Consider the following 56,083-nt stretch of genomic DNA (forward strand, 5'->3'; position numbering starts at 1 on the left):
TGGTGTCGAGCTTGCCGTTGTCGTTCTCGTCGTGGGTGAGCAGCACCGCGTAGCTGCCGGCCGGCAGGCTCTTGAACACAAAGTGCGCGCTGTCGCCGCTGGGCTTGGCCTGCTGCGCCTGCATCGGTGCGGCCTTGCCGTCCCACGCGGTGGCGTTGTCGACCAGGGCGACGCGCAGCGTGCCGCTCTGCATGCGGACATCGTGCACAGTCACCGCCAGATCGGCGGCGTGGGCGCCGCCGGCCAGGGCCAGGGCAGTCAGGGCGGTGCTGAGCAGGGCGGTGCGGATCATGGCGGTGGCTCCGGAAGTGGGTGGTGTGTTGCGGTGTGGGGCCAGTCTGCGCGGGGCGCGGCGCCGGATTCAGGGCCAGTGGTCATCGATTCGACGTGCCAGAAGTCACTTTCTGCGCAGGACCCATTGCCGGCGGCCGGCGCGGCCGTCAGCATCTGGCCATGCCCAGCCTGCGCCGCCACTTGATGCGTCCCCTCAGCCTCGCCGGCCTGGTCACCGTACTGGCGGTGGGCCTCTCGTTTGCCGTGCAGGGCCGCAACGGCGCCCTCAGCCTGGTGCTGCTCGGCGCGTTCCTGCTGCTGTTCGTGCTGCACGGGTGGGCGGCGATACCGACCCGGGTACGTGCGGTCGCCGCGATCCTGCAGGCGCTGCTGGCGCTTGCCCTGGTCGCCTTGCAGCCGCGCACCGGAACCGCACCGGTGCTGTTGGTGGTGCTGGTCGCACAGCTGGGCGAACACTGGCCATCGCGTTTCGTGCTGGTTGTCGCCCTGCTCGCCAATATCGGCATGTACGCCGTGCTGCGCCACAGTGGCTTCAGCCAACCGCTGCTGGTGGTGTTGCTGTATGGCGGCTTCCAGGCGTTCGCCGCGCTGACCGCACACTACGCACGCAGTACCGCGCTGGCCCGCGATGACCTGGCCCGCGTCAATGCCGATCTCCTGGCCACCCGTGCACTGCTGGCTGACAGTGCACGTGATGCCGAGCGCCTGCGCCTGGCCCGAGAACTGCACGATGTGGCCGGTCACAAGCTCACCGCGATGCGCTTGAATCTGCGCGCGCTGGCAGCCGATCCGGCACTGGCCGGGCGCGAAGGCGTGGTGCTGGCCGAGCAGCTGTCGGGCGAGTTGCTGGCCGACATCCGCCAGGTGGTGCAATCGATGCGCGATGATCGCGGCCTCGATCTGGCTACTGCGCTGCACGCGCTGGCCGCGCCGTTCCCGCGCCCGAAGCTGCAGCTGCAGATCGGCGAGAGCGTGCGCGTGGCTGACCCGCTGATGGCAGAGACTGTGCTGCGCCTGGTACAGGAAGCGCTGACCAATGCCGCCCGGCATGGCAACGCAGACACCGTATGGCTGACGATCAACGAAGAGGATTCCCGGTTGCGTATCGACATCCGTGATGACGGCCAGCGCGCCGAGCGTATCCGCGAGGGCAACGGCATCGCTGGCATGCGTGAGCGCCTGGCCGCAGTGCGCGGCCAGCTGGAACTGGCCCGCACCGCACAGGGTGGCATGCACCTGACCGCGTGGGTGCCGGCATGAGCGGCGGCGCGATCCGTGTTGCCCTTGCCGACGACCAGGCGCTGGTCCGTGCCGGCCTGCGCGCGCTGCTGCAAGGGCTGGGCGTTGACGTGGTGCTGGAGGCCGAAGACGGCCAGGCGCTGCTGGATGCGCTGGCCACCCAGCCGGTGGACGTGGTGCTCAGTGACATCCGCATGCCCGGCATGGACGGCATCGAAGCGCTGCGCCAGCTGCGTGCACGCGGTGACGCCACCCCGCTGCTGCTGCTGACCACCTTCGATGAAAGTGATCTGCTGCTGCGTGCCACCGGGGCAGGAGCGCAGGGATTCCTGCTCAAGGACGCAGCACCGGCCGACCTGCGCGAGGCGATCGAGCGCGTCGCCACCGGTGAGACCCTGCTGCTGCCGGTCAGCACCGAGCCGGTGCGCGCTCGCTACCGCTTCCACGACGAAGCGCCACCGACCGACACCTTCGGCGAGCGCGAAGTGGCGATCCTGCGGCTGCTGGCCGGTGGGTACAGCAACAAGGAAATCGCACGCAGCCTGTTCCTGGCCGAGGGCACGGTGAAGAACTATGTCTCGGCCATCCTCGACAAGCTCGGCACCCGCGACCGCACCCGCGCCGTGCTGAAGGCGATCACCCTGCGCATCATCTGAGTTGCTGGCACCAGGCCCGGCCGACGCCGGCGACTGGCGCGTAGTCGAAATCCGCGACAGCGAAGGCAACCGCATCGCCCTGCAGGCACGCAACGCTCCGTGGGGTCGAGCGTACTCGGCTGGTGCTGACCCGGTCGCCCTCAGCCGGGCGTGGGCTCGGCTCTACAAGATCGAGGCACGCGAGCGCTGCAGCCAATCACTGATGGCCGGGTCCAGCCGCGGGTCGTCCGGCAGTTGCAGGCCAAAACGCAGCTGCAGGACCTCGCGCACATCGCCGACATCGTGCAGCGGGCGCTTGTCCGGCGCCTGCCCGCGGCGGTACTCGGTGTAGTTGCCGCTGCCGATGGTGCGGCGCCAGTCCGGTCCAGTCAAAGAGGCACGCAGCTGGCCGGGGAAGCTCGAATCCGGATGCGTGCACACGTACCAGTTGCCCACCACGTTGTCGATCGGCGCCGGTGCCTGCAGATCGAAACGGTACATCGCGCGCCAGCCGTCTCCGGATTCGGCTGACAGCACGAAGTCGCCCTCCTCGGGCAGGCGTTGCAGGAGATAGCGCTCGTGCGGAGTGGCCTGCGGTGCGGTGTCGTGCAGGCGCAGCGGCACGGTCGGGGTGAGGCTACCGAAGCCGGCATCCACCAGCCAGTCGTCGCCTTCCAGATGCACCCGCAACAGCAGATGGGTGCGGGCAGTCAGCTCGCCGTCCTGCGCGGCCAGCAGCACGCGTGCGCTCAGCGGCTGTGCATCGAAGCCGAGCGCCTGCAACAGGCCCAGCAGGCCGCCATTGAGTTCGAAACAGTAGCCACCCCGGCGCTCGCCGAGCAGCTTGCGCTGCACGCTGCCCAGGTCGATCGGCACCGCGTCGCGCAGCAGGCAGCTGAGTGTCTCGAACGGCAGCAGCGCGTTGTGTCGCTGCTGCAGCAGGGTCAAGCCAGCCAGGGTCAGCGGTGGCGGTGCATCCAGCTGCAGGCGTTGCAGATAGCGGGGGACGTCGAGCGCAGTCATGGCGGCACCGGGCAGGGGAGGGAGGTCCACTGTGCGCCCCCAACCGGGGTTGAGGTCAAGCACGGCGACGGTGTCATGCCGCCGTCGCCTGTGCCCGGTACAAAGGCCGCGTCCGCACGCAAATGGCCAGATCTATCGAAAAGAGTCCTAAAGTTTCATCAGCTACGGCCGATACAGGTGCGTCCTTCCGCCTGGAGTCTGTCATGTTGGCCGTCGTTCCCCACCTTCGGTCCCTGCGCACGCGTCTTGCCGCGTTGCGTTCGGTGTCCCCCGGCCTGTTGCTGTGGCTGCAGCCGCACCGCCTCAGCGTGGCCAACAAGCTCAAGGCGACCCTGTGGGTCTGCGGCCTGGGCCTGGTCACGATTGCTGCCGTGTATGCCTGGACCGGACACAACAACGCCCAGGCCGCGCGCAACCAGGCCAGCTACCAGCATGGCAGCGACCTGGCGGCCCGGCTGGCCACCCGGGTGGCCGAAGCGCGTCGCCTGCAGAGCCAGTATGCACGCAGTTTCGATGATGCCGACCGCGCGCAGCTGCTGACGGTGCAGAAAGCGCTTCAGGCCGACCTGCAGGCACTGCGCGCGATGCCGATGGACGACGGCCGGCGCAAGTCGCTGCAGGCACTGACCGAAGCTGCCGATGCGTTCTCGCAGGGCGTGGCCGCGCTGTTCGAGCGCGTCGACGAAATGGGCCGAGGTGAGGCAGGCCTTGCCGCGCAGCTGCAGCAGGCCGCCGACAGCCTGCAGGCACAGGTGGATGCGCTGCAGCGGCCGTTGTTGGCGCTGTATCTTCAGAAGATGCGCCGCCAGGAAGCGTTGCTGCTGCTCGACGGTGATTCCGCGCACGCCGACCGTGCAAGCGAGGAAAAACTACCGTTCGATCTCGCGCTGGCCGGCTTGCCCACCGAGGTGCGGGAGACGCTGCGCGAGGGCATGGAGCGCTACCAGGCCGCGTTGCTCGGTTACACCGCCGCGCGCGTCGGCCTGGACGTGGAGGCGCAGTCACTGCTGGATACCGCTGCCGGCGTCGCGCCGGCGCTGGCCGCATTCCAGCAGGCCCAGGTTTCCGCGCTGGGCAATGCGCAGGCGCGCCAGGATGCCGGCGCGCGCACCATGAGCATACTGTTCGCACTGACCCTGCTGCTGGTGGCCGGTGTGCTGATCACCAGCCTGGTGCTGGCACTGCGCGCGGTGCGCCAGCCGATCCAGGACACCCTGCGTTTTGCCGGCGACATCGCCGACGACCGCCTGGACACCACCCTGCGTATCCATAATGCCAACGATGAGATCGGCCAGCTCGCCCAGCGCCTGGTCGAGATGCAGCAGCGCCTGCGCGCACGCATCGAGACCGAGCGTGCGCTGGCACGCGGCAACACGCGGGTGCGCCAGGCGCTGGACAGCGCGCAGACCGGGCTGATGGTGATCGATGCCGAAGGACATGTCGCCTACGCGAACCCGGCGCTGCTGCACCAGCTGGAGTTGCAGCATGAGGATCTGCTGGGCAGTGAAGCGGCGCACCTGCATCCGGCGCTGGCCAGCCTGGCAGGCGTACGCCAGCGCGAGCAGCGCGAGATCGGCCATGCCGGCGTGCGCTATCAGCTGATCGCCAATGCCATTGTCGATGAAGCGCAGTTCCTCGGCGTGGCGGTGGAATGGCGCAGCCGCGCGCTGGAAACCCTGCTGGAAACCGAGGTGGCGGCGCTGGTCGATGCCGCCGCACACGGCGACCTGCACGGTCGCATCGTGCTGGAAGGAAAACAGGGCTTCGTGCGCACGCTGTCGACCAGCATCAATCGCCTGTTGGCGACCTTTGAAACCAACCTTGGCGACCTGCAGGCACTGCTGGCCGCGCTCGCCCGCGGTGACCTCAGCGTTCGCATGGAGGGTGAGCTGCAGGGTGTGTTCGCGCGCATGCGCGACGATGCCAATGCGACGGTCGCGCAGCTGGGCCGCATCGTCACCCGCATCCAGCAGGCCACCTCCAGTCTCGATACCGGTGTTGGCGAGATTGTCGCCGGCCATCACGACCTGTCGCAGCGCACGGAGCAACAGGCGGCCAACCTGGAAGAAACCGCCGCATCAATGCATGAGCTGACCGACACCGTTGGCCGCAATGCGGATGCTGCAGGGCGTGCTGACGCGCTGGTCAAGGGTGCCGCCGCGGTGGCGCAGCGCGGCGGTGAGGCGGTCGGCCAGGTGGTGGCGACGATGCAGGGCATCAGCGAGGCGTCGTGCCGGATTGGCGATATCACCCAGCTGATTGATGGCATCGCGTTCCAGACCAACATCCTTGCGCTTAACGCAGCCGTGGAGGCCGCGCGTGCGGGCGAGCAGGGCCGCAGCTTCGCGGTGGTGGCCGCGGAGGTGCGCCTGCTTGCGCAGCGCAGTGCCGAGGCCGCCAGGCAGATCAAGGGCCTGATCGAGGATTCGGTGGCGCGGGTCGGCCAGGGCAGCCAGCAGGCCGAACAGGCAGGTACCACGATGGGCGAGATCGTCGGCAGTGTGCAGCAGCTGGCTGATCTGCTGGCCGGTATCCGCAGCGCATCGCAGGATCAGCATGCCGGCATCGCACAGGTGAACCAGACCATCGTGCAGATGGAAGCCAGCACCCAGCGCAACGCCAGCCTGGTGGAAGAGGCCGGTGCATCGACCGCGCAGATGCAGGCGCAGGTGCATGCGCTGGCGGAAGCCGTTGGCGCATTCCGGTTGCAGGCGGTGCCACGGGCGCACGCTGCGGCGGCCTGACCTTGCCTGGGTAGTGCCGGCCAGCGGCCGGCACTACCGGAGAAGCTCAATACACGTCACGGCGGTAGCGGCCGTTCTCCAGCAGTGTTTCCACCGTCTCATAACCGAGCGCTTCGCGCAGCACCTGGTCTACGCCTTCGGCCATGCCCTGCAGCGAACCGCAGACGTGGATCACCGCGCCGCGCCGCATCCAGTCACGCAGCGCATCGGCGGCCGCGCGCAGGCGATCCTGTACATAGCCGCCGTCGCCATCGCGCGAGAACGCCAGGTCCACGCGCGCGAGATGGCCGTCGGACTGCCAGGCCTGGATCTCGTCGGCGAACAGGAAATCCTGGGCGCGCTGGCGTTCGCCGAACAGCAGCCAGTGCCCATGCTCGCCCGCGTGCGCCGCTTCGCGCAGCAGGCTGCGCAGGCCGGCGATGCCGGTGCCATTACCGATCAGCACCATCGGTGCGCCAGTCACGCGATGGAAACCGGGGTTGCGGTGTATGCGGGCGGCGATGCTGGCGCCCACCGGCGCGTGCAGCGACAGCCAACCCGACCCGAGCCCGGCGCGGCCCGCGTCGTCGTGCACCAGCCGAACCACCAGTTCCACTGCGCCATCATCGGCACAGGACGCGATGGAGTATTCGCGACCGGGCAGCATCGGCAGCCCCGCCAGCCACAGGCACGCATCCTGTACCGGCAGCGCGGCATCGGCATTGGGCAGTTCACGCTCGCTGGCCAAGGACAGCAGCGTACGCGTGGCGCCGTCCATCAGCAGCGGCTGCAGCGGATCCAGCCCGTGCGCCCTCAACACCCCGCTGGCATGCCGTGCGCTGTGGCGGGGCGCGAGATACAGGATGTCCCCTGCCTGCCACTGCGCCTCGGCCGGGGCGGCAAGACGGACGCGCCAGATCGCGCCGCCGACGCTGCCCGGATTGAGGCGTTCGCGGCCGAGCAGGCGCCAGTCGTGCAGCTGTGTGGCCGACGGCAACAGGCTGTCATCGGTGGCGATGCCGGTCAGCGCGCCCAGCTGCTGCTGCCACTGGCGCAGCGCGGGCAGCGAGGCGGCGTCGACGTCGATGCGCTCGAACAGTGCCTGCGCACCGCAGCCCAGCAACCAGCCATCGAACTGGCGACCAAAGCCGCAGTAATGCGGGTACTGGCGGTCACCCAGCGCCAGCAGGCCGAACTGCAGGCCCGACAGGTCCAGCCGTTGCGCAAGCAGTTGGCGCGATGCCCGTCGAGCGGCGTCCGGTGGCTCCCCATCGCCGAACGTGCTCAGTACGAACAGCACGCGTGCCGTGCCACGCAGCTGCGCGGCGTCGACGCGGGCCAGCGGCAGCACGTGCACCGCATGGCCGGCGGCCTGCAGCTGTGCAGCGGCACGCCAGGCCAGTTGCTCGCCCAGCCCGCTCTGGCTGGCGTGGACCACCCGCCACGGCGTACCGTGTCCCTCCGCGGCCGGCAGCGACTGGCGCAGGCCACGCGCGGCGCGCTGGCTGCGGCGGCGGTCCAGGTACAGCATCCAGCCGGTGATGAAGAACAGGCTCATGCCCAGGCTGCTGAGCATCACCACCACGCGCCCCGGCACGCCGAAGTAGCTGCCCGAATGCAGCGCGAACACGCTGGTGGCCAGCTGTCCGCCGGCACCTTGGCGTGCGTAGGGGCGGGCGTCGAGAACCGCGCCACTGGCCGGGTCCAGCTGCAGCAGGTCGTGGGCGCGATCGTGGTGGCCGCCACGCTGCGAAGGATCGCCTGCCATCACCCGTACATTGAGCGGCTGGCCCGGCTTCTCCGGCAGGCGCAGGTCGATGAAGCCGGTGCGCACGCCCGGCAGCGCGTACAGCGTGGTTTCGACGCGACGCAGATCCAGCGCCGCATCGGTGGCAACCTTGTGCTTGGCCGCCGGTGCAACGCCCAGCAGGGTGTTGGCGGCGCTGCGGTACCCGTCGAACGACCACCACAGGCCGGTCAGCGCACTCATCAGGTAGATCAACAGCACCCAGGTGCCGATCACCGAGTGCAGGCTCCACAGGAAGCTGCGGCCGCTGCGCTTCCACTCCACCGCCAACCAGCTGCGCCAGTGCCACCAGCGCCGCGGCCAGCGCAGATACAGGCCGGACAGGGTGAAGAACAGCAGCGCGATCGCACAGCTGCCGGTGATCCATTTGCCGCGCTCGCCGGCGGCGAGGTGGCGATGCAGGTCTTCGACGAAATCGAAGAAGGTCTGCCCGCGCAGGACACTGAAGCGTTCGCCGCTGTAGGGGTCGAAGTACACCCAGTGTTGTTTGCCGCCGGCGAAGCGCGCGACCGACGGCCGTTGCCCGGTGGCGTCGACGCGCAGGCGCTGCAGCGGGCGCTCGCTGCCGGCCTGGAGTAGCGGCACCAGTTCAGTGAGCGCCAGTGGATGCTGGCCTTCGGCGTGGTGTTCGGCAATCTCGGCGAAGCCGGGGTTGGCGGCACGCAGCAGTTCGTCCTCGAAGGACAGGACCGCGCCGCTGAGGCCCATCACGGCCAGGACGGCACCGGCGGTGATGCCCAGCAGCCAGTGCAGTTGGAACAGGACGTTCTTGAACATCGAAGGAGAGGGGCCCGGGAGGCTGCCGCCCGCATCCTGCGCAACAGCAAATGAGAATTAGTCGCGGAATTCTCGGTGGGCCTTTGCGTGGCGTCAAGTTCGTGACGGAGCAGGGGCGCAAATCAGGTAGGCGTGGCGAGGTGCCGCTCGCTGATCCGGCCATCCAGCATGAACACTTCACGGTCCGCGCGGGCAGAGTACCGGGGATCATGGGTCACCATGCAGATCGTCGCGCCGCCGGCATGAAGCTCCTCCAGCAACTGCATGACCGACTCGCCGTTGCGGGAATCCAGATTGCCGGTGGGCTCATCCGCGAGCAGCAGGGCCGGGCTACCAACAAGCGCGCGCGCGATCGCCACGCGCTGCTGCTGGCCACCTGACAGCTGTGCAGGGAAATGCGCGCTGCGGTGCTCCATGCTCACCCGCGCGAGCGCGGCGAGGGCAAGACCGCGACGCTCCGAGCGGGGAATATCGCGTCGATACGTCAGTGGTACTTCGACATTCTCGACGATGCTCAGGTCGCCAATGAGGTTGAACGCCTGGAACACAAAGCCGATCTGGCGGCTGCGCAGGTGCGCGCGGGTGAGGTCATCCAGCGTCGACACGGCTACCCCGTCCAGCAGGTACTCGCCGGACGTCGGCACATCCAGGGTTCCAAGGATCGACATCAACGTCGACTTTCCGCAGCCGGAAGGCCCTGTGATGCTGACGAACTCACCGCGGTCGACATGGAAGTCCACATCACTGAGCGCGTTGGTCTCCACTTCCTCGGTGAGGAACACCTTGCAGATGCTCCGCAACTGGAGCAGCGGGGTTGGGGCTTGCATGCCGTCTCCAATGCAATGACGGTTGTCAGTTGATCGAGACCTTGTCGACCTCGGAAAAATCACTCATGTCCGACAGAATCAGCCGATCGCCTTTCTCAAGCCCGCCCAGCACCTGAATCTCGTCCACTGAATCCTTGCCGAAGCGCGCCTCCACCCGTGCGGCGTTGCCTTCGCTGGTCATGCGGAACACAGGACTCGTGCTGCCGGCGTGGACGCTGACGGGTCGCTTGACGAACAACGCATCGGCGAGCCTTTCGGTGACAATCGAGCCATCGACCGACTGTTCCGCGCGTGAACCGGGCGGCAGTGCTTCGCTGAGGTCGATCTCAGCCAAGATCGCACCTTTCTCCACGGCAGGATTGACCCGCCGCACACTGCCCTTGACGTGCGCGCGGCCTATTTCCAGCACCGCCGGCTGCCCTGCGGCAAGGTCGGACGCCTGCGATTCGGGGATGCGCAACTCGGCGATAAGTTCGCCTGGCTTTGCCACGCGCGCTACGTTTGCCCCGGCCGTAACCCGCTGCCCCTCCTCGACGCTGATCTGCTGCACCACGCCGTCCATGCCCGCCTTTACCCGCAGGGCATCCGCCTCGGACTGGCGCAATGCCCGGGTGCTGGCAAGCTGGTCCAGACGCGTGCGGCTGGCGGACAGCTGTGCCGCAAGGTTGGCCTCCGACTGCCTGACCCTCTGCTGTGCGATGGCAACGTTCTGCTCGAACTGCTTGAGCTTGATGGCGATCTTCTTGTAGTCGACTTCGGCAAGTACGCCCTTGTCCAAGGCGCGTCGCGCTGCCTGTTCCTCCACCTGCAGCGAATCGCGCTCACCCATCGTACTGGCCAGCTCCGCCTTCAGCTGAAGCGCGTCAGCCTGCAGCCGTGCCTGAAGTGCGCTGTGATCGCCTTGCGCTGCAGCGTGCTCTGCATTCGCAGCAAGAAGCCGATCAACCACTTCAGGATTGCTCATCTCGATGATTTCCGTATCGGCCTTGACCGTCGCGCCGGGCTTGACCAGCAGCCGCTCGACGCTGGCATCGGTACTGGCGATCACCCAACGCATCTGGCTGGACACCAGTTTTCCGGGGCCACGCACCGTGCGAACAAACTCACCTTGGCGCACGCTGTCAAAGACAAGATCGGAGCGGCGCACGGAAGGGGACGCGGCATTGAGTGCCACCGCACCGGCAACGATGCCGACCAGAATCACACCGGAGACCGCGGAAATAATCAGCCTGCGTTTGCGCTTCCGCTGCTTCAGTTCGGGCCGTGCGATATCCATATACGCTTGGGCAACGTCGCGATTGATGTGAGGAATTCAGTGTTGACAGAGCGACTACATCGTGTCAAGTATTGACCGCGCCTTGATGCAAGGCGCGAACATGCAGTTCATACCGAGATCAATTGTGAAGCGGCGACGAAACGTGTTTCGTGCCGAACACGGCGAACCAGGGATGGGATTGAATGTGAATGGATGCACCGCCGCATTGATGCAACTGTGCCTTTCGCGCCAGCGTCGCCAAACACACTGCCTGGCAATGGTCGCGCATAGTGATTCCTGACGATCTCCAGGTCGTACTCCGGAGGCTCAACCGCAGCCGGGGATCGGCCCTGACAATCGCGGGCCTGCTTGCGCTTGTGATGGCCATCAATTCCTGCGTGTTCGCGGTGGCCTACAGCATGATGTGGAAGCCGTTGCCATACCCGGCGCAGGACAAGCTGGTGCGGCTGACCATGCATGCCACCAAGATGGGCATGGATCTTGACTGGTCGATTCCCTACCTGGATACGATCCAGCGCGGCAGCCAGCAGTTCTCCGCAGTGGCGGGCTATCAGTCACGCGAACTGGTTCGCGCGGATAGCGCCGGCAACGTCGTTGGCACTGTCCAGGCAGTCCTTGCAGAGCCCCAGCTGTTCCCGATGCTGGGCGCGCGCGCGGAAGCGGGGCGTCTATTCTCGGGTGATGACGCTCGACCCGGAGCGGAACCGGTTGCACTGGTCAGCACGGCCCTGTGGAAGTCCGAGTTCGGCGGCAACCCTGCAACCCTCAACCAGAAACTGTGGCTGGGCGGTGTTGGCTACCGCATCGTAGGGGTGCTGCCGACGTCGTTCTCGTTCCCCCAGCGTGACGTCCGCATCTGGTTGCCGCTGGGCTTCACTGAAGAACAGACCGCCATGTCGAACGCGGGCTCCTTCGGCAATCTTGCGGCGATTGCCAGGCTGACCGGTACGACCGACGCGAACGCAGCCCGCACCGGAATCAAGGCGCTGGTCGGCGCGCAGCCGACGCTGGCTGCGATCAGCGAGCAGATCGGCCTGAAGATCGGCGTAGAGCCCCTGCGCAACATCTGGCTGCAGGACCGCAGCACGACATTGATTTCAATGATGGGCGCGGGATTGCTGGTGTTCGCGGTCACGCTTGCCAATGTCTACAACCTGTTCGTCTTGCGGCTGCTGCGCCGGCGGCAGGAGTTTGCGGTCTTGGAGGCGGTTGGCGCGACGCGCGCGCAGCGCCGGCGGCAGATCGCACTGGAGTGCCTAGTACTGGTGATGACTGCGTCCGTGTTGGCGGTGGTGCTGATGCCGCTGGGGCTGACCGTGCTGCAGCACTTCGACGTGATGCCCAAGGGCATGCCACAGTCGATTGGCCTGGATGCGGCCACCACCCTGGCGCTGCTGGGCATGGGAGCGGCGGCGATGATGGTTCTGGCGTCGACCGCCAGTGTCATCCGTGCGCAGAGCGTCTATGAGGTGCTGCGGCAGACGGGCAACGGCCAGACTGCGAGCGCATCGGTCAATCGCATACGCCACGTGCTGGTGACGGCCCAGATTGCGATGACCTTCGTGCTCCTGTTCGGAACGACCCTGCTGGTCCGAAGCTCCGGCCAGCTGCTGGCCGAAGACGTGGGCTTCCGTCGCGATGGCCAAGTGATCGCGACGCTGCAGTCTTCAGATGTCGATCCCGACGCAGATGCATCCACGCTGCAGGCCAACGTGCAGGACTGGGTGCAGCGCGTGCAGTCGCTGCCCGGCGTGCGTCACGTTGCATTGAGCTCGTCGGCGCCATTCAGCCGCAACGTCACCCTGGAAAACTTCGCAGTAGCCGGGTCCTCGCCGGAAGGGCGGGGCGGTCTTCCCAAAGCGTATCTTGCCCATGTAAGTGCGGATCTCCCCGCGGCATTGGGCCTACGCATCCTGCGTGGCCGCAGTTTCAGCAGTGCCGAGGTGCAACAGCGCGCCCCTGTGGCCTTGATCGACGATGCGCTGGCCCAACGCTACTTCCCGGGCAGTGACCCACAAGGCCGCAGCCTGCGGGTAGCGGGCGAGGAGGGCGGGCTGACAGATCGCGTGATCGTGGGCGTAGTGGCGCGGGCCCGGCAGCGCAGCCTGCAACAGCCCGATGAGTATCCTTCCATCTACCTGCCTGCCGCCGTTCCGCTGCTGCTGCCAGGGTCATCGCAGGACTCGGCGGAAGTAGTGATCCGCGGCCAGAATCCGCAGAAGCTTGCGGTGACGCTGCAGCGCCAACTCAAGCAATCAGGGCTTCCTTTGCGGCTGACCCAGGTCATGACCATGCAGCAGCGGATCGAGGAAACCATCGTCGATCAGCTGCGGCTCAACGCCCTGCTGCGCATTCTCAGTGCGATCACGCTGTTGCTGACGGCGGTGGGGCTGTACGCATTGTTGGCTCATTCGGTGACGATGCGGCAGCGCGAGTTTGGCGTTCGCCAGGCCTTGGGTGCGAGCCAGCAGGACATTCTGGTGGGCGTACTGCGCCAGGGCCTGCGCATGCTGGGCCATGCCTTCCTGCTGGCGCTGCCACCGGCACTGTTGCTCGGGGCGCTATTGAAGTCGCAGCTGCACAATGTTTCCTCCATGGATCCCACGTCATTGCTCGGCGTGGCCCTGATGCTGCTGGTGGTGGGTCTGGTCGCCAATGCGTGGCCGGCCTACAAGGCATCTTTGGTCAAGCCGATGTCCGCACTTCGGTCGGAGTAGTCCCTCGATTCATCTGTTTCCAGCGGCAGGCTGGTGAACGCACAAGGAGACGCAGCGGTATGGATACGCCACAGCTCGCTCAATCCGTCATACGCACCTGGCTTGAATCGGGCCTGTCGCGTGAAGCTGTTGTGGCAAGGTTCCATGCCATGGGATGGCACCCGCAATGCGTCACCCATGCGTTGGAGCAGGCGGAGTCCGAGTCGGATGCACCGCCGGGTCGGGAGCGTGCAGGGGCGGCCCGGGAGATGCCTTGGCTGGATCTCGATGCGCTGCCCACCGAACTGCATCTGCAGGACCGCCGCATACGCGTTCAGGCGCGGCTGCGACGACCCGATCTGTGCGTGTTCTCCAATTTCCTGGACACAGACGAATGCGATGCGCTCATTGCCCTCGCGCGGCCAGGGCTTCGTCGCTCGCTGGTCAATGCGGGGGAAGTCTCGGGCAACGGCGCCCGCGTCGTTTCCTACGCACGTACCAGTGAGCAGGTGTGGATTCCCCCCGGCGCGTACTCGCTGGCTGATACCCTCCAGGACAGGGTCTGCCAGTTGACGCATTGGCCAGCAGCCCGCATGGAACATCTGCAGGTGGTGCGATATGGCGTGGGGGCGGACTTCTCACCGCATTACGACTATTTCGCCGAAGGCAGTCACGCCCGTCGCAGCGGTCAGCGCGTGGCGACGATCATCATGTATCTCAATACGCCCGTCGGAGGTGGCGCCACCAGCTTCCCCGACATTGAACTGGAGATCTATCCGCAGCAGGGGAACGCGCTCTACTTCGCCTATCCGGACGCCATGCCGTCGGAGCGCACTCTTCACGCTGGCGTGCCGCTGATGGAGGGCGAGAAGTGGATCGCCACGTTCTTCCTGCGCGACGTTGCATCCCTCCCGCTGCAGAACCCGGCGGCGCATGATGGAAAATGACATAGCGCGCACCTTCGCACTGCCCACGTCCACGGGTATCGACGCCGGTGCTTCCGGACAGGTCGCGCGTCTGTACTTCGAGCGCGTGCGCCAGCGCATCCTGGAGCAGCTGGACGACGCGGCGCATCGTGATCTTCGCCACGCCATGGCGGTGTTCGATCCCCCTGCTTCCTCCTGCTGGCGTCCCGCAGTGGGGTTGGCCGCCAGCATGCTGCAGCGGACTCCGGTACTGGCCGCCTTGCAGCTACTCCTGATGGACGGCGACGAACTGCCTTCACTGGATACGGCACTGGCAGAGGAAGGCGTTCTCTACATTGATGGGCGGGCCATGCAGGTGAACGCGCACCAGCAGCCTACCCGGCTGCGGGACGTTGGCGGTGTCATCCCCGCAGCGCTGCCGCCTTGCCCGTCGCCGGTTGAAGCCGAGGGCGTGGCGCTGATCGGCCCTCGCTATCTTGTCCCGCACGGTCCATCGCCGGCAGCGGTGTTTCCCGACCTGTTGCAGTCCGCACCGAATCCTTCATCGCCTGCCTCCGCCTCAAGCGAGGCGTTGCAGCAAGCGGTTGCATTGCTGGCGGCGGCGTCGCCGCACTATGCCGCGTGGGTGGCCTCGGTGGTGGATGGGCTGCTGATGACGCAGGGTCCGGCGGAGTGCGTCCTCAGCAGCCCGGCGCACCCCGGGCTGTTGGCAGTACGCGAGGGGCGCGACGTACTCGATTATCTCGAGCTGCTCGTGGTCGGTGCCTGCCAGCAGAAGATGTTCCAGCTTGCATTGCTGGGACGCTTGAGCGAACCCGGCGATGAGCAGCTTCATTATCTGGCGCACCGCCGCTGGTACACCAGCAGTCGGCGCGCACTTCTTGCCGCGCACGAGCACGTGAACGTGCTCCAGCTGCTGAATGATGTGCACGCGCTTGATCCTTCCGATGCTGAGCTTCCGCGGCGCATCGCACGCCGCTGCTTGATGTTCGACCTTGACTGCATGCTGCCGCTTGAGCGCGATCGTACGTTGACCGCGCTGGGCCGGCAGCTGTGGACCCAATTGCGTGATGCCCGCCTGGCCGGGCATCGGCAGCACGACGATGGGCGCACGCGGATGCGCCATACCAGATCTGCATGACGCAGATGCCTGTTGCCGGCTTGGGCAACATCACAAGGAGGCTTTACATGAGCAACGAAACCGAAGTGAAGGACCTGGCCAAGGCCGCGTCGGAACTCGTGCTGCGTGAACTCGACGAAATCGAGGCTCGGGACATCTTCGGTGGTGACGGCGGCTGGGTGAAGGTCGGCCCGGTCGAGCCCGCCTTGCAGGCGTGAGTGGCGTAATTCGAATCGGCTGATTCGAAGGAGGGTGGCAGCGCTGGCGCTGCCACCCTCCATGCCGTCCCACCTCTGTCGCTGGAGCAGGTCGCCATGCGCATCAACGCCCTGTACGTGATCATCAAACTGGTGGAGCGCTGCAACCTGAAGTGCTCCTACTGCTACTACTACACTCCCGAGAACGCCGAGGTCTACCAGCGTCCATCCCTGATGTCGGACACCTGCCTCGATGACCTGATAGGTTACGTCCAGCAGGCGTTGCTGCAGGCGCCTGTACGCCGCGTCGTGTTCGGGTTCCATGGCGGCGAACCAACGTTGGCCAAGGCTGCCAAGGTCAGGTCGTTCTGTACCGCAGCCCGCGAGCGGTTGGCGTCACATGTGGATGTGGATTTCACTCTGCAGACCAACGGCGTGCATCTCTCCGAAGATTGGCTGCAGCTGATTTCCGAGCAGGGTATGGGCGTGGGGATAAGCATCGATGGTGATCGCGCGCTGCATGACCGCTATCGCATCGACCACCAGGAACGCGGGTCGTACGACCGCGTCCGCACGAACCTGCATAAACTGCAATTGCTGGATCCGGCAAACCCGATCCGCCTGACTGCGCTGGCGGTAATGGGGGAAGGCTTTGACGGCCTCGCGCACTACAGGCATCTGGTGGAGGATCTCGGCATTCGACGGATCAAGTTTCTGTTTGTTGACAGCACGGCCGATTCGCCGCTGGCAGAGCCGGAACTGGAGAAACTCGGCCACGAACTCTGTGAAGTATTCGACCATTGGCTGCTGCACGATCGCAACCGGGTCAGGGTGACGTTGTTCGATACCGCTGTACGCGGCCTGTTGGCAAGCCATTACGACCGGCGGGGCACGCGGGACCGCGTGACCATGGGGTTTGCACTGTTGAGTGATGGGCGGATCCGCATCCAGGATGATTTCATGATCGCTTCGGACTGGTTCTGGAGCCAGGCCGAACTGAACGTGAGGACATCGGCGTTCACCGACTACCTGCATCAACCCCATCTGCAGCAGTTGCTCCACGAGCTTTCGCATGTCCCCAAGGCGTGCGAGGACTGCCGATTCGCCGAGTCCTGTGCGGGTGGAGAGCCGGCTCACAGATACAGCCGGGATCGAGGATTCGACAATCGTTCGGTCTACTGCGAAGCGCTGTACCGCTTCTACTCGCATGTGGAAGCCCGGTTGGGTGCCGGTAGCCGCATTCTGTCGGAGCGCAACCAACTGCCAACCATGACCACGAGTGCCATATGACGGACGCGGAGAGGTCCTTTGGAACCGGCGCCTCCACGCTGCTGCGCAAGCAGGTGTTCGACAACCCTGGCGCGGCAGATTGGCTGCGGACGGCGAGTACGCGCCGGCGTGGCGGCCTCGCCCTGGGCTTGCTTGGAACGCTCGGTGCATTGGCGCTGGGACTGGCGCTGGCAAGCATCGCCCATGTCCAGGTGCGTGACTACCAGGCGCGGGTTGAAGGGCCTGGTGCTGCCTGCGTGGACGCGCCGCGTTGCGCGCGCGTGCGGTGGATCGAGACCGGTATCGCTGAGGTGCCGGACAGGGTGCTGTTGCGGGTGCCGGGCCAAGCGCCTCGGTCGCTGCAGATACTGGCGGTCGCAGAAGGGGAAGGGAGCGAGGGCCGCCGGCTGCAGGTCCTGTGGCCAACAGAGCCGCCCGGGGCAGGCGTCTCGGCCGAGGTCAGCCTGGAGCGGCGACATTCCCTGCTGGGTTGGATGCTGCCAGTGTGGCGACGGCATGAGGAGCGGTCGTGATCGGGTCTTTGCGCGCGAGGGCGTTGCAGCGCTTCGGGCGGCGTGTACCTGTCGTTCTGCAGGCGGAAATGCTTGAGTGCGCCCATGCATGCCTCGCTATGCTGATGCAGCATCACGGCAGCGCATGGACACTGGAGAGGATGCGCTCGCGGTTCACGCCCTCGTCCCGCGGCACCAGCGTCAGTCAGACGGTGAAGATGGCCGAGGCATTGGGCCTGGATGCGCGCGTCTTCCGTGCCGAGCCGGTGCATCTTTCGCAGTTGAAGCTACCTTGCATCCTGCACTGGGATGTCGTGCATTTTGTGGTGCTTGAGCGCTGCCGCGACGGAGTCTACGAAATCATCGATCCCGCTGCAGGGCGCCTCGTCGTCAACGCCGGGGAGTTCGATCGCCGCTTTACGGGAATCGTGATCGAGGCTACGCCCGGTCTCGATTTTGGCCGGGCGCTGCCCACCAGCGACCGCTCGGCGTTGACGCTGTTGAAGGAGGGCGTGGTGCAGCGCCGCGCAGCGATTGCAGCGGTCATCGCCCTGGCGGTTGTGCTCGAACTGCTGGCATTGGTCTCCCCGCTGTTCATCCAGACCGCGACCGACGTGGTCATTCCGGCATTGGACAGCGATCTACTGTGGATGCTCATCGCTGCGTTCGCCGCCTCTGCCGTGCTGCAGACCTGTGTCGCGCTCGCGCGCTCCTGGACATTGCTGAGGCTTGGGGAAGAACTGACTGTGGGGTGGAACGCCGCGGTCTGTGGCCGGCTGCTTAGACTGCCCTATATCTTCTTCATGCGCCGATCGATCAGCGATGTGCACTCGCGATTCGCTTCGATCGAGGAGATCCAGCGCGTCGTCACCAACAAGTTCGTCGAAGGTATGCTCGATGGTGCCACTGCGCTGCTGAGCCTGGTGATCATCCTGGCCTACTCGCCGACGCTGGCCATGCTGACCTTCGGCTTCTGCCTGGTGTATGCGGTGTTCCGACTCCTTACCTTGTCACGGCTTCTGCAGGGAACAGAACGCGCGATCCATGCCCGCTCGGCACAGCAGGGTCAGCTGCTGGAGATCCTGCATGGCGTTCATTCGATCAAGGCCAACGGATACGAAGCCAACAAGCTGGCCAGGTACAACCGAAAGACGCGGGATGCCGCCCAGGCCACCGCGGCAACGCTGCGCTGGGGGGGGATGGTCGACGAGATGGGCCAGTCGATTCTGCGCCTGCACTGGATCGCCGCCGTAGGCGCCGGTGCGTGGCTGGTCATGCAGGGCAGCATCACCGCGGGAATGTTGGTGGCGTACGTCACCTACGCGTATCAGTTTTCGCTTCGCTCCACGCGCATGCTGGACCTGGTCGCGCAGTGGCGGACACTGCGCCTGCATGGCGAGCGGCTGGCCGACATCGTCACCGGTGATTGCGAGCCGGCCGGCGGCGATGGCGTGGTCACGCCCGGCCAGTGCGCGTTTGACGTACGTTCGCTGCGCTTCCGCTACAACCACGATGGCCCTTCAGTGCTGGAGGACGTCAGCTTCAGCATCAGCAACGGCGAATGCATTGCCATCACCGGTGCATCGGGAAGCGGAAAGTCCACGCTTGCCAAGGTGCTGGTGGGGTTGCTGGCGCCTGATGACGGCACCATCTGCCTGGGCGGGAAACCGTTGCAGGAGCTGCGGCGCGAGCAGTTGCGCGACACCATCGCGTGCGTCCTGCAGGACGATCAGCTGTTCAATGGCACTGTGGCCGAGAACATCGCGTTCTTCGAGCCGGGCTTCTCCCGCGAACGTGTCCAGCAGGCCGCGAAACTGGCACAGATAGACGGTGAGATCATGGCCATGCCGCTGCGCTACGACACGCGTGTGATCGACCTTGGCGCATCACTGTCCGGCGGTCAGCGACAGCGCCTTATCCTGGCGCGCGCGCTCTATCGCCAGCCACGCATCCTGATCCTGGATGAGGCCAGCAGTCATCTTGACCTGGAGAACGAACGGCTGATCAACCAGGCCATCCAGTCGCTGAGCATCACCCGGATCATCATTGCCCATCGGCCGCAGACCATCGCCATTGCAGATCGCGTTCTGGAGATGCGGCAGGGCACGCTGCACGCATGGCAGTCGCCGGATCCGCAGAGGATCACGGCGTGAGCCTGGCCTCACCCGTCTACGTATGCCCGACCGAAGCTGACAGCACAAGGAGCCTGGAAGATGTCGACGTTACTGGATGACCTCACTTCGGTGGTTGCACCTACCCTGGGTGAGGTCCGGGTCATCGAGAATGGTGTGCCACTGGAACTGCGCCGGGATATCCTGCGTCTGGTCAGGCGTCCGATCTGGGCCTATGGCTGGAAGTCGGTGAAGGACCACGATTGCTTCGGCTTCTGGCATGCGCATTTTGCCGGTGGCGACGAGGGCACAAGGGAGAGTTGCGAGGATGCGCTCGCCGCCAATCTACAGGCATCCGCGATCCATGCATTGTGGGTTCACCTGTCGACTACCGTGCTGCGTGGGCACGTGCCGCTGCGCGTATATGCCAATGGCCATACCTATGGCGTGGAAGGCTCCATTCACACCGACAGCATGGAAAGCGATGCCTTCACCACCATCTACTATGCCCACGGTGCATGGGATCCCGATTGGGCGGGCGAGACAGTTTTCTTCCCAGCTGACAGTGCCACTGCGCACGCGGTGTTGCCGGTTCCTGGCAGGCTCATCGTGTTCCGTGGCGCGACGCCGCACGTGGCGCGTTCGGTCAGCCGGCAGTGCCCGGAACTGCGTGTTTCGGTGGTCATCAAGAGTCGCCTGGTGGCTGCCGATGAGCACTGAAGCAATGCATGCGCAGCTGCGATGTGGCCTGCAGCAGCTGGGCGCTGATCGCCATCCGCACAGTGGTCGCAGTCTGCTTGATCACCTGGTCGGAACTGCTGAGCTGCTGTCCAACTGGGGGTGCGCTGCCCATGTCTGTGCAGCCGGCATGTACCACAGCATCTACGGCACCAATGGGTTCTCCACCGCATGCCAGGGAAGGGACCAACGCGAAGTGATCGTATCCTTGATCGGTGAACGTGCCGAGCGCCTCGTGTATCTGTTCGCCCTCAGCGAGCGCCCGGTTGCCTTTTTCGAGGCCGTTGGCAGCGGCTACCTGTCAAGTCGTTTCGACGGTAGCCAGCACCCGGTTGCGCTGGACGAGCTTCGCGAGCTGATCGCCATCGAGTGTGCAAACCTGATCGAGCAACATGGGCAACCCGAGCTTGTCGAAGTGCTTCTTGCACTGCCCGATGCGCAGCGCAGTGCACTTCTAGACGGCAATGTCATTGATGGAATCGAACGATCGAACGGAGGGAGCAACGCATGAGCACTGCCGCAGTAATGATCGGGGAGCGGAATGAAGCGGGCTTCGCGCAACTCGGCTATGAGGTGTGTCCGGGCATGATGTCGAAGGACATGCTGGCGCTGGCCTGGCGCTACTACCTCTCCTATGCCGGTCTTGAAGGTTACTACACCGTGAAGCCGGGCCTGAACGCAATGGATCGCTACGCGGACGCGCTTGGCGAGGCAATGCTCCCGACGGTGCAGGCGCGGATCGAGCGGGCCACGGGCCTGAAACTGCTGCCTACGTATTCCTTTGCCCGCATCTACACAACCGAGTCCCGGCTGCACAAGCATGTTGATCGTGGCGCCTGCGAAGTGAGTGCGACGATGACGGTGGGTTATCGCAACGTGGAGGAGCTGTGGCCGATACTGATCGAGTCGGAAGGCGTCGCCGTACCGGTGGCATTGGACGTCGGTGATGCGCTGATCTATCGCGGCATGACCCTGCCACATTGGCGTGAGCCACTGCCGAGTGGGCTGTGGTGCCAGCTCTTCTTCCATTTCGTGGAAGCTGGAGGCGAGATGGCAGGGTTGGCGCTGGACGGCCGTGGGCGGCTGGGCCCTCATGCCGGCGGTATGACCGAGGTAGCGTGATCAGTCAGCGTGCGCTGGCGCAGGTTCGTTGCCGGCCCAGTGCTCGATCTCGCCGTGGGCGAATGGCCCCAGCTTTGCTTTGACCATCCGCCCCTGCGCATCGAACAACACGCTGTAGGGCAGCAGGCCCTGCGCGTTGCCCAGCTGCACGCTGGCATCGCGCGGGCCCGGTGTCTCGATCACGATCGGGTATTCCACGGGTACCTGCTGCAGGAAACGGCGCACGTCCTCCGGGGTGTCCAGCGCCAGGCCCAGCACCTGCACGCCGTTGTCGCCCTGTACATGCGCGAAGCGGGCCAGTTCGGGCATCTCTTCCACGCAGGGCGCACACCAGCTGGCCCACACATTGATCAGCAGTGGGCGGGCGGCGAAGCGCTCGCGCAGGTCCAGCACACGTCCTTCAAGGTCGGGCAGGGACACCGCGGGCATCGGGTCGCCAGCCTGCAGCGAAGGCTGGGTGGGAGCGGCGGGGGGCATGACCGATGCCGCCGGGGCTGGTGTCAGCCGATGCCCGGCCCACAGGCCCAGGCCGGCGGCCAGCACCGCTGTCCACAGCAGCGCTGGCCGTTGCCACCTCATCGTGCGGTGCGCAGCAGCGCTTCCTCGACCACCGCTTGGGTCAACAGCGTCGGCAGTACAGTCGGCGGCGCGCCGGGGCCGTAAACGACGTACAGCGGCACGCCCACCGCCTTGTGCTCTTCCAGGAACGTGGTGATCTGCGGGTCGACATTGGTGTAGTCACCGCGCATGTACACCGTATTGGTTCGCTTGAGCAGTTCCTTGAACTCCGGGCGCGACAGCACCGCGCGTTCGTTGGCCTTGCAGCTCACGCACCAGTCGGCGGTCATGTTGACGAACACCACGCGGTTGTCGGCGCGCAGGCGGTCCAGCAGCTGCGGCGAGTACTCGACCACGTTGTCGCTGGCCACCTGTGCGGCACGCGCCGGTGGCGCCAGCTGGGTCACGCCCCAGGCCGGCACCAGCGCACCGATCGCCAGCAGCACGCCGAGCAGGGTCACCGCGCGCGAGCCGGTCCAGCGATTGCGCTCGAACAGCCACAGGCCGAAGGCCAGCAGCAGCAGGCCACCCAGCACCAGCGCCATGCCGTCCACGCCACGCTGCTTGCCCAGCACCCACAGCAGCCACAGCGCGGTGGCGTACATCGGGAAAGCCAGCACGTGCTTCAGCGTTTCCATCCACGGGCCCGGCTTGGGCAGGCGGCGCGCCAGTGCTGGTACGAAGCCGATCAGCAGGAACGGCAGCGCCAGGCCCAGGCCGAGGAACAGGAACACGGTCATTGCCTTCAACGGCGGGGCAATGAAGGCGTAGGCGATCGCACCGCCCATGAACGGGCCGACGCAGGCGCTGCCGACCACGCAGGCCAGCGCACCGGTGAAGAAGTCACCGGCCGGGCCGCTGCGGCTGGCCAGCGACTGGCCCAGGTTGCCGATGCCGCCGCCGAGAGTGAACACACCGGACAGGCTCATGCCTACCGCGAACATGATGTAGGCCAGCGCCGCGACCACGCCCGGATGCTGCAGCTGGAAGCCGATGCCGACGGCGTTGCCGATCGCGCGCAGGCCGACCATCAACGCACCGATCACCGCAAAGGCCACCAGCACGCCCAGCGTGTACCAGAGCGCGTGGCTGCGTGCACGCTGCGGGCTTTCGCCGCTTTGTGCCAGGCTCAGCACCTTCAGCGACAGGATCGGCAGCACGCACGGCATCAGGTTCAGCACCAGGCCGCCGGCCAGGGCCAGCAGCAGCACCCAGACGAACGAGCGGTCAGGATTCGGCGTGGTCACCGGCGGCCGCGTGCGCAGGGCGTTGTCGCCGCGCGCATCGGTGGCGAACTCATTGCCGGCGCCCTCGCTGCCTGCGGCGGCGGGCACGGCGCCGTCGTTGTTGGGCACGGTCGGCAGCAGGCGCAGCGGCGCACCGTTGGCGGCTTCGCGCGGTGCACCGGCGCTAGCGGGCAGCGGGCTGATCACTTCACTGCGCGGCGGCGCCTGGTCGGCGCGGGCGTTGACCTTGCCGGCCGGGATCGACAGCTTCACGCGCCGCGTCATCGGCGGGTAGCAGATGCCATCGGTCTGGCAGCCCTGGAAGGTCACCACCAGGGTGCTGTCGACCGCGTCGGTGACGGTGCGGCGCAGCGGCAGCGGCACTTCCACCTGGTTGAAGTACACCGAGACATCGCCGAAGTGCTCATCGCGATGCGACTGCGCGGTGGGCCAGCGAGGCGTGTCGGCCAGCACGCCGGCGCTGCCTTCCAGCTTCAGCGAGGTGCGGTCGCGGTACAGGTAGTAGCCCGGCGCTGGGCTGAAGCGCAGCAGCAGGGTGTTGCCATCGCTGGCGATGGCATCGAAGCCGAACGCCTGTTCGGACGGCAGCGGCAACGCCTGGCTGTTGCTGGCGGTGCCCGGCAGGCGCAGGCCGCCGCCGTTGCCGGCACTGGCCAGTGGATTGTTGAACGGGCTGGCCGCGCCGGCACGCGCGGCGGGTGTGGCAGCCTGGGCACCGGCACCGGGCAGGGTGACCTGCACCACGCGCTTCTGCGGCGGGTAGCAGACGCCGGCATCGGCGCAGCCCTGGTAGCGCACTTCCAGGCTGATGGTGCCGGCCGCATCGGTGGGCGTGCCGGGCAGGGTGGCCAGCAGGCGCTCACGATAGGTTTCGACCTCGCCGAAGAAATCGTCGTGGTGCTTGTTGCCCTTGGGCATCTGCAGCGCGCCGGCGTTGAACGCCGGATCGGCCTTGACGCTGGTGCGGTGGCGGTACAGGTAATAGCCCGGCGCGATCCTGAACTGCAGTTGCAGCTGGCCACGTTCGGGCGCGGTGGCGGTCAGCGCGAACGCCTGGTCCACCGGCAGCAGGTCCTTCTCATCCAGCGCGAACGCCGGCAGCGAGAGCCACAACAGGGCGCACAGGGCGGCGCCACGCGCAAACAAAGTCTTCAATCAGTGTCCTCCCGGGTCTGCGCCCGGATCCAGTCCAGATACGCCGGCAGGCCGGCCCGGGTTTCGACCGCGATGCACTCCGGGAGTTCATACGGATGCAGTTCGACGATCCGGGCGATTGCGTCATCGACGCGGCTTGCGGTGGTCTTCACCAACAGTTGCAGCTCGGCATCGGTGGTGACCTCGCCCTGCCAGCGGTAGGTCGACTGCACGCCCTCGAGGCGGGTCACGCACGCGGCCAGGCGCTCGCCGACCAGCGCGTGCGCGATGCGCTCGGCACTGGCCCGGTCCGGGCAGGTGGTCAGCAGCAGCAGGACAGGATCGACGGTCGACATAGCCGTCGAGTATAGGGCCGCCGCCGGGTCAGGGCCCGACGGCGGCAGTGGACCGCTGCGTTGCGGGGGCGGTCAGTTGGCCAGCTGGCAGGTGGCCGGCTTGGCCGAGGTGAACAGGCCCGGGGTCGCCCACTCGGGGTGGTCGATGAACGGATTGCGGTTGCCCTGGAAGCTGTAGATCACGTCATTGCGCGCTCGTTCGGCGTCATCCGGCGGGTCGGACAGGTGCCAGTCGATCAGCGTCGACAGCAGGCCCATGTAGGCCGGCGAACTGCTGGTCTTGACGATCTTGCTGCGGTCGTCGGTCAGCTCCAGGTCCGGCTCGGACTGGCCGGTGGCCGCATCCTTGCCGCCTTCATAGCGGATCGCCATGTACATCACCGCACGCGCCATGTCGCCCTTGCGCTTGCTCCACACCTCGAACGTGCCGGTGTTGCCGTCCGGCGTACGCACCCAGTTGGAATTGCCCGGATAGCCACCGCTGCCGCCGCCCTGGCCGTTGTTGGCCTCAGTGGCGCGCTCGCCGCAGCTGGCGTCGCACTTGGCGAACGGCTTGTTGCCACGGTCGGCATTCCACTGTGCATCGGTCAGGTACAGCATGTGGGTGTCGGTGTACGGCGCGTACGGCAGGCCCTTGTCGCCGGTGGTGCTGGCGAAGCCCAGCGAGTTCGGCCAGGTGTGTTCGCGGTTGTACTTCAGGCCACTGCCGCTGCCGGCACGATCGGTCACCTTGGCGTAGCTGCGGTTGCGATACGCGTCGAGGATGCGGTTCGGGTTGTTCGGGTCCTCGTCGGCAATCTCCAGGATGGTCCAGGTGCTGGTGCCCGAGCCGCTGTACGGGTAGGCGGTGTGGCCCTTGATGGTGGCGTGCAGCGAGCAGCGCAGCTGGCTCGGGCTGGAGGTGTTCACCTTGGAGTAGTAGCCGGCCGGCACGCCCGGGTTGCCGGGGTCGGGGTTGCCGCCGGCGCTGGCCACGGTGAACGCGATGCGGCTGTCGGCCGCCGGGTGCGCGCCCTGCAGGTCGGTGATGCGCGCGGCGCGGATGTCGAAGCGGCAGGCTTCACCGGCCACCAGCGCGGTGTTGGTGGACAGCTTTACGCTGCGGCCGCTGGCAGGGTGGCTCAACGGCACGCTGCCGGAGGTGCCGCAGCTCAGCGCGAAGGCGCCACTGGCTAGGTTCACCGTCTCGCTGAACACCACTTCCAGATCGGCCGCGGCCGGGAAGCTGCTGCTGCCCTGTGCCGGGGTGGTGGTGGATACCGACGGCGGCGTGTTCGGGCCCGGCGTGCCGCCACCGCTGAAGGTCTGGCCGTTGTTGCAGCTGCCGAAGGTTTGCCTGGCCGACTCGGCCCAGGTGAAGTGTGCGTACTGGCTGCCGCTGCCGGTCAGCTGCAGCGAGGTGCCCGGCGCCGTGCTGTTGGTCTCGGCCACCGGAATGTTCTGGCTGGTCATGCCGGCGGCAGGGCCACCGGAGGCGGTGATGGCACCCTCGTAGCTGAGGAACTGGACCACCTTGCCGCTGGCATCGACCAGCGCGATGCCGTCGTTCGGTCCGTTCTGGATGCCGTTGGTCGGATAGTTGACCACAGCGATACTGGCGTTGCCGCAGCCGGCGGCGGTGCCGGCAGGCACCGGGTTGTTGGCGTAGACCGTGGCGGCTGATGGATTGCTGCCGTTGTAGAGGTAGAGGCGGTAGCCGGACAGGTCCTCGCCCGCAGTAGCGACCACTTCGATCGCTTCGCCGACGTCACCGGCGGCAGTGCTGTCGTCGTAGTGCAGTTCGTTGATGAAGACCTCGGCCTGGGCCGGCGCGGCGGCCAGCGCCAGCAGGCAGGCGGCGGCAAGCGGGGACAGCAATCGCATCGACTACTCCTTGTGATTGGGAATGCGCGGCCGAGCCTAAGGCCGATCGAGTGACACTTTGTCGTAAATGAACGTCAGATATCTGACAGTGGGACATCTATCACTAAATCGCACCCCTTCCCCCCTTGGCTTGCCGCACTGCATCCCTATACAGGCGTCCACGCAGGGAGGGAGGTTTTCTGGCCCGGAGAAAAATTTCGGGATCAGCCCTTGAAAGGCCTGTGGAGGTCTCCATCTCTGTCGTGCTCCCGACTTGTCGGGCTTTTTCACGCGCGTTGCTGGCACTCGCTTGGTGTGACTGCTAACATCGCCGGACTTTTTTAGACCAATCAATAACTTAAGAGGTCTCTCATGAGCATCAAGCCGCTGCACGACCGCATTGTGGTCAAGCCGATCGAAGCCGACGAAATCTCCGCCGGTGGCATCGTCATTCCGGATTCGGCCAAGGAAAAGTCCACCAAGGGTGAAGTCGTGGCCGTCGGCCCGGGCAAGCCGCTGGACAACGGCAACGTGCGCGCGCCGTCGCTGAAGGTTGGCGACAAGGTCATCTACGGCCAGTACGCCGGCAGCTCGTACAAGAGCGAAGGCGTGGAGTACAAGGTCCTGCGCGAAGACGACGTGCTCGCCATCATCGGCTGAGCCTCGGCGCGACCTGCTTTCCTGTAAGACATCCCTTTTCGTCGCCGGGCCCGGCCCGGCGCAAACATCGAGGTAATCGCAATGGCTGCCAAGGATATTCGTTTCGGTGAAGACGCCCGTTCGCGCATGGTGCGCGGCGTCAACGTTCTCGCCAATGCCGTCAAGGCCACCCTGGGCCCGAAGGGCCGCAACGTCGTGCTGGAAAAGAGCTTCGGCGCGCCGACCATCACCAAGGACGGCGTTTCCGTCGCCAAGGAGATCGAACTGGCTGACAAGTTCGAGAACATGGGCGCACAGATGGTGAAGGAAGTCGCCTCGCGTACCAACGACGACGCCGGCGACGGCACCACCACCGCCACCGTGCTGGCCCAGGCCCTGATCCGCGAAGGCGCCAAGGCTGTGGCCGCCGGCATGAACCCGATGGACCTCAAGCGTGGCATCGACAAGGCCGTCGTGGCCGCCGTCACCGAGCTGAAGAACATCTCCAAGCCGACCGCGGACGATAAGGCGATTGCCCAGGTCGGCACCATCTCGGCCAACTCGGACGAGTCGATCGGCCAGATCATCGCCGATGCGATGAAGGAAGTCGGCAAGGAAGGCGTGATCACCGTTGAAGAAGGCTCGGGCCTGGACAATGAGCTGGACGTGGTCAAGGGCATGCAGTTCGACCGCGGCTACCTGTCCCCGTACTTCATCAACAACCAGCAGTCGCAGACCGCTGACCTGGATGATCCGTTCATCCTGCTGCACGACAAGAAGATCTCCAACGTCCGTGACCTGCTGCCGGTGCTGGAAGGCGTCGCGAAGGCCGGCAAGCCGCTGCTGATCGTTGCCGAAGAAGTCGAAGGCGAAGCGCTGGCGACCCTGGTGGTCAACACCATCCGTGGCATCGTCAAGGTCGTGGCCGTCAAGGCTCCGGGCTTCGGCGACCGTCGCAAGGCGATGCTGGAAGACATGGCCGTGCTGACCGGCGGCACCGTGATCTCCGAAGAAGTCGGCCTGTCGCTGGAAAAGGCCACCATCAAGGACCTGGGCCGCGCCAAGAAGGTGCAGGTTTCGAAGGAAAACACCACCATCATCGATGGCGTGGGTGACAAGGCTGCCGTCGACGCGCGCGTCGGCCAGATCAAGACCCAGATCCAGGACACCTCCTCCGATTACGATCGCGAGAAGCTGCAGGAACGCGTGGCCAAGCTGGCCGGCGGTGTTGCCGTGATCAAGGTCGGCGCTTCGACCGAAATCGAAATGAAGGAAAAGAAGGATCGCGTCGACGACGCCCTGCACGCCACCCGTGCAGCCGTTGAAGAAGGCGTGGTCCCGGGCGGCGGCGTTGCCCTGGTCCGTGCGGTCACCGCGCTGGCCGGCCTGAAGGGCGCCAACGAAGACCAGAACCACGGCATCCAGATCGCCCTGCGCGCGATGGAGGCCCCGCTGCGCGAAATCGTGGCCAACGCCGGTGACGAGCCGTCGGTCATCATCAACAAGGTCAAGGAAGGCACCGGCAGCTTCGGCTACAACGCCGCCACCGGCGAGTTTGGCGACATGCTGCAGTTCGGCATCCTGGACCCGACCAAGGTGACCCGTTCGGCGCTGCAGAACGCCGCCTCCATCGCTGGCCTGATGATCACCACCGAAGCCATGGTTGCCGAAGCTCCGAAGAAGGACGAGCCGGCCATGGGTGGCGCCGGTGGCATGGGCGGCATGGGTGGCATGGGCGGTATGGACTTCTAAGGTCCACGCCCCCGTCGGACGTCGCCGGCCCTGGTCGGCACGTCTCCCTGATGCAAGCAAGAACCCCGCCGCGAGGCGGGGTTTTTGTTGTCCGGTTGCCGCGGTGGCGCCGCGTCGCTACGCTCGGCGACCATGCCTACCTCGTTCATCGTCGTCGACGACTTCCTCTCCCCGGCTGATGCGCACGGTCTGCGCCAGGCCGGCCTGGGCCTGACCTACCCGGCGCAGGAGGGGGCGTTCCCCGGCCGGAATTCGCTTGAACGGCTGGAACTGGACGGGCTGTCCGAGGCCGCATCGCGGCTGGTCAACGAACCCCTGCGCCCGGTCAACCCGCTGCAGTCGCATGGCAAGTTCCGCCTGACCCTGGCCAGCGATGTCGGTCGTGCCAAGGTGCATACCGATCATTCGCACTGGTCCGGCATTCTCTACCTGAGCGCGCCGGAGCACTGCCAGGGCGGCACCGAGTTTTTCCGCCACCGCCGCACCAGCACCGAGCGCATGGCCCTGCATCCCGGCGAGCTGGCTGCGTTGGGCTATGCCAACGGCGGCGACATGCACCGCGACATCATCGAGCGCGACAGCGTCGACGACAGCCAGTGGGAGATGACGATGCGCATCCCGATGCGCTTCAACCGGCTGGTGCTGCTGCGCCCGTGGTTCTGGCATACCGCAGGCCCGGCCTTCGGCGATCGCCCGGAAAACGGGCGGCTGGTGTACCTGATGTTCTTCGAACAGGCGCGTTGAGAGGGAGCCATCCACGCATGGCGTGGACCTACTTCACGAACGCCTTCGCCGCGCCGTACTCCCAGTGCCACGGCACGCCGGTGTCGCCCAGCACGAAGGCCACCAGCGCCGGGAAAGTCGCTTCGGCGCGCACATCGTTGCCCAGGATCACCAGGCAGCGCTGCTGCCGCTCCACGCACACCAGCGTGTTACCCACTGCATCATCGTGGCCGCCCTTGTAGAAGCCTGCGCCTTGCGGGCCACGGAACGTCACCACGCCCAGGCCCGCCGCCAGGTCGTTGCGCTGCTGTGCCTTCGGCAGCTCCGGTTGCAGGGTGGGAAACTGGCTGGCGGTGGTGATCGGCAGCTGCGGCCGCACCAGCTCCTTGCGCATCTCCGCTGAAAGTCCGTCGCCGCGCATGTAGCCGGCGGCGAAACGGGCCATGTCGGCGATGGTGGTATCCATTGAACCGGCCGCACGCACGCGGCTGCGCTCATCGTGTGGCTCGGCAGTGCCCTGCAGGGTCCAGCCGTCTGCCAGGTTGGTGGCGAAGTCCTCGCGCCACATCATGCTGGTGCGGGTCATGCCGAAGCGGTCGAACACCCGCTTCTGCATCAACGCGCCCACGTCCTCGCCCAGCCGCCCGCGTTCGATCACGAACTGCAGCAGAATCAATCCTTCGCCGGAATAGGCGTAGCGGCTGCCCGGGTCGAAGTGGAACTTCAGCCGGCCATCCGGTTCGAGGAACCCGAAGTTGGGAATGCCACTGGCGTGGTTGAGCAGCAAACGCGGGGTGAGCTGGCGCCAGCGCGCATCATCGGCCAGCACGCTGTAGTCGGCGTACTTCTTTGGCTCGGACGGATAGTCCGGCAACGGCTTGTCCAGCGCTGTGGCGATGCTGGCATCCAGTTCGATCTTCCGGTCCTGCGCCAGCTGCGCAACCAGATGGCCGAACGCCATCTTGGTCAGCGAAGCGGCATACATCACCGTGTCGGTGCGCAGCGGCTCGCCTGCGGCATTGCGTTCGCCGTAGGCGGCCACGTGCACGACCTTGCCGCCATCGATCACCGCCAGCGCCATGCCACGCGCCTGTGCGGCCCGCATCAGCCGCTGCGCTTCGGCATCGATGCGGGCCGGCGAGGGAACCGGAGGTGGTGCGGCCAGCACGGCCAGCGGGAACAGCGTCAGCAACAACAGGGCAGCACGGCGCATGCGTGGACCTCCTGGCAGGACGTGGCGCGATGCTACGCCAGCCCGTCGCCGACGTCATGGTCCGGCCTCAGCTGTCGGACGGGCGGCGCAGGCAGATCCGGGCCGCGCCGGCACCAATGTCCACCTGGCCGCCGCGCATTGCATCCGCGCCCAGGATCAGCGCCGGTCGGCCCTCCAGGCCGATCGCCTTGAACACCGGCAGTTCGCTGATGCGGACCTCCATCGATGGGTGCTGCCAGCCGCTGCCGGTCATGCCAGGCAGGGTGTACAGCCAGGTGGCCTGCTTTCCGCCGCCCAAGCCTTCGGTGCCCTTTTCACGCACCCTTACCCGCGCGTCGCTGCCGTCGGTGCGCAGCCCCAGTGCGCGAGCTGCTTCAGCGTTGAGGACGGTCTGCGCGGCACCGGTGTCGACCACGGCGATGGCGTCCACCGCAGGCGCGCCCAGTGCAAGTGTGATGAAGCCGAACTGGCGCAGGCCGTCAGTGCGGCGGGGCAGTGCATTGGGCTGGCAACCCGTTCCTTCCAGGTTCAATCCGCCGGGTGTCCACAGCGCCAGTTGATTGCGGCCGAAATCCCAACGGGTGTCCCAGCGTCCGGTCAGATCGTTGCCGATCAAGCCGTCAATGGCCGGATCGTCGTCCTTCGGCAACGACGACAGATCGACCTTCATGGCTTGGGCCTGCAGCTGCCAGCTGCCCAGCTGCCAGGACGTGCTGCGTATGCGCTGCAGCCGCGCGGAAGCTGCACTTGCCCCTTGGGCCTGTGATACCTCTGCATCCGCGTCCTCCAGGCCATAGCGCCGCACGACGCGGTCATCGACCAGAGTGGCGCCTGCCGCGCTGTCGACCACGAAGCGCAGCGGTTCGGCACGCCCGTCCAGCGACACGGCCACGGCCGGATGACCGCCCTGCATCCACATCGGCAGTACATGCTCGGGGGTGTCGGCGGCCAGCGTGGGGAAGACGGCGGCAAGCAGGGGCAGCAGGGTGAGGCGCACGGGAAGTCTCCGGGGTTGAATGGGGAGGCCCATTGGCGCGCATCGGCGTATCGCCGGGATATCTGCGTTGATACCGTCCTGATACACACCTGCACGATACTGTCCGCATGAACACTCCCGCCCGGGTCATCGTTGTCGATGACGATGCCAGCATCCGTGATGCCATTGCCGACTGCCTGCTGCTGCACGGCTACCAGGTGCGCGTGGCTGCCGATGCTGCGGCATTGGATGTGCTGCTGCAGAGCGAGCGCCCGGACGCAATCATCCTGGACTGGATGATGCCCGGCGAGGATGGTCTGTCGGTGTGCCGCCGGCTGCAGGCACGCGCCATTCCTATCCTGATGCTGTCGGCGATGGGCACCGCGCCGGACCGGGTGATCGGTCTGGAGATGGGGGCCGATGACTATCTGGGCAAACCCTTCGATCCGCGCGAGCTGCTGGCGCGGGTGCGCGCACTGCTGCGTCGGCAGGACAAACTGCGCACCCAGGTGGCCAGCGAGCTGCGTTTCTGCGGCTGGCGATTGTTCCCCGAACAGCGCCGACTGCTTGCACCCGATGGCGGCGAGCTGGCGCTCAGCCGTGGCGAATTCGCCTTGTTGCTGGCGCTCGCCGAGCGCGCAGGGCGAGTGCTGGGGCGCGAGCAGCTGCTGTCGTTGACCCGTGGCGAGGACAGCGAGAGCGTCGACCGCGCCGTCGACCTGGCAATCAGCCGCCTGCGCCGCAAGCTCGGCCACGCGGTACCCGGCGCCGAGGCACTGGTGCAGACCCTGCGCGGCGAAGGCTATCGCTTCGACGCCGAGGTGCAGGTGCTGTGAGGGCGCGCTGGTCCACCGCGCGCTGGATCGCGATGCTGGCCCTGGCCAGCCTGCTGCTGGCGACCCTGGTCAGCGTGGCGGTGGTGGGCTGGATGCCGCGACCGCCGGTGCCGCCGATGCGGCTGGACCAGGCCATGCAGGTGCTGCGTGGTGAACGTCCTGCCGCAGCGCTGGGCCTGCACCTGGAAACCCGCGCATCGCCGCCCGGGGGCATCAGCAATGACTGGCTCACCCGACTGGTGGCCGCGCAGCTGGGCCAGCCGCTGGAGCAGGTCAAGCTGGTCTGGAGCAGCCGCGGCAAGGCGCCGGAGGTGCAGGTCATCGAAGGCGGCGCTGTGCTCGATGCCAAAGCGCGTGCGGACGCGTTGCAGGCGCAGGTCTCTGTGTTGACCGCAATGCAGTGGACGCCGTTCGAACTGGCCGTGCGCCGGGCCGATGGTCGATGGCAGGTGGTGGGCAGCGACCACAGCGATCTGGCGGCGTGGCGTCGGCAGGTGGTACTGGCGCTGCTGGCGGGCACCGTGCTGCTGGCACCGCTGGCCGCTTGGGCAGCGATCCGCCTCGGCCGGCCCCTGCGGCAGCTGGCCGAGGCCAGCGCCAATGTGGACCTGCAGGCCAGCACACCGCTGCCGGACGACGGCCCACGCGAGGTGCAGGTACTGGCCCGCGCCATCAGTGCCGGGCGCGAGCGGTTGCACGAACAGGCGCAGGAGATGACCCGCATGCTCGCCGCCGTCGCGCATGATCTGCGCACACCGTTGACCGGCCTGCGCCTGCGTGCGGAGTTCGCGCCCCCGCAACAGGCGGCGCGGATGGTGGCCGACATCGAGCGCATGGACACGATGATCGAGCAGGTGCTCGATTATGCGCGTGGCGAGCTGCAGCCGGTGCAGATGCGCCCACTGGACCTGGCCGCGCTGCTGGAGGAATGCGTGCAGAGCGCGCTGCTGCGCGGCATCGAAATCTCCTTCGATGGGCCGGATGCGCTGCCGTGGCAGGGCGACGCGCTGTTGCTGCGGCGGGCGATCGACAACCTCATCGACAACGCCGATCGCTACGCGGGGGCGGTACAGCTGCAGGCGGCCGTGTCCGGCAAGGTGGTGCAGCTGGACGTGATGGATCGCGGCCCCGGCATCGACGAGGCAGACCGTGCGCGCCTGCTGCAGCCCTTCCAGCGCAGCGAGAGCTCACGCAGCCGCGCCACGGGTGGGACCGGGCTGGGCCTGGCGGTCGCCGCCAACGTGGCGCGGCGGCATGCGGGCGAACTGCAGCTACTGCACCGGGAGGGTGGTGGACTGATCGCGCGCCTGCTGCTGGGAAGCGCTTGCTGAAACGCCTTCCAGGCTTGCCTGGATCAAATGTCCCTATTTATGATTAGGCGCCTAATCATATGACTTTAACAGGATGCTCGAACCCAAGCACCATGCCCTGATGGATGAGGCGCAGCGACGCGGGCAAGCCAACATCGCGCAGCTGCGACTGTGCTTCCAGCTGCTTTCCCTGTCCACCGCCATCGACCGCGACTGCGCCACCCGTCTCGCACCGCACGGGCTCAGTGAAGCTCGCTTCATCGTGCTGTTCCTGCTGCATGGCGCCGGCGGCACGTTGCCCCCGCACGAACTGGCCGAGCGCGCCGGCGTGACCCGCGCCACCATCAGCGGCCTGCTCGATGGGCTGCAACGCGAAGGCCTGCTGCAGCGGCGCAGTGATGCGGAAGATGGCCGTCGCCTCCAGATCATGTTGACTGCGCAGGGAAAGCGCTTGGCTGGGACGTTGTTCGAGCAGCACACGCAATGGATCGGTGGCCTGTTCAATGGGTTGGATACGGATGAACAGCAACAGCTGTCGCAGTTGCTGCACAAGGTCTGGCAGCACACCGATGCTGGACGAGAACCTGCAGCATGAGCCCGGCGATCGCGGCGCAACGGCTGCATGCACTCAACACCGGCCATGCCCCCAGCACCCATCTGGCCGAATGCCTGGCAGTGGATTTCGCCGCGCTGCTGCAGGTGGTGGCGCCTGCGCTTGCACCGGAAGCGCTGCAACGCATGCGGGATGCCTCAGGCAAGGGCATCACACTGCGCATGGCCTTGGCTGCGCAACTGCTGCGTGAGGCGGGGCAGGGTGATCCCGTGCAATGGCAGGACCATGCGTCCGACACCGTGCGCGGCTGGGCTTGCTATCTGATCGGCAGCGATGCCCGCGCGACGTTGGCAGAGAAGCTGCAGCAGATGCGCGCGCTGGCCGATGATCCACACTTCGGTGTGCGCGAATGGGCGTGGCTGGCGCTACGCATGAACATCGTTGCCGCGCCGATGCAGGCGCTTGAGTACCTGCAATCGTGGACACAGGAAGTATCGCCGTACCTGCGACGCTTCGCCTGCGAAGCGCTGCGTCCACGCGGTGTCTGGGCCATGCATATCGCACTCTTCAAGCAGCACCCGGAGCATGCATCCGCGCTGCTGGAAGCACTGGCTGACGACCCGGAACGCTATGTGCAGGATTCGGTCGGCAACTGGCTCAATGATGCCGGCAAGACGCAGCCGCAGTGGCTGCGTGAGCTGTGCACGCGTTGGCAGCACGAGCGCCACAGCGGCGCCAACGCCTACATCCGCCAACGCGCACTGCGCTCGCTGCGGTAGTGCCGGTTGCGGGCCGCCTCCGCCCCAACTTCGTAAGCCTCAAGGAAGAACCACCATGTCGCACCCCTTCATCGAGCTCTATACCGCCACGCCGGCCTGGACCACACTCCCGCCCGAGCAGCGGAGCGCTTTCTTCGCCCGCATCGGAGCCGGCATGCAGCAGTTCGATCCAGCCCGCATCACATCGCTGGCGATGGGCCGCATTGCCGCGGGCGTGCCGCACAGCAGCGATGCGCAGTTCTATGCGGTCTGGCGCTGCGCGAGCCGCGAGGAGATCGATGCGCTGGTGGCTGGCATTGCCGCTACCGGCTGGCATGAGTACTTCACCACCACCCATGCGACAGGCGCGATGGACAGCATGGCCCAGCACTTGGCCGACCTGGCCGCCTTGTAGCAGGATGGCAGATGCCGGTGGATGCCGGTCCTCGGCATGGGGGGCACATGCGCCTGCCACCCGGACAGGGTAAACAGTGCATTGCCCCTGTCATCCGCACGGAAGTCGATCATGCAGAGCACGCTCCAGGTAACGCTGTACGGCCCGCTTGGTGACACCCCGGCACTGCAGCTGCCGGAGGTAGAAGGGCCGTCGGTGGCCATCCCTGAGCCCGTCCTGCGGCGGCTGGTGTCCGATCTCTACACCGCCCGGTCCCTGCTCAACCCGGAACAGCTGGAGGAAGCGCGGCAGGAACTGGGCCGCGTGCTGGAGCGTTGGGCCGACATCCATGAAGGCCTGCTGCTGGACGTGGAAGTGCATGGCAAATGAGCGACTTCGCGTACCAGCTGCCGCAGGGATGGGCCGGGCGGGTCCCACGCTGTACCGCATGCCCAGTTGCGGATGAAACATTTTGCACTGCGCAAAAGCTGTGCTATCAATACATCCCATGAACGCAGCCCCCACCAGCTTTTACTGGTATTACTTTCCGAAGCCACTGGCGGAGGAAGGACTGCGCTCACCCTGAAGAAAGCTTCAGACGCATTCCCGAAAGCCGCCAGCGAACCTGGCGGCTTTTTTCATGTCGCCACGCTGGGGACCCCCAACGTTCCGGAGATATCCCCGCAATGCCCCCGCACACCGACGACCTGCGTATCCGCACCATCGAACCCCTGACACCGCCTGCCCAGCTGCTGGCGATGCTGCCGTGTGACGATGAAGCCTCCGACACCGTCAGCGCCTCGCGCGCGGCCCTGCACCAGATCCTGCATGGCCGTGACGACCGCCTGGCCGTGGTGGTGGGCCCGTGCTCGATCCACGACCCGAACGCCGCCATCGAGTACGCACAGCGCCTGAAGCCGCTGCGCGATGCGCTGGCCGGCGAACTGGAAATCGTCATGCGCGTGTACTTCGAGAAGCCGCGCACCACGGTGGGCTGGAAGGGCCTGATCAACGACCCGGACCTGGATGGCAGCTTCAGGATCGACAAGGGCCTGCGCATCGCACGTGGCCTGCTGCGCGACATCAACAAGCTCGGCCTGCCCGCCGGTGTCGAGTTCCTTGATGTGATCTCGCCGCAGTACATCGCCGATCTGGTGGCATGGGGTGCCATCGGTGCGCGCACCACTGAAAGCCAGGTGCATCGCGAACTGGCTTCGGGGCTGTCGTGCCCGGTCGGCTTCAAGAATGGCACCGACGGCAACGTGAAGATCGCCGCCGACGCGGTGGGTGCCGCTTCGAATCCGCATCATTTCCTGTCGGTGACCAAGCAGGGCGGCACCGCCATCGTTTCGACCACCGGCAACCCGGATTGCCATGTGATCCTGCGTGGCGGCAAGCAGCCGAACTACGACGCGGGCAGTGTGGCCGAGGCCTGCCAGGCACTGGCCAAGGCCAGGTTGCCGACGCGCCTGATGATCGACGCCAGCCACGCCAACAGCCTGAAGAACCCCGAGAACCAGCCGAAGGTGATCGACGACATCGCCGTTCAGTTGGAAGACGGCGAACAGCGCATCGTGGGTGTGATGATCGAGAGCCATCTGGTGGGTGGCCGCCAGGAACTGGTGGAAGGCCAGCCGCTGGTCTACGGCCAGAGCATCACCGATGGCTGCATCGACTGGGACACCACCGTGACGGTGCTGGAGCGACTGGCCGCGGCCGTGCGCGCCCGTCGCGAAGTGAAGGTGTCCGAAGCGGCCTGATGAAAGCCGCCTGACGGCGGCACGAGTGTGGATGGCGGCCAGCGCCTGCGGGGGTGCGGCCGCGATCAGGGCCGGTCGGAGTTGGAGACCGGCCCATCTGCACCGGCGATGCGCCTGGCGCTGCGCATGAGCGACAGCGCCAGGTACATCGCCGGGGTGGTGCAGGGCGCGAAGGGTAGCGCCGGGCCATGCCCGGCGAACACGCTATCGTTCAATGCACTTCGTCGTGATACACGAACTTCGGCATTTCCCAGCGGTAGTGGATCGCCAGCAGGCGCAACGCGAAGCCGCCGCCCAGGCAGCACAGAATGGCAGTGGCGTCAGCCACACCCCAGTGCAGCAGCAGTAGATACGCCGCGCCGGTCAGCAGCGCGATGATCGCGTACAGCTCCTTCTGGAAGATCAGCGGCACCTCGTTGCAGAGGATGTCGCGCAGCACGCCGCCGAACGCGCCGGTCAGCATGCCGGCGATCAGCACGATGGGGAGGGCATGGCCGGCCTCGCGCGCGATCGAGCAGCCGATCAGGGTGAAGGCGATTAGGCCCAGGCCATCGAGCACGAGGAAGGTGCGGCGGAAATGGTGCATCCAGCGTGCCACCCAGGTGGCGATCAGCGCTGCGCACACGGTGAAGCCCAGGTACTCGGGGTGCTTCACCCAGCCCAGCGGGTAGTGGCCGAGCAGGATGTCGCGCAGCGAACCGCCGCCGAGGGCGGTGACGCAGGCGATCATGACCACACCGAACAGGTCCATGCGACGGCGGCCGGCGGCCAGGGCGCCGGTCATGGCTTCGGCGGAAATGGCGATCAGGTAGATGATGGACAGCAGCATGGGGCAGGCTCCGGGCGCGGTGGGGCCGGCCATGCGCCTACACCGCCACTGCCTGCGCAATGACGGGATGACGATGACCGGTGCCGCTCCCGCTGTCCTTTTGCCTGAGAGTTCAGCGGCGTAGGCCGCGTGCCCCTTCGGCGGATCGTCCCGGGCGTGCCCGGTGACCTCTCTCCAGCTCGGCGAGTCGAATGCATGGTTGGTGGGATTCCAGCCCACCGGCCTGAGCGATCATGGGAGCCTGCGCCTTCGGCGGGCGCCAGCGCGGCGCCTCTCTCCTGCATTCGGGCTCCAGTATATCCGCTGCAGTGCAGCACGGCATAATCCAGACATGGCCCCGTCCCTTCGCCCGTGGTTCCTGTACCTGCTCGAGTGCCGCGATGGCAGCTACTACGCGGGTATCAGCACCGACGTGGACGCGCGTTTCGCCGCCCACCAGGCCGGCAAGGGCGCCCGCTACACTCGCGCCCGCCCGCCGCTGCGCATCCTGGCCGTGCGCGAATACCCGGACCGCGCCGCCGCGTCGCGCGCCGAATGGCAGCTCAAGCAGCAGCCGCGCGAACGCAAGCTGGCTTGGCTGCAGGCGCCGGATCCCGCGCTTCTGTAGAGCCGAGCCCACGCTCGGCTCCGGGTTCTGTAGATCCACGCCATGCGTGGATGGGCTGCCGGGCCGTGCGATGATCGCCCCGCGCCAAGCGCTGGAGACCCGGATGTCCACCTTTGCTTTTCAGCAAGACCGTCGGTCGTTGTCGTCGCTGTGGTACCCGAAGCCGAAGGCACAGTGAGCGATGCGTGCCGCCGGCAAAGCATGGATCTCCGTCGTCGTGCTAATCGCCGGCATCGCGCTGCTGCCTGGCCTTCTGTACCTGCTCGGGCTGACGCTGGTCGAAGGCCGGCCGCAGCCGGCAGACCGTGTGCCGAGTGGTTTGGCTGCGTGCACCAGTGAACCACGAACGGGATACCAGCCGGTGGACCCGTGGCGTTTCATCGCCCGGTTCTTCGACAAGGACGTGATGAAGAAGAAGGTGCCTGAAGTGGAGCGGGAGGCCTTCTGGATTGCCCGACGCCACCTGTGGCGGCAACCGCAGCAAGACATGCTGCGCTGGCATCTCAGCAGCACCGCATTGACGATCTGGATCACCCGCATTGGAGTACCGCGCAGATTGCCGACACCGCGAGAAAAGAGGATTTCTGCCGGGCATGGTCGAAACGGCGGGTGCCGGGCGGCCCGATGAGGAGGTAGAGCCACGCATGGCGTGGATCTACTGCAACAAGGGGTCAGAGCCCTTTCCTGCGGAAAGGGATCCGACCCCGTTGCGTGCAGCCCTACCGCTTCGGCCGCCGGTCGTCGCGGTCATCACCGAAGATGATGCGTGCGCTGCGCTGGTAGCTCCAGTACGCCACCGCCCAGTTCAGCAGCACCACGATGCGGTTGCGGAAGCCGATCAGGAAGAACACGTGCGCGGCCAGCCAGAACCACCACGCCAGCACACCGGACAGCTGCAGGCGGCCCAGGTGCACGATCGCGGCCATGCGGCCGATCGTGGCGAGGTTGCCGTAGTCGGCGTACTTGAACGGACCGGGTTCGGGCGTGCCGTGCAGGCGAGCGCGGATCACCTCGGCCACGTACTTGCCCATCTGCTTGGCCGCGGGCGCCACACCGGGCACCGGCTTGCCATTGGCCTGGCTCAGTGCGGCCAGGTCGCCGGCCACGAACAGCTCCGGGTGACCGGGCAGGGTCAGGTCCGGTTGCACCTGCACGCGTCCGGCGCGGTCCAGCGGCACCTCCAGCGTGCGCGCCAGCGGTGAAGCAGCCACGCCGGCGGCCCACACCACGGTGCGCGCCGGCACGAACTGATCGCCGAGCGTGAAGCCCTGGCTGTCGATGTCGCTCACCGGGGTGCCGGTCAGCACTTCCACGCCAAGCTTTTCCAGCTGTCGGCGCGCCTTCAGCGAAAGCACTTCCGGGAACGAGGACAGTACGCGCGGCCCGGCCTCCACCAGCCGCACCTTGGCACTGGCCGGGTCGATGTGGCGGAATTCATTGCGCAGCGTATGACGCGCGATCTCGGCCAGGGTGCCGGCCAGTTCGACGCCGGTAGGGCCGCCGCCGACGATGGCGAAACTCAGCCACGCCGCTTTCTTTGCCGGGTCCGGTTCGGCCTCGGCGCGTTCGAAGGCCAGCAGCAGCTTGCGGCGCAGCGCGATGGCATCGTCCAGTGTCTTCAGGCCGGGCGCGTCATCGGCCCACTGGTCGTTGCCGAAGTAGGCGTGGGTGGCGCCGGTGGCCAGCAGCAGGCTGTCGTAGTCCAGCGTGCTGCCGTCGGCCATGCGTATCTGCCGGGCCTGCTTGTCGATGGCCACCACTTCGCCCAGACGGACTTCCACATTGCGCTGGTGGCCGAGGATGTGGCGCAGCGGTGCGGCGATATCCGGCGCGGACAGGCCGGCGGTGGCCACCTGGTACAGCAGCGGCTGGAACAGATGATGGTTGCGGCGGTCGACCAGGGTGATGCGTATGCGTTCCCGGGCCAAGGCACGGGTGGCCCAGAGACCGGCAAAACCGCCGCCGACAACGACCAGATGCGGAACGCGCTCACGACTCATCGACTCACTCCAGTGGGGGCATTGGGGGAAGCGCCTGGCATCTTCGCACGGTGACCGCCTGTCACGTCAGCGCCCGCGTGAATCGGCGATACTCGGGTTCAGGCAACCGCCCTTGAGGAGCCCATGAGCGAACCGGAAAAGCGCATCGCCCTGTTGATCGACGCCGACAACGCGCCGGCCTCGAAGATCGACGAGGTGCTGGCCGAAGTGGCCCGCTACGGCGTGGCCAACGTGCGCCGCGCCTATGGCAACTGGAAGAGCCCGCGATTGAAGGGCTGGGAAGCCGTGCTGCACGAATACGCGATCCGGCCGATCCAGCAGTTCGCCTACAGCAAGGGCAAGAACGCCTCGGACATGGCGATGGTGATCGATGCCATGGACCTGCTCTACGCGCGCAACCTCGACGGTTTCGCCATCGTCTCCAGTGATGCCGACTTCACCCCGATGGTGATGCGCCTGCTGACCGATGGCGTGAAGGTGTATGGCTTCGGCGAGAAGAAGACGCCGGAACCATTCGTCAACGCGTGCTCGAAATTCACCTACCTGGAAGCGCTGGGCCAGACCCACGCCAGCGTGCCGGATGTCGAGCAGGCATCGAGCGAACAGGCCTCCAACGAGCCGGTGGCCAACGACGATGCGCGGCCGCGCAAGAGTGGTGCGGAAATGCGCAGCGACACGCGGCTGGTGAAGATGCTGCGTCGCGCGGTGTCCGCGGCCGAGGGGGAGGATGGCTGGTCGCACCTGGGACCGGTCGGCAGCCAGATCGGCAACCAGGCCTCGTTCGACCCGCGCAACTACGGCTACGGCAAGCTCAGCGATCTGCTGGCGGCGATCGGCCTGTTCGAACTGAAGAAGGACGGCAAATCCTCCTACGTGCGCGCGCTGCCGAAGAAAAACCGGTAGTGCCGGCCGCTGGCCGGCACATCACCCAAACGGGTCAGATCACCCGTGCTTCCGAATTCGCATAGCCGTCGGCGAACCCGGCGGCGAAATCCTCAACGCCGTTGAAGGCCAGCAGCAACAGGCCCGCACACAGCAGCAGATTGCGATTGGAGCGGCGGTAGCCCAGCACCAGCATCCCCAGCCCTGCTGCCAGCAGAACGTAGTTCAAAGCATCCCATGCAGTCACGTCGTCTCTCCCTGTGGATGGGCGTATCGTAGCGTTTCCGCGCCATCGTGGCGCACCGCTGCAGGCAAGGAAATCCGCAATGTTGAAGATCTGGGGCCGCCGCAATTCCAGCAACGTCCGCAAGGTGCTGTGGTGTGCCGAGGAGATCGGCCTGCCATACGAATCCATCGAAGTCGGTGGCAGCCACGGCGGCACGCAGACGCCGGAATACCAGGCGATGAATCCCAACAGCCTGGTGCCGGTGATCGAAGACCATGGCCTGCCGCTGTGGGAATCGAATGCCATCGTGCGCTACCTGAGCGCGCGATACGCACTGGGTACGCTGTACGCCGAAGACCCGATGCAGCGCGCCCAGGCCGAGAAGTGGATGGACTGGAGTACCTCGCGGATGGCGCCGCTGTACAGCGACCTGGTCTGGGGCATCATGCGCACCGCCCCGGCCGACCGCGACGAATCGCGGATCAATGCCGCGATCGTCCGCGCCGGTGACTACCTGGCCATGGCCGACGCCACCCTGGCCAAGCAGCCGTGGTTGTCCGGCGACAGATTCGCAATGGGCGACATCCCGCTGGGCTCGCTGATCTACGCGTGGTTCGAATTGCCGATCCAGCGCCCGGAGCTGCCGCACCTGGCCGATTGGTACGCCCGCCTGCGCGAGCGCCCCGCCTACCAGCGCGGCGTGATGTCGCCGCTGACGTAAGCGAAAGCATTCGGGATCAGAGCCATTTTCTGCGAAAAGGAACCCGACCCCAGGGCATCGGGGTCGGATCCCGCCCGACGGGTGGGCTCTGACCCCTCAATACAGATCCGTCGGATCCACGTCCAGCGACCAGCGCACCTTGCGTGCTTCCGGCAGTGCATACAACTGCGGTACCAGCTGCGCCAGCACGCCATGCAGCGGCGGCCGCTGCTGCGCCGACAGCAACAGCTGCGTGCGCTGGTAACCCGCGCGCCGCGGCATCGGCGCCGGCATCGGCCCATACGCCTCCACTACGTTCTGCTCGCCCAGCAGCTGCCGCGCAGCCAGCAGGAACGCGTTGGCATGCTCCACCTGCTGCGCTTCGGCGCGCATCAGCGCCAGGTGTGCGAAGGGTGGGAATCCGGCAGCCTGGCGCTGGTTCAATTCGGCCTGCGCGAACGGGTGGTAGCCACCGCTGACCAGGGTTTCCAGCAGCGGATGCCCAGGATGGTGGGTCTGCAACCAGACCTCGCCGGGATCACGTGCACGGCCTGCACGGCCGGCCACCTGGATCAGCTGCTGCGCCAGTTTCTCGCTGGCGCGGAAGTCGGCCGAGAACAGGCCCTCGTCGATGCCGACCACCACCACCAGGGTCAGCTTGGGCAGGTCGTGGCCCTTGGCCAGGATCTGCGTGCCGACCAGGATGCCGGGCTGGTCGCCCAGCGTCGCCAGTTGGTGCTCCAGCGCATCGCGGCGTGAGGTGGTACCGCGATCGATGCGCACTACCGGGAAGTCGGCGAAGGCGGCGGTGAGATGTTCTTCCAGGCGTTCGGTACCGATGCCCTGCGGTTGCAGCGCCAGGCTGCCGCAGGCCGGGCACGCCAGCGGTGCCGGCTGCCGCGCACCGCAGTGATGGCACTGCAGGCGACGGCCGCCGCCATGCACGGTCATCGGTGCATCGCAGCGGTTGCACGGCGCGGTCCAGCCGCAGTCGTGGCACAACAGCACCGGCGCGTAGCCACGGCGGTTCTTGAATACCAGCACCTGCTGGCCGCGCTGCAGGTGCTCGCCGATGCCGGCCAGCACATCAGCCGACAGGCCGTCATGCAGCGGCCGCTTGCGCACGTCGAGGATGCGCACGCGCGGTGGCCGCGCATCGCCAGCGCGCTGCTTCAGGCGCAGGTGCGTGTAGCGCCCGGCATGGGCGTTGTGCAGTGTTTCCAGCGAGGGCGTGGCGCTGCCCAGCAGCACCGGAACGCCCAGCGCCTTGGCGCGGACCAGGGCGAAATCGCGGGCGTGATAGCGGATGCCGTCCTGCTGCTTGTAGCTGCCGTCGTGTTCCTCGTCGACGATCAGCAGGCCGGCCTGCGGCAGCGGCGTGAACACGGCCGAACGCGTGCCGACGATCACCCGCGCTTCGCCGCGCGAGGCGGCAGCCCAGACGCGCGCGCGCTCGTTGTCGTTCAAGCCCGAATGCAGCGCATGCACGGCGATGCCGAGCCGGCCACGGAAGCGCGCCAGGGTCTGCGGGGTGAGGCCGATTTCCGGCACCAGCACCAGCGCCTGCCTGCCCTGTGCGAGGCAATGGATGATCGCCTGCAGGTAGACCTCGGTCTTGCCGCTGCCGGTCACGCCATCCAGCAGGAACGACTGGAAGCCTTCGGCGGCGTTGATCGCGGCCACGGCCTCGGCCTGGTCCGGATTGAGCGTGGGGCCGGGCAGCGGCTGCGCGTGCTGTGGTGCCACGCTCAGCGCCACGCGCTCGGCCAGTTCCCGCTTGGCCAGGCTGCGCGCGGCGGTGCGCCAGTCGTCCATGCGTTCGCCCAGCACGTCCTCATCGACGATGGCGTCGGCCAGTAGCTCGGCCAGCTGCCGGGGGCGGCTGCCCGCACGCAGTTTTTCACGCTGGGCGCGGCCTGCAGCGGTCAGCTGCCAGCCCCAGTGGTGGGTATCGGGCAGCGCCTCGCCGTGGCGCAACCGACCGGGCAGGGCGGTGTTCACCACCTCGCCCAGTGGCGCATGGACATAGCGCGCCAGCCATTGCAGGCTCTGCCAGAGCTCGCCCTGCAGCAGCGGCTGCCGATCGCACCAGGCCAGTGCCTGGCGCAGGCCCTGGCCATCGTCGGTCTGGCCGTGGCCGGCCACCACGCCGACCAGTTCACGGTTGCCAAACGGCACCTTCAGGCGACAGCCGACCGCGACCGTGGGGCCATCGCCCTCCGGCGACAGGTAGTCGAACAGTCGCGGCAGCGGGACGGGCAGGGCGACCTGCAGGGTCGGAATGGGGGCAAGCATCGGGCCAGTGTAACGGGCCATGCGCGCGCGAATGGCAGGGGGCGAGGCCGGTCCGCGGGCCCCGCTTGAATCATAAATGTCACCTAAATATCGGAGTCCATTGGAGATTCAGTCTTATCCACATGTTCTGTGGATAACGTTGTGCGTTACCGGTCTGCGGGTGCGCAGGAAGCCGATGGCGACGGCCTCACGCTCGGGTTGGTCAAAAAATCGCCATACTTAAAAAGACAACAAAATCAATTATTTAAGTGTGAAGCAATGCTGAAACAGAGTGAATTCAGCCGCATGCCGCAGTTTTGACCGGGGCGCGCGTGGTGCTGTGCACAACCTGCAGCACGAAGTGCTTGCGGGCGCAAGTCCTGCCGGCCATCGATGGCCTGCCGCTATCATGCCGGCAGACCTTTGGAGTGACCGATGACGGCTGTGCCCGCCCCTGTTTCCTCGACCGCGGCCGGCGCGCTGTCGGCGTTCCTGCGTGGCGTCGAACGCCGCGCCCTGGTAGTGGCGGAGCTGCAGTGCGGCGACGCCGCTCGTGCCGAGCAGACCCTGGTGGCCGTGATGCGCGCATTCGCCGCGGTCGCCAGCGACCTGCCGATGGCGCAATGGCCGACCCGTTTCTGGACCCTGCTGGGCCAGCGCCAGGCGCTGCGCGAGCCGGTCGGCGGCCAGTGGCTGCCGCCGCTGGCTGCGCTGGGCTCGATGGCACCGCTGCCACGCTTGGCTCTGCTGCTGCGGGTAGGCGGCAGCCTGGACGAGGGCATCGCCATGCGCGTGCTCGATCGCGACGAGAGCGGCTATCAGCACCTGCTGGCCGACGCCTGCCCGCGTGACGCCGACGGCCAGCCCGACGCATCGGCCTGGCGGCAGATTGCCGAACAGGTGCAGGCGCGCATCCGCGATCTGCCGGTCAAGCGCCTGCAGCAGCTGCAGCAGCCGGCCGCTCCGTCGGCCAACCATGGGGCACCCGCATCCAGCTGGCGTGCGCCGCAGCAGGATGAACGCGCGGCCGGCCGGCGCCGCCGTGCCAATACCAAGCCGCGCTGGCGCGGTCCGCTGATCCTGCTGGTGACCGTGGCGGTGCTGCTGGCGGCCGCGCTCGGCTGGCGCCATTGGCAGGGCCGCTCGTTCGGCAGCGACGCACCGCTGCCGGAAGGCGTGGTCGCCGAGGCCGGTCCGGTGACGGTTGAAGCGTTGCCGCCTGGCAAGGTCAACGCCGCGCCGGACGCCGGCTCGGCGCAGTCGGCGGACGACAGCACCATGCTGGCCGATCGCGACTACCCGCTGGTAGCTGACGCCGATCTGTATGCGTGGACCGCCGCCGGCGGACCGCTGCCGGTGGACGAATCGCAATCCAAGCCGAGCCGGCCGGAGCCGGCCAGTGCCACGCTGGAAACCACCGCCGCCGATGAATAAGACCGTATTCGCCAGCCTGCTGCTGGTCCTGCCGTTGTCGCTCTCGGCCGCGCCGCAGACCTTGAACGTGCCACTGCCACCGCGCTCGTCGGCGACTCCGGCGGACACTGGCGCACCGGTGCCCTCAGCAACGACTGCAGCGCCTTCGGCATTTGCCCAGCTCAATGCGCAGCAGCAGCGCCAGCGGCGGGCCGATTATGCGGTCTGGCGTGCACTGCCGGAAGGCGAACGCGAGCGCATCCGGCAGGCGGCCGCGCGCTTCCACGCGCTGCCGCCCGCCCAGCAGCAGCGCCTGCGCGAGCAGTTCCAGGCGCAGGACCAGGCGTTCCGCGAGGGCTGGCGTCTTGGGCCGCAACTGGGCCTGGAGTTCCCCAAGCTGCACGGCCTGTTCGGCTTCGTACCGGCCGAACAGCGAGAGGCGGCACTGGCCGTGCTGCGCCAGCTCAGCCCGTCGCAGCTGGCCCAGCTTACCTTGGTGGCACAACGCACGCCGCCGCAGGAACGCGACACGGTGCGCAGCGCGTTCCTCGCAGTACCCGCCGCCGAGCGCGACGCCTGGCTCAAGCGCCAGGCCGGCCAGTAGACCCGACGGCGCAACGGCGGCGCGTTACGTCGACGGGGTGGCGTCCACAGTTGGTCGATTTCCGCGCGCATCGCGGGGCATTCGCGGCGTGAGGCAAGCGCAGTCGACCAACTGAGCAGTCGACTGGCACTCGGCTCTACCCAGCGGGTCCACACATCGGTCGCCTTCACCTCAGCAGCGACGCCTGCCGGGACCTGGCATTCACGCCATGTCATGGGAATGCGCGCGCGGCACGCGTAAGATGAGCGGCCGCAACCCGGTGCCTGTGCCCTTCGCGCGCAACCGTAGTTCGCGTCAAGCACCTTATGTCTACTGCAACCTCTACGCCGCGCTTCAGCAAGGAAGTCGGCGCGACCGGTCTGCTCGCCCTGCCGCTTGTGCTGGGCCATGTGTCCACCGGTCTGATCTCTTTCGTCGACAATGTGATCGCCGGCCACCACGCCACGGCGACCCTGGCCGCGGTGACCATCGGTACCGCGCTGCTGTGGCTGCCGATGCTGATCCCGATCGGCACGCTCATCTCGCTTACCGCCTCGGTGTCGCAGCTGCATGGCGCCGGCCGCGAGCGCGAGATCGGCCCGCTGTTCCGCCAGGCGCTGTGGTTGGCGCTGGGCCTGGGCCTGATCATGTTCACCTTCCTCACGGTGGTGCCGCCGCTGCTGCCGGCCTTCGGCATCGCGCCGGACATCGTGCCGGGCGCCACCGCGTTCCTGCATGCGGTGCGCTGGGGAGGCCCGGCGCTGACCCTGTACTTCTGCATGCGCTACCTCAGCGAGGGCATGCACTGGACGCTGCCGACCATGCTGCTCGGTTTCGGCGGCCTGCTGGTGCTCGCCCCGATGGGTTATGTGCTGGCCAACGGCAAGCTTGGTTTCCCGGAAATGGGCGCCGAAGGCCTTGGCATCGCGTCGGCGGTGATGATGTGGATGCAGGCCATCGCCTTCGCCACCTACCTGTGGTTCACCAAGCGCTTCGCCCACCTGCAGCTGTTCTCACATTTTGAGGGGCCGCGCTGGAAAGCGATCTGGGAGCTGCTGCGCACCGGCCTGCCGATCGGCATCACGGTGCTGATGGAAGGCGGCCTGTTCATTGTCACCGCGCTGCTGATCGGCCGCCTCGGTGCCAATGAAGCGGCCGCGCACCAGATCGCGATCAACGTCGCGCAGCTGTGCTTCATGATCCCGATGGGCGTGGCCGAGGCCACCACCGTACGCGTCGGCCATGCGGTCGGCCGCGGCGATGGTTTCGGCGTGCGCCGCGCGGCGTGGGCCGGCTACGCGATCATCATGGGCACGCAGACGCTGTCGGCGGCGGTGCTGCTGTTCGGCCACGACGCCATCGTCGGTGTCTACACCAATGACTTGGCGGTGGCCGGCCTGGCCTCGACCCTGCTGCTGTACGCGGCTACCTTCCAGTTCCCGGACGGTATCCAGGTGCTGTCGGCCGGTGCGCTGCGCGGCCTGAAGGACACCCGCGTGCCGATGTTCATCGCCATGTTCGCGTACTGGGGCTTGGGCATGCCACTCGGCGCCGGGCTCGGGCTGGGGTTGGGCATGGGGCCGCAGGGCATGTGGATCGGCCTGATCGTCGGCCTGACTGCCGCCGCCATCCTGATGGGCTGGCGCCTGCGCCGCAGCAGCCTGCGCATCGGCCAGTCGATGCTGTCCTGACCCTTCCGCCCGCCATGCCGATCCATGGCGGGCGATCCCCTGACTTGTGTCCGATGCCGCATCACGCGGCACCGGCTATGCTGGTACCACGGCAAGAAGCCATCCGGAGCGCTCCATGAATCAACCCGTGCCCCCGCTGCCCCCGGCGCGTCGCAATCCCGTCGCCAGTTTCTTCATCGGGCTGTGGGACGTCATGAACTTCACCCGCCGGTTGATCCTCAACCTGGTGTTCTTCGGCCTGCTGTTCCTGCTGCTGGTGATGTTCGTCATCGCCGCCGGCATGGGTGCCGGTGCCAGCAAGTCGCTGCAGGACCGCACCACCCTGGTGATCGCGCCGGAAGGCCGATTGGTCGAGCAGTTCAGCGCCGATCCGGTCAGCCGCGCGCTGGCCAAGGCGGTGGGCGACAACGGCGCCGAGGAGATCCAGCTGCGCGACCTGCTGCGGGTGATCGAGTCGGCCAAGGAAGACAAGAAGATCGAGCGTGTGGTGCTGGAGCTGGACAAGCTGCAGCCGTCGGGCTTTGCCTCGCTGCGTGAAGTCGCCGCCGCGCTGCAGGACCTGCGCGCCTCCGGCAAGCAGCTGGTGGCCTACAGCGAGAGCATGGGCCAGTCGCAGTACCTGCTGGCCGCACAGGCCGACGAGGTCTACCTCGACCCGATGGGGTCGGTGGTGCTCGAGGGCCTGGGCCGCTACCGCCAGTACTTCCGTAGCGGCCTGCAGGACAAGCTGGGCGTCGACGTGCATCTGTTCAAGGTGGGCGAATACAAGTCCGCGGCCGAGCCGTACGTGCTCGACGCCGCCTCGCCGGCCTCCAAGGAAGCCGACCTGTTCTGGATGAACGACGTGTGGCAGCGCTACCTGGCCGACATCGCCAAGGCCCGTCGCCTGGATCCGGCACAACTGGCCGCCGGCATCGACACGCTGCCGGAAGGCATCGCCGCCGCCGGTGGCGACCTGGCCAAGTTTGCCCTGCAGCAGAAGCTGGTGACCGCGCTGAAGACCCGCGAGGAATTCGAGGATCTGATGATCGAGCGCGGCGTGGCCGACGATGACGCCGACGGCGGTTTCCGCAACGTCGACTTCGGTCGTTACCTGGCCCTGCTCGACGCGCGCCGCAACCCGGTGGACTCGCGTCCGCAGGTGGCGGTGGTGGTGGCCGAAGGCGAGATCAGCGGTGGCGATCTGCCGGCCGGCCGCATCGGCGGCGAGTCGACCTCGGCGCTGCTGCGTGCCGCGCGTGACGACGAAAACGTGAAGGCGGTGGTGCTTCGCGTCGATTCGCCGGGCGGTGAAGTGTTCGCCTCCGAGCAGATCCGCCGCGAAGTGGTCGCGCTGCAGGCCGCCGGCAAGCCGGTGGTGGTGTCGATGGGTGACCTGGCCGCTTCCGGTGGCTACTGGATCAGCATGAACGCCGATCGCATCTATGCAGATCCGTCGACCATCACCGGTTCGATCGGCATCTTCGGCATGGTGCCGAACTTCAGCCGCGCGCTGGACAAGATCGGCGTGCATACCGACGGCGTGGGCACCACCCGTTTCGCCGGTGCCTTCGACGTCACCCGCCCGATGGACCCGGCCGTGGGCCAGGTGATCCAGACAGTGATCAACAAGGGCTACGCCGACTTCACCGGTCGCGTCGCTGATGCCCGCAAGAAGCCGGTCGAGGCGGTCGATGAAGTGGCCCGGGGCCGTGTGTGGAGCGGTGCGCAGGCCAAGGAACGTGGCCTGGTCGATGCCTTCGGTGGCCTGAAGGACGCCGTGGCCGATGCCGCCGGCCGTGCCAAGCTGGGCAAGGCCGATGCCTATCGCGTGCGCTACATCGAGAAGGCGGCGACGCCGTTCGCGCAGTTCGTCAGCGGTTTCGCCGGCAGCCGTGCCGGCGCCTGGATGCTGTCTGATTCGGGCATGGCGCGGATGATGCTGGCGCGCACGATGCCGGAAGTGGATACGCAGCTGCGCTTCGTCGAGAACGCCGCCCGCGAGAAGGGCAACGGCGCGCCGGTGAAGGCGCTGGCGTATTGCTTCTGCGGGTTCTGACCGGAAAGCATCCACGCATGGCGTGGATCTACTGGATACGCCCGGCTTTGGCCGGGCGTTTTCGTTCATGGGGTCGGATCCCTTTGCGTCGCAAAGAGCTCTGACCCCACAGGCCACCCGTCACTGCGTCGTGTCGGCCTCGGCCTTGCGCTCGCGTGCGGCGGCTTCGTCCACGGCCTTCTGCGCGCCCTTGGCGCGGTCCAGCGGTTCCTGCATCGCACGCGACATCGCCTTGGGCACCGGTGGCTTTTCCGGGTTCGGCGTCGGCGGACGCTGGCAGGCCACCAGCAGCACGCTGGCCAGCAGGGACGAGGACAGGATCAGGATGCGCATGGCGGCTCTCCGCGGTGGGCGTGCGCGCAGTGTCGCATTGCGGGCGATGGGCTGCCGTGAGCGCGTATCCTTGCCGCATCGAAACACAGCGGGCGCGGCCCCGGAGGACACATGACCCAGCAACGGTGGCGCCTGGATGGCCAGACGGCCCTGATTACCGGCGCCAGCGCCGGCATCGGCCTGGCCATCGCGCATGAGCTGGCCGGCTTCGGCGCTGACCTGATGATCGTCGGCCGCGATATCGACATGCTGGAGACCGCGCGCGACGAACTGCTGGACGTGCATCCGCAGATGCAGGTGCACGCGCTGGCCGCCGATGTCTCCGACGACGAGGACCGCCGGCAGATCCTGGACTGGGTGGAAGACCACAGCGATGGCCTGCACATCCTGGTCAACAACGCCGGCGGCAACGTCACCAAGGCGGCCACGGAGTATTCCGAGGACGAATGGCGCAAGATCTTCGAGACCAACCTGTTCTCGGCGTTCGAGCTGTCGCGCTACGCGCATCCCCTGCTGGCTCGCCATGCCTCGTCGTCCATCGTCAACGTCGGCAGCGTGTCCGGCCTGACCCACGTGCGCAGTGGCGTGGTCTACGGCATGACCAAGGCCGCGATGCACCAGATGACCCGCAACCTGGCCGTCGAGTGGGCCGAGGATGGCATCCGGGTCAATGCGGTGGCGCCGTGGTACATCCGCACGCGGCGCACGTCCGGGCCGCTGTCCGACCCGGATTACTACGAGGAAGTGATCAACCGCACGCCGATGCGCCGCATTGGCGAACCGGAGGAAGTCGCCGCAGCGGTGGGTTTCCTGTGCCTGCCGGCCGCCAGCTATGTCACCGGCGAGTGCATCGCAGTGGATGGCGGTTTCCTGCGTTACGGGTTCTGATCATGCGGTGGTCGCGCCGGCCGCTGGCCGGCAACCACGGGATCTTCAGATGATTGCAGTTGCCGGCCAGCGGCCGGCACTACCGGTGGGTGTCACCCCGGTACCGGGCAGTTGCTGGCCTCCAGCACGCCCTGCAGCCGTTCGCGTTCCCCACGGGCGTTGTCGCGGTTTTCCGGCGAGGCGAACCGCTCACGGCCGCGCGCGTCGCGGAAGCGTTGCTGCCAGCTGCTGCAGCGCTGCGCCTCCGGCAGTTCCTCGCAGCGGTCGCGCACCACTTCGCAGCCGGCGGCGTTGACCGGGGTGGCGCCGCCCAGGCCCTGCACGGTCATCAGTTCGCAGCGGCCGGGAGCAGCTTCGTATTCGTGCAGATAGCCCCCGCCCTGGCTGTCGGTGCACTGGAAGATCGGTGGCAGCGGCGGCTTCGGCGGCGCATTGCGGTCTGGCGCGGCATCGGCGTGGCGCGGCAGCGTTGCGCTGTCGAGTATCAGATCGCCGCCTTCACGTTCGACCATGCCGGCTTCCATGATCGTGCGTCCTTCGCCCGGGCGGCGGGGGCTGGGCACCGAAGCGGGCGATGTACCCGCTGTCGCCGGTTCGGGCGGCGGCGGAGGTGCTGCTGTGACTGATGCAGGCGGCGCACTGGCGGACGCCGGAATCCGCACCACCTGCTGCTTGCTGCCGGTGGGGCAGGGCGTGCGTTGCAGGGTAGGCACATCGCTGCTGCTGGAAGTACAGCGGTAGATCACCCCGTCGTCGGCCAATGCATTGCCGGCGAACAGGCCCAGGGCCAGCCAGATCAGGTTCTTCATGCGCACAGCGTACATGCCACGGCAGGTGCTGCGCTCAGCGGTCGCAGTCCCGCGACAGGCGTGCGTCGATGCCACGCTGTTCGTTGCTGATGGCAGTACGCTCGCTCTGCAGCGCACTGTTGTAGCGGCGGTCCAGTTCCCAGCGGCGGTCGCGCAGGCGCGCGCAGACTTCCTGCGGCGGCAGCGCATGGCAGCTGTCGCGGACCAGCACGCTGCCGGCCGGAACCTGCACACCGACACCCACCGCGGGCGGCCGGTAGCCGGTTCCTTCACCGATGGGGGTGCCGACCGGCGTGCCGAAGGCCGGGCGTGGGCCGGGATGGACCGGGCCGTGGTGCCCGTGCGGAAGCCAGACGCTGGTCCACAACGGTACCCAGCGCGGATTGCCGTCGTTGTTGTCGCTGGTATAGCGGCGACCGTCGTCGCTCACGCATTCGTACAACGGCTGTGGCGGCTGGATGTAGACGTGGCGGACTTCGCGATCGCGCACCACCGGAACCTCGTCGGGAGGCGCGGGCGTCGCATCGCTGCGCACCACCCGTGGCGCCGGGTCGCGCGGGCGCTGCAGGTCGCGCACTTCCTGCCGCCCGCTGCTGCAGGGCCTGTCCTGCAGGGCCACGGCGCCATTGCTGGCGACGCAGCGATAGACGCGCACGTCCTCTGCGGCCGGTGCGGTCCATGGCAGCAGCAGGCACAGGCCCATGGCGGTGCGCAGCAGGTTCATGGCGGCAGGGTGCGTGATTGTGCGTGGCAGTGCAATCGTCCGCTCAGGAGCGCAGCACGTTGCCGCTGAGCGCGTCGCGGATCGGGGTCGGTTGGGCCAGGCCACCGGTCTCGCCATCGAGCAGGCCATCGAGCAGGCGCAGCAGGCGCGGATCCAGCTCGGCGCGACTGCGTGCCGGCGGTTCACCGGCCAGGTTGGCGCTGGTGGAGATCAGCGGCCCGCCCCAGGCGCGGCACAGGGCGGCGACCAGTGGGTGGGCGCTGATGCGTACGGCGATGCCGCTGTGTTCACCGGTGACCCACGGTTGGGCGCGCGGACCGGCCGGCAGGATCCAGGTGTTGGCGCCCGGCCAGCTGGCCAGAACCGCACGCTGGCGGGCGTCGGGCAGCGCCTGCAGGCGCACCCAGCCCTCCAGCTGCGACAGTTCGGCGGCGACCAGGATCATGCCCTTCTCGATCGGGCGCTGCTTCAGCCGCAACACCATGTGCACCGCGGCTTCATGCGACGGATCGCAGCCCAGGCCCCAGACCGCTTCGGTCGGATAGGCGATCACGCCGCCGGCGCGGAGCGTGGCGACAGCAGAGTCCAGGGTGAGTTCTTTCATGGCGGCGACCGGCCCGACGTGGGACTTCATTATCCCCCTGCTGCGTGCAGAAGGGGTGGACCCAGGCACCTTGGGTAGTGCCGGCCGCTGGCCGGCCTCAGCGGTAGGTAATGACTGCTTATGGAGGGTGCGGACCGTGGGTCCGCACACCCTTCATCCACGCATGGCGTGAATCTACTTCGCGGCCTTCTTGACCGCCTTCTTCGCTGGGGCCTTCTTTGCGGCCGCCTTCTTTACTGCTTTCTTGGCCGGGGCCTTCTTGGCAGGCGCTTTCTTTGCGGCGGCCTTCTTCGGTGCGGCCTCCTTCTTCACCGCGGCCTTCTTGGCCGGCGCCTTCTTCGCAGCCGCCTTCTTGGCACCGAAGCCCTTGCGCACCGGCTTGCCGGTTTCTTCCATCAGCTGCTGCACTTCGGTCAGGGTCAGCGATGCCGGCTCGCGATCCTTGGGGATCTTGCCGTTCATCTTGCCGTCGCTGATGTACGGGCCGAAGCGGCCGTTCAGCACCTGGATGTCGCTGCCGTCGAACTCCTTGATGATCCGGTTACGCGCGATCTCTTCCTTTTCTTCGATCAGGAACACAGCGCGCGCCAGGTCGATGGTGTACGGGTCGTCTTCCTTCTTCAGCGAGGCATAGGTGCTGCCCCGCTTGGCGAACGGTCCGAAGCGGCCAATGCCGACGCTGACCGGCTCGCCCTTGTCCTCGCCCAGTGCGCGCGGCATCAGGAACAGTTCCAGTGCGTCTTCCAGCGAAATGGTGTGCATCGACTGGCCGGGGCGCAGCGAAGCGAACTTCGGCTTCTCCTCGGCGTCCTCGGCGGTGCTGCCGATGGCGGCGTACGGCCCGAAACGTCCCAGGCGCACGCTCACCGGCTTGCCGGTCTTGGGGTCGGTGCCGAGCTCGCGCGCGCCACTGGCCTCGGCGCGGTCGACCGATTCCTTCTTGTCCTCGACCAGTTCCTTGAACGGTTCCCAGAAACGCGACATCAGCGGGATCCACTCTTCCTCGCCACGCGAGACGGCGTCGAGCTCGTCCTCAAGCTTGGCGGTGAAGTCGTAGTCCACGTACTGGGTGAAGTGGCTGGACAGGAACTTGGAGACCGCGCGGCCGACGTCGGACGGGCGGAAGCTGCGGCCTTCCATTTCCACGTACTTGCGGAACAGCAGGGTCTGGATGATCGAGGCGTAGGTCGAGGGACGGCCGATGCCGTACTCTTCCAGCGCCTTCACCAGCGCCGCTTCGGTGTAGCGCGGTGGCGGCTGGGTGAAATGCTGTTCGGCCAGGATGCGTTCCAGCGGCACGCGGTCGCCGGGCTTCATCGCCGGCAGCTTGCGGCCTTCATCCTCGTCCTCGGCGCTCTTGTTGTCCTTGCCTTCCTCGTACACGGCCAGGAAGCCAGGCACGACCACGGTAGTGCCGCTGGCGCGGAACACGTGTTCGCTGCCCGCCGACAGGTCGACGCTGACGGTGTTGAGCGTGGCCGGAATCATCTGGCACGCCACCGCACGCTTCCAGATCAGCTCGTACAGGCGGCGCTCGTCGTCGGTGAGGAAGCGCGCGACCTGGGCTGGCGTGCGCAGGGCCGAGGTCGGGCGCACCGCTTCGTGCGCTTCCTGGGCGTTCTTCGACTTGGTCTGGTAGGTGTTGGGCTGGTCCGGCAGCGAGGCGATGCCGTAGTCACGGGCGATCACGTCGCGGATTTCGGCCAGCGCATCCTGCGACAGGTTCACCGAGTCGGTACGCATGTACGAGATCAGGCCGACGGTGCCTTCGTCGCCAATTGCCACGCCTTCGTAAAGCTTCTGCGCCACCTGCATGGTCTTGCGGGTGGTGAAGCCGAGCTTGCGCGAGGCTTCCTGCTGCAGCGTGGAGGTGGTGAACGGCGGCGCCGGGCGGCGCTTGCGCTCCTTGCTGGCCACGTCGGTGACGTGCAGCGAGCCCTGCGCAGCCTGCTGGATGCGCAGGCGTGCCGCTTCAGCGGTATCACCGTCGGTGACGGTGAACTGCTCGAACTTCTGTCCGTCCAGCTTGATCAGCTTGGCATTGAAGTGCTGCGACGGGTGCGCGCACTCGGCGGCGATCGACCAGTATTCGCGGGCGATGAAGGCTTCGATCTCTTCCTCGCGCTCGACGATCATGCG

At 66.9% G+C, this 56,083-nt stretch carries 51 protein-coding genes, 1 pseudogene and 2 riboswitches (2 of these 54 cut by a window edge); of the genes and pseudogenes, 32 read left to right on the forward strand and 20 right to left on the reverse strand.

Features of this window, described 5'->3' with window-relative positions; all coding sequences use genetic code 11:
* Window positions 1–292, reverse strand: partial view of a DUF2141 domain-containing protein gene (locus tag QZ853_RS07800; protein WP_295571792.1) — the 5' portion only. Its footprint begins 131 nt before the window's first position; only the first 292 of its 423 coding nucleotides appear in the window; the start codon lies at window positions 290–292; its stop codon lies beyond the left edge, outside the window.
* Between the two features lie 161 nt (window positions 293–453).
* On the opposite strand from QZ853_RS07800, the gene QZ853_RS07805 reads away from it, so the two are divergent.
* Together QZ853_RS07805 and QZ853_RS07810 are read left to right on the forward strand one after the other, a co-directional pair.
* Window positions 454–1,554 carry a histidine kinase gene (locus QZ853_RS07805; RefSeq protein WP_295571794.1) on the forward strand — a complete coding sequence of 367 codons (1,101 nt, stop codon included), beginning with the start codon at window positions 454–456 and terminating at the stop codon, window positions 1,552–1,554.
* Window positions 1,551–2,189 carry a response regulator transcription factor gene (locus QZ853_RS07810; protein WP_295571796.1) on the forward strand — a complete coding sequence of 213 codons (639 nt, stop codon included), beginning with the start codon at window positions 1,551–1,553 and terminating at the stop codon, window positions 2,187–2,189. The genes QZ853_RS07805 and QZ853_RS07810 overlap by 4 nt, the downstream gene beginning before the upstream one ends.
* 162 nt (window positions 2,190–2,351) lie before the next feature.
* On the opposite strand, the gene QZ853_RS07815 is transcribed toward QZ853_RS07810, so the two are convergent.
* Window positions 2,352–3,191, reverse strand: coding sequence for an arylamine N-acetyltransferase (locus QZ853_RS07815; RefSeq protein WP_295571797.1), 840 nt, complete (start codon window positions 3,189–3,191; stop codon window positions 2,352–2,354).
* Window positions 3,192–3,394: 203 nt separating this feature from the next.
* On the opposite strand from QZ853_RS07815, the gene QZ853_RS07820 reads away from it, so the two are divergent.
* Window positions 3,395–5,935: a methyl-accepting chemotaxis protein gene (locus QZ853_RS07820; protein WP_295571799.1), complete on the forward strand. Its 2,541-nt coding sequence runs from the start codon at window positions 3,395–3,397 to the stop codon at window positions 5,933–5,935.
* 46 nt (window positions 5,936–5,981) lie between these two features.
* Here QZ853_RS07820 and QZ853_RS07825 read toward each other — a convergent pair whose 3' ends face one another.
* The 3 genes from QZ853_RS07825 to QZ853_RS07835 all read right to left on the reverse strand — a co-directional run bounded on the left by QZ853_RS07825 (window position 5,982) and on the right by QZ853_RS07835 (window position 10,601).
* Entirely contained in the window at window positions 5,982–8,498 is a 2,517-nt protein-coding gene (locus QZ853_RS07825) for a sulfite reductase flavoprotein subunit alpha (protein ID WP_295571801.1), read from the reverse strand.
* Window positions 8,499–8,620: 122 nt separating this feature from the next.
* Window positions 8,621–9,325 (reverse strand): ABC transporter ATP-binding protein, encoded by a 705-nt coding sequence (locus QZ853_RS07830; RefSeq protein ID WP_295571803.1) that lies wholly within the window; start codon window positions 9,323–9,325, stop codon window positions 8,621–8,623.
* A 25-nt stretch (window positions 9,326–9,350) separates the two neighbouring features.
* Window positions 9,351–10,601, reverse strand: a complete 1,251-nt coding sequence (locus QZ853_RS07835) for an HlyD family efflux transporter periplasmic adaptor subunit (protein WP_295571805.1) — start codon at window positions 10,599–10,601, stop codon at window positions 9,351–9,353.
* 269 nt (window positions 10,602–10,870) lie between these two features.
* Here QZ853_RS07835 and QZ853_RS07840 point away from each other — a divergent pair, with 269 nt between their 5' ends.
* From QZ853_RS07840 to QZ853_RS07885, 10 genes are all read left to right on the forward strand, one after another.
* Window positions 10,871–13,318, forward strand: coding sequence for an ABC transporter permease (locus QZ853_RS07840; RefSeq protein WP_295571807.1), 2,448 nt, complete (start codon window positions 10,871–10,873; stop codon window positions 13,316–13,318).
* 59 nt (window positions 13,319–13,377) lie between these two features.
* A complete protein-coding gene (locus tag QZ853_RS07845; RefSeq protein WP_295571809.1) occupies window positions 13,378–14,244 on the forward strand; it encodes a 2OG-Fe(II) oxygenase in 867 nt (288 codons plus the stop codon).
* Window positions 14,231–15,364, forward strand: coding sequence for a hypothetical protein (locus QZ853_RS07850; RefSeq protein ID WP_295571811.1), 1,134 nt, complete (start codon window positions 14,231–14,233; stop codon window positions 15,362–15,364). Before QZ853_RS07845 ends, QZ853_RS07850 begins: the two co-directional genes overlap by 14 nt.
* A 47-nt stretch (window positions 15,365–15,411) precedes the next feature.
* On the forward strand, window positions 15,412–15,561 hold the full coding sequence (locus QZ853_RS07855; RefSeq protein WP_295571813.1) for a hypothetical protein: 150 nt from the start codon (window positions 15,412–15,414) through the stop codon (window positions 15,559–15,561).
* A 96-nt stretch (window positions 15,562–15,657) separates the two neighbouring features.
* Complete coding sequence (locus QZ853_RS07860) at window positions 15,658–16,830, forward strand: radical SAM protein (protein ID WP_295571814.1); 1,173 nt, start codon at window positions 15,658–15,660, stop codon at window positions 16,828–16,830.
* On the forward strand, window positions 16,827–17,342 hold the full coding sequence (locus tag QZ853_RS07865) for a hypothetical protein (protein WP_295571816.1): 516 nt from the start codon (window positions 16,827–16,829) through the stop codon (window positions 17,340–17,342). Before QZ853_RS07860 ends, QZ853_RS07865 begins: the two co-directional genes overlap by 4 nt.
* Complete coding sequence (locus QZ853_RS07870) at window positions 17,339–19,474, forward strand: peptidase domain-containing ABC transporter (RefSeq protein WP_295571818.1); 2,136 nt, start codon at window positions 17,339–17,341, stop codon at window positions 19,472–19,474. The genes QZ853_RS07865 and QZ853_RS07870 overlap by 4 nt, the downstream gene beginning before the upstream one ends.
* 60 nt (window positions 19,475–19,534) lie before the next feature.
* A complete protein-coding gene (locus tag QZ853_RS07875; protein ID WP_295571820.1) occupies window positions 19,535–20,152 on the forward strand; it encodes a 2OG-Fe(II) oxygenase in 618 nt (205 codons plus the stop codon).
* Window positions 20,142–20,681, forward strand: a complete 540-nt coding sequence (locus QZ853_RS07880) for a DUF6817 domain-containing protein (RefSeq protein ID WP_295571822.1) — start codon at window positions 20,142–20,144, stop codon at window positions 20,679–20,681. The genes QZ853_RS07875 and QZ853_RS07880 overlap by 11 nt, the downstream gene beginning before the upstream one ends.
* Window positions 20,678–21,292 (forward strand): hypothetical protein, encoded by a 615-nt coding sequence (locus tag QZ853_RS07885; RefSeq protein ID WP_295571823.1) that lies wholly within the window; start codon window positions 20,678–20,680, stop codon window positions 21,290–21,292. The genes QZ853_RS07880 and QZ853_RS07885 overlap by 4 nt, the downstream gene beginning before the upstream one ends.
* On the opposite strand, the gene QZ853_RS07890 is transcribed toward QZ853_RS07885, so the two are convergent.
* The 4 genes from QZ853_RS07890 to QZ853_RS07905 all read right to left on the reverse strand — a co-directional run bounded on the left by QZ853_RS07890 (window position 21,293) and on the right by QZ853_RS07905 (window position 26,450).
* Entirely contained in the window at window positions 21,293–21,871 is a 579-nt protein-coding gene (locus QZ853_RS07890; RefSeq protein WP_295571825.1) for a TlpA disulfide reductase family protein, read from the reverse strand.
* A complete protein-coding gene (locus QZ853_RS07895) occupies window positions 21,868–24,252 on the reverse strand; it encodes a protein-disulfide reductase DsbD domain-containing protein (protein ID WP_295571827.1) in 2,385 nt (794 codons plus the stop codon). Before QZ853_RS07895 ends, QZ853_RS07890 begins: the two co-directional genes overlap by 4 nt.
* A complete protein-coding gene (cutA, locus tag QZ853_RS07900) occupies window positions 24,249–24,587 on the reverse strand; it encodes a divalent-cation tolerance protein CutA (RefSeq protein WP_295571829.1) in 339 nt (112 codons plus the stop codon). The genes QZ853_RS07895 and cutA overlap by 4 nt, the downstream gene beginning before the upstream one ends.
* A 72-nt stretch (window positions 24,588–24,659) precedes the next feature.
* Window positions 24,660–26,450, reverse strand: a complete 1,791-nt coding sequence (locus QZ853_RS07905) for an endonuclease (RefSeq protein WP_295571831.1) — start codon at window positions 26,448–26,450, stop codon at window positions 24,660–24,662.
* A 351-nt stretch (window positions 26,451–26,801) separates the two neighbouring features.
* On the opposite strand from QZ853_RS07905, the gene QZ853_RS07910 reads away from it, so the two are divergent.
* From QZ853_RS07910 to QZ853_RS07920, 3 genes are all read left to right on the forward strand, one after another.
* Entirely contained in the window at window positions 26,802–27,089 is a 288-nt protein-coding gene (locus QZ853_RS07910; RefSeq protein ID WP_295571833.1) for a co-chaperone GroES, read from the forward strand.
* A gap of 81 nt (window positions 27,090–27,170) precedes the next feature.
* Window positions 27,171–28,820 carry a chaperonin GroEL gene (gene groL / locus QZ853_RS07915; RefSeq protein ID WP_295571835.1) on the forward strand — a complete coding sequence of 550 codons (1,650 nt, stop codon included), beginning with the start codon at window positions 27,171–27,173 and terminating at the stop codon, window positions 28,818–28,820.
* Window positions 28,821–28,952: 132 nt separating this feature from the next.
* A complete protein-coding gene (locus QZ853_RS07920) occupies window positions 28,953–29,564 on the forward strand; it encodes a DUF6445 family protein (protein ID WP_295571837.1) in 612 nt (203 codons plus the stop codon).
* A 28-nt stretch (window positions 29,565–29,592) separates the two neighbouring features.
* Here QZ853_RS07920 and QZ853_RS07925 read toward each other — a convergent pair whose 3' ends face one another.
* Both QZ853_RS07925 and QZ853_RS07930 read right to left on the reverse strand, forming a co-directional pair.
* Entirely contained in the window at window positions 29,593–30,756 is a 1,164-nt protein-coding gene (locus QZ853_RS07925) for a serine hydrolase domain-containing protein (protein ID WP_295571839.1), read from the reverse strand.
* A gap of 67 nt (window positions 30,757–30,823) precedes the next feature.
* Window positions 30,824–31,675 (reverse strand): pepsin/retropepsin-like aspartic protease family protein, encoded by an 852-nt coding sequence (locus tag QZ853_RS07930; protein WP_345777898.1) that lies wholly within the window; start codon window positions 31,673–31,675, stop codon window positions 30,824–30,826.
* Between the two features lie 185 nt (window positions 31,676–31,860).
* Between QZ853_RS07930 and QZ853_RS07935 the strand changes: the two genes are divergently transcribed.
* The 7 genes from QZ853_RS07935 (at window position 31,861) to QZ853_RS07965 (ending at window position 37,343) form a co-directional block, all read left to right on the forward strand.
* The gene (locus QZ853_RS07935) at window positions 31,861–32,568 is read left to right on the forward strand and encodes a response regulator transcription factor (RefSeq protein ID WP_295571842.1); all 708 of its coding nucleotides are present in this window, start codon (window positions 31,861–31,863) and stop codon (window positions 32,566–32,568) included.
* 32 nt (window positions 32,569–32,600) lie between these two features.
* On the forward strand, window positions 32,601–33,899 hold the full coding sequence (locus tag QZ853_RS07940; RefSeq protein ID WP_295571960.1) for an ATP-binding protein: 1,299 nt from the start codon (window positions 32,601–32,603) through the stop codon (window positions 33,897–33,899).
* 73 nt (window positions 33,900–33,972) lie between these two features.
* On the forward strand, window positions 33,973–34,473 hold the full coding sequence (locus QZ853_RS07945) for a MarR family transcriptional regulator (protein ID WP_295571843.1): 501 nt from the start codon (window positions 33,973–33,975) through the stop codon (window positions 34,471–34,473).
* Window positions 34,470–35,210, forward strand: coding sequence for a DNA alkylation repair protein (locus QZ853_RS07950; RefSeq protein ID WP_295571845.1), 741 nt, complete (start codon window positions 34,470–34,472; stop codon window positions 35,208–35,210). The genes QZ853_RS07945 and QZ853_RS07950 overlap by 4 nt, the downstream gene beginning before the upstream one ends.
* Before the next feature lie 55 nt (window positions 35,211–35,265).
* The gene (locus QZ853_RS07955; RefSeq protein ID WP_295571847.1) at window positions 35,266–35,604 is read left to right on the forward strand and encodes a DUF6616 family protein; all 339 of its coding nucleotides are present in this window, start codon (window positions 35,266–35,268) and stop codon (window positions 35,602–35,604) included.
* A gap of 111 nt (window positions 35,605–35,715) precedes the next feature.
* Window positions 35,716–35,973 carry a hypothetical protein gene (locus tag QZ853_RS07960; RefSeq protein ID WP_295571849.1) on the forward strand — a complete coding sequence of 86 codons (258 nt, stop codon included), beginning with the start codon at window positions 35,716–35,718 and terminating at the stop codon, window positions 35,971–35,973.
* A 296-nt stretch (window positions 35,974–36,269) separates the two neighbouring features.
* Window positions 36,270–37,343 (forward strand): 3-deoxy-7-phosphoheptulonate synthase, encoded by a 1,074-nt coding sequence (locus tag QZ853_RS07965; RefSeq protein ID WP_295571850.1) that lies wholly within the window; start codon window positions 36,270–36,272, stop codon window positions 37,341–37,343.
* Window positions 37,344–37,554: 211 nt separating this feature from the next.
* Here QZ853_RS07965 and QZ853_RS07970 read toward each other — a convergent pair whose 3' ends face one another.
* Entirely contained in the window at window positions 37,555–38,172 is a 618-nt protein-coding gene (locus tag QZ853_RS07970) for a trimeric intracellular cation channel family protein (RefSeq protein ID WP_295571852.1), read from the reverse strand.
* Between the two features lie 84 nt (window positions 38,173–38,256).
* A riboswitch (glycine riboswitch) is annotated at window positions 38,257–38,360 on the reverse strand.
* Between the two features lie 13 nt (window positions 38,361–38,373).
* A riboswitch (glycine riboswitch) is annotated at window positions 38,374–38,463 on the reverse strand.
* A gap of 40 nt (window positions 38,464–38,503) precedes the next feature.
* Between QZ853_RS07970 and QZ853_RS07975 the strand changes: the two genes are divergently transcribed.
* Both QZ853_RS07975 and QZ853_RS07980 read left to right on the forward strand, forming a co-directional pair.
* Window positions 38,504–38,779, forward strand: coding sequence for a GIY-YIG nuclease family protein (locus tag QZ853_RS07975; protein WP_295571854.1), 276 nt, complete (start codon window positions 38,504–38,506; stop codon window positions 38,777–38,779).
* A gap of 181 nt (window positions 38,780–38,960) precedes the next feature.
* A pseudogene (locus tag QZ853_RS07980) lies at window positions 38,961–39,415 on the forward strand (hypothetical protein).
* A gap of 83 nt (window positions 39,416–39,498) precedes the next feature.
* On the opposite strand, the gene QZ853_RS07985 reads toward QZ853_RS07980, so the two are convergent.
* Window positions 39,499–40,779: an NAD(P)/FAD-dependent oxidoreductase gene (locus QZ853_RS07985; RefSeq protein WP_295571856.1), complete on the reverse strand. Its 1,281-nt coding sequence runs from the start codon at window positions 40,777–40,779 to the stop codon at window positions 39,499–39,501.
* A 123-nt stretch (window positions 40,780–40,902) separates the two neighbouring features.
* Here QZ853_RS07985 and QZ853_RS07990 point away from each other — a divergent pair, with 123 nt between their 5' ends.
* Entirely contained in the window at window positions 40,903–41,682 is a 780-nt protein-coding gene (locus QZ853_RS07990; RefSeq protein ID WP_295571858.1) for an NYN domain-containing protein, read from the forward strand.
* A gap of 34 nt (window positions 41,683–41,716) precedes the next feature.
* On the opposite strand, the gene QZ853_RS07995 is transcribed toward QZ853_RS07990, so the two are convergent.
* Window positions 41,717–41,908, reverse strand: coding sequence for a hypothetical protein (locus QZ853_RS07995; RefSeq protein WP_152906551.1), 192 nt, complete (start codon window positions 41,906–41,908; stop codon window positions 41,717–41,719).
* Between the two features lie 79 nt (window positions 41,909–41,987).
* On the opposite strand from QZ853_RS07995, the gene QZ853_RS08000 reads away from it, so the two are divergent.
* Window positions 41,988–42,608 carry a glutathione S-transferase gene (locus QZ853_RS08000; protein WP_295571860.1) on the forward strand — a complete coding sequence of 207 codons (621 nt, stop codon included), beginning with the start codon at window positions 41,988–41,990 and terminating at the stop codon, window positions 42,606–42,608.
* A 96-nt stretch (window positions 42,609–42,704) separates the two neighbouring features.
* Here QZ853_RS08000 and QZ853_RS08005 read toward each other — a convergent pair whose 3' ends face one another.
* Complete coding sequence (locus QZ853_RS08005; protein ID WP_295571961.1) at window positions 42,705–44,882, reverse strand: primosomal protein N'; 2,178 nt, start codon at window positions 44,880–44,882, stop codon at window positions 42,705–42,707.
* 414 nt (window positions 44,883–45,296) lie between these two features.
* Here QZ853_RS08005 and QZ853_RS08010 point away from each other — a divergent pair, with 414 nt between their 5' ends.
* The 4 genes from QZ853_RS08010 (at window position 45,297) to sppA (ending at window position 50,586) form a co-directional block, all read left to right on the forward strand.
* The gene (locus QZ853_RS08010; protein ID WP_295571862.1) at window positions 45,297–46,295 is read left to right on the forward strand and encodes a hypothetical protein; all 999 of its coding nucleotides are present in this window, start codon (window positions 45,297–45,299) and stop codon (window positions 46,293–46,295) included.
* Complete coding sequence (locus QZ853_RS08015) at window positions 46,288–46,878, forward strand: DUF3106 domain-containing protein (RefSeq protein WP_295571864.1); 591 nt, start codon at window positions 46,288–46,290, stop codon at window positions 46,876–46,878. The genes QZ853_RS08010 and QZ853_RS08015 overlap by 8 nt, the downstream gene beginning before the upstream one ends.
* A gap of 305 nt (window positions 46,879–47,183) precedes the next feature.
* Window positions 47,184–48,548 (forward strand): MATE family efflux transporter, encoded by a 1,365-nt coding sequence (locus tag QZ853_RS08020; RefSeq protein WP_295571865.1) that lies wholly within the window; start codon window positions 47,184–47,186, stop codon window positions 48,546–48,548.
* 115 nt (window positions 48,549–48,663) lie between these two features.
* Complete coding sequence (gene sppA, locus QZ853_RS08025) at window positions 48,664–50,586, forward strand: signal peptide peptidase SppA (RefSeq protein ID WP_295571866.1); 1,923 nt, start codon at window positions 48,664–48,666, stop codon at window positions 50,584–50,586.
* A gap of 120 nt (window positions 50,587–50,706) precedes the next feature.
* Here sppA and QZ853_RS08030 read toward each other — a convergent pair whose 3' ends face one another.
* A complete protein-coding gene (locus QZ853_RS08030; protein ID WP_295571867.1) occupies window positions 50,707–50,919 on the reverse strand; it encodes a hypothetical protein in 213 nt (70 codons plus the stop codon).
* Window positions 50,920–51,030: 111 nt separating this feature from the next.
* On the opposite strand from QZ853_RS08030, the gene QZ853_RS08035 reads away from it, so the two are divergent.
* Window positions 51,031–51,807, forward strand: coding sequence for an SDR family oxidoreductase (locus QZ853_RS08035; protein WP_295571868.1), 777 nt, complete (start codon window positions 51,031–51,033; stop codon window positions 51,805–51,807).
* 92 nt (window positions 51,808–51,899) lie between these two features.
* Here the strand turns inward: QZ853_RS08035 and QZ853_RS08040 are convergent, their stop codons facing one another.
* From QZ853_RS08040 to QZ853_RS08055, 4 genes are all read right to left on the reverse strand, one after another.
* Entirely contained in the window at window positions 51,900–52,616 is a 717-nt protein-coding gene (locus tag QZ853_RS08040; RefSeq protein WP_295571869.1) for a hypothetical protein, read from the reverse strand.
* A 34-nt stretch (window positions 52,617–52,650) separates the two neighbouring features.
* Window positions 52,651–53,340, reverse strand: coding sequence for a DUF4124 domain-containing protein (locus QZ853_RS08045; protein ID WP_295571870.1), 690 nt, complete (start codon window positions 53,338–53,340; stop codon window positions 52,651–52,653).
* A gap of 43 nt (window positions 53,341–53,383) precedes the next feature.
* Window positions 53,384–53,974 carry a Sua5/YciO/YrdC/YwlC family protein gene (locus tag QZ853_RS08050; protein ID WP_295571872.1) on the reverse strand — a complete coding sequence of 197 codons (591 nt, stop codon included), beginning with the start codon at window positions 53,972–53,974 and terminating at the stop codon, window positions 53,384–53,386.
* A 144-nt stretch (window positions 53,975–54,118) separates the two neighbouring features.
* On the reverse strand, window positions 54,119–56,083 hold the 3' portion of the coding sequence (locus QZ853_RS08055) for a DNA topoisomerase I (protein ID WP_295571873.1). 528 nt of this gene lie beyond the right edge of the window; only the last 1,965 of its 2,493 coding nucleotides appear in the window; its start codon lies beyond the right edge, outside the window; it ends in the stop codon at window positions 54,119–54,121.

The organism is uncultured Stenotrophomonas sp., from assembly GCF_913778665.1.
Taxonomy (GTDB): domain Bacteria; phylum Pseudomonadota; class Gammaproteobacteria; order Xanthomonadales; family Xanthomonadaceae; genus Stenotrophomonas.

Coding starts and splice junctions, on each gene's coding strand:
- QZ853_RS07970 (WP_295571852.1), bottom strand. CDS start 38,172: ATGCTGCTGTCCATCATCTACCTGATCGCCATTTCCGCCGAAGCCATG.
- QZ853_RS08045 (WP_295571870.1), bottom strand. CDS start 53,340: ATGAACCTGCTGCGCACCGCCATGGGCCTGTGCCTGCTGCTGCCATGG.
- sppA (WP_295571866.1), top strand. CDS start 48,664: ATGAATCAACCCGTGCCCCCGCTGCCCCCGGCGCGTCGCAATCCCGTC.
- QZ853_RS08035 (WP_295571868.1), top strand. CDS start 51,031: ATGACCCAGCAACGGTGGCGCCTGGATGGCCAGACGGCCCTGATTACC.
- QZ853_RS07830 (WP_295571803.1), bottom strand. CDS start 9,325: ATGCAAGCCCCAACCCCGCTGCTCCAGTTGCGGAGCATCTGCAAGGTG.
- QZ853_RS07975 (WP_295571854.1), top strand. CDS start 38,504: ATGGCCCCGTCCCTTCGCCCGTGGTTCCTGTACCTGCTCGAGTGCCGC.
- QZ853_RS08040 (WP_295571869.1), bottom strand. CDS start 52,616: ATGAAGAACCTGATCTGGCTGGCCCTGGGCCTGTTCGCCGGCAATGCA.
- QZ853_RS07880 (WP_295571822.1), top strand. CDS start 20,142: ATGAGCACTGAAGCAATGCATGCGCAGCTGCGATGTGGCCTGCAGCAG.
- QZ853_RS07910 (WP_295571833.1), top strand. CDS start 26,802: ATGAGCATCAAGCCGCTGCACGACCGCATTGTGGTCAAGCCGATCGAA.
- QZ853_RS07850 (WP_295571811.1), top strand. CDS start 14,231: ATGATGGAAAATGACATAGCGCGCACCTTCGCACTGCCCACGTCCACG.
- QZ853_RS08020 (WP_295571865.1), top strand. CDS start 47,184: ATGTCTACTGCAACCTCTACGCCGCGCTTCAGCAAGGAAGTCGGCGCG.
- QZ853_RS07845 (WP_295571809.1), top strand. CDS start 13,378: ATGGATACGCCACAGCTCGCTCAATCCGTCATACGCACCTGGCTTGAA.
- QZ853_RS07955 (WP_295571847.1), top strand. CDS start 35,266: ATGTCGCACCCCTTCATCGAGCTCTATACCGCCACGCCGGCCTGGACC.
- QZ853_RS07890 (WP_295571825.1), bottom strand. CDS start 21,871: ATGAGGTGGCAACGGCCAGCGCTGCTGTGGACAGCGGTGCTGGCCGCC.
- QZ853_RS07960 (WP_295571849.1), top strand. CDS start 35,716: ATGCAGAGCACGCTCCAGGTAACGCTGTACGGCCCGCTTGGTGACACC.
- QZ853_RS08050 (WP_295571872.1), bottom strand. CDS start 53,974: ATGAAGTCCCACGTCGGGCCGGTCGCCGCCATGAAAGAACTCACCCTG.
- QZ853_RS07835 (WP_295571805.1), bottom strand. CDS start 10,601: ATGGATATCGCACGGCCCGAACTGAAGCAGCGGAAGCGCAAACGCAGG.
- QZ853_RS07885 (WP_295571823.1), top strand. CDS start 20,678: ATGAGCACTGCCGCAGTAATGATCGGGGAGCGGAATGAAGCGGGCTTC.
- cutA (WP_295571829.1), bottom strand. CDS start 24,587: ATGTCGACCGTCGATCCTGTCCTGCTGCTGCTGACCACCTGCCCGGAC.
- QZ853_RS07990 (WP_295571858.1), top strand. CDS start 40,903: ATGAGCGAACCGGAAAAGCGCATCGCCCTGTTGATCGACGCCGACAAC.
- QZ853_RS07855 (WP_295571813.1), top strand. CDS start 15,412: ATGAGCAACGAAACCGAAGTGAAGGACCTGGCCAAGGCCGCGTCGGAA.
- QZ853_RS07865 (WP_295571816.1), top strand. CDS start 16,827: ATGACGGACGCGGAGAGGTCCTTTGGAACCGGCGCCTCCACGCTGCTG.
- QZ853_RS07815 (WP_295571797.1), bottom strand. CDS start 3,191: ATGACTGCGCTCGACGTCCCCCGCTATCTGCAACGCCTGCAGCTGGAT.
- QZ853_RS07945 (WP_295571843.1), top strand. CDS start 33,973: ATGCTCGAACCCAAGCACCATGCCCTGATGGATGAGGCGCAGCGACGC.
- QZ853_RS07935 (WP_295571842.1), top strand. CDS start 31,861: ATGAACACTCCCGCCCGGGTCATCGTTGTCGATGACGATGCCAGCATC.
- QZ853_RS07930 (WP_345777898.1), bottom strand. CDS start 31,675: ATGTGGATGCAGGGCGGTCATCCGGCCGTGGCCGTGTCGCTGGACGGG.
- QZ853_RS07820 (WP_295571799.1), top strand. CDS start 3,395: ATGTTGGCCGTCGTTCCCCACCTTCGGTCCCTGCGCACGCGTCTTGCC.
- QZ853_RS07825 (WP_295571801.1), bottom strand. CDS start 8,498: ATGTTCAAGAACGTCCTGTTCCAACTGCACTGGCTGCTGGGCATCACC.
- QZ853_RS07950 (WP_295571845.1), top strand. CDS start 34,470: ATGAGCCCGGCGATCGCGGCGCAACGGCTGCATGCACTCAACACCGGC.
- QZ853_RS08000 (WP_295571860.1), top strand. CDS start 41,988: ATGTTGAAGATCTGGGGCCGCCGCAATTCCAGCAACGTCCGCAAGGTG.
- QZ853_RS07940 (WP_295571960.1), top strand. CDS start 32,601: ATGCTGGCCCTGGCCAGCCTGCTGCTGGCGACCCTGGTCAGCGTGGCG.
- QZ853_RS07875 (WP_295571820.1), top strand. CDS start 19,535: ATGTCGACGTTACTGGATGACCTCACTTCGGTGGTTGCACCTACCCTG.
- groL (WP_295571835.1), top strand. CDS start 27,171: ATGGCTGCCAAGGATATTCGTTTCGGTGAAGACGCCCGTTCGCGCATG.
- QZ853_RS08030 (WP_295571867.1), bottom strand. CDS start 50,919: ATGCGCATCCTGATCCTGTCCTCGTCCCTGCTGGCCAGCGTGCTGCTG.
- QZ853_RS08005 (WP_295571961.1), bottom strand. CDS start 44,882: ATGCTTGCCCCCATTCCGACCCTGCAGGTCGCCCTGCCCGTCCCGCTG.
- QZ853_RS07985 (WP_295571856.1), bottom strand. CDS start 40,779: ATGAGTCGTGAGCGCGTTCCGCATCTGGTCGTTGTCGGCGGCGGTTTT.
- QZ853_RS07810 (WP_295571796.1), top strand. CDS start 1,551: ATGAGCGGCGGCGCGATCCGTGTTGCCCTTGCCGACGACCAGGCGCTG.
- QZ853_RS07860 (WP_295571814.1), top strand. CDS start 15,658: ATGCGCATCAACGCCCTGTACGTGATCATCAAACTGGTGGAGCGCTGC.
- QZ853_RS07920 (WP_295571837.1), top strand. CDS start 28,953: ATGCCTACCTCGTTCATCGTCGTCGACGACTTCCTCTCCCCGGCTGAT.
- QZ853_RS07805 (WP_295571794.1), top strand. CDS start 454: ATGCCCAGCCTGCGCCGCCACTTGATGCGTCCCCTCAGCCTCGCCGGC.
- QZ853_RS07965 (WP_295571850.1), top strand. CDS start 36,270: ATGCCCCCGCACACCGACGACCTGCGTATCCGCACCATCGAACCCCTG.
- QZ853_RS07925 (WP_295571839.1), bottom strand. CDS start 30,756: ATGCGCCGTGCTGCCCTGTTGTTGCTGACGCTGTTCCCGCTGGCCGTG.
- QZ853_RS08015 (WP_295571864.1), top strand. CDS start 46,288: ATGAATAAGACCGTATTCGCCAGCCTGCTGCTGGTCCTGCCGTTGTCG.
- QZ853_RS07905 (WP_295571831.1), bottom strand. CDS start 26,450: ATGCGATTGCTGTCCCCGCTTGCCGCCGCCTGCCTGCTGGCGCTGGCC.
- QZ853_RS08010 (WP_295571862.1), top strand. CDS start 45,297: ATGACGGCTGTGCCCGCCCCTGTTTCCTCGACCGCGGCCGGCGCGCTG.